This is a genomic window from Eubacterium sp. AF34-35BH, assembly GCF_003477765.1.
Classification (GTDB): Bacteria; Bacillota; Clostridia; order Lachnospirales; family Lachnospiraceae; genus Eubacterium_G.
Genome location: NZ_QUDZ01000009.1, coordinates 1 through 55,188, shown reverse-complemented (window position 1 = coordinate 55,188; position 55,188 = coordinate 1). Strand labels below are relative to the sequence as shown.

Annotated in this window: 39 protein-coding genes and 1 pseudogene; 34 read left to right on the top strand and 6 right to left on the bottom strand. The window is 33.4% G+C overall.

The genetic code is table 11. The features are described 5' to 3' along the window. The 7 genes and pseudogenes from DWZ69_RS12090 to DWZ69_RS10145 all read left to right on the top strand — a co-directional run. Positions 1–516 (top strand): annotated as a pseudogene (locus DWZ69_RS12090) (hypothetical protein); the annotation flags it as partial. A 63-nt stretch (positions 517–579) separates the two neighbouring features. After that, positions 580–3,045, top strand: a complete 2,466-nt coding sequence (locus DWZ69_RS10170) for a beta-1,3-glucanase family protein (protein WP_118436929.1) — start codon at positions 580–582, stop codon at positions 3,043–3,045. 779 nt (positions 3,046–3,824) lie between these two features. Further along, the gene (locus DWZ69_RS10165) at positions 3,825–4,838 is read left to right on the top strand and encodes an Ig-like domain-containing protein (protein WP_118000422.1); all 1,014 of its coding nucleotides are present in this window, start codon (positions 3,825–3,827) and stop codon (positions 4,836–4,838) included. 110 nt (positions 4,839–4,948) lie between these two features. Continuing rightward, the gene (locus tag DWZ69_RS10160; protein WP_118000424.1) at positions 4,949–6,433 is read left to right on the top strand and encodes an AAA family ATPase; all 1,485 of its coding nucleotides are present in this window, start codon (positions 4,949–4,951) and stop codon (positions 6,431–6,433) included. Positions 6,434–6,615: 182 nt separating this feature from the next. Next, positions 6,616–6,780 (top strand): hypothetical protein, encoded by a 165-nt coding sequence (locus DWZ69_RS12390; RefSeq protein ID WP_347475135.1) that lies wholly within the window; start codon positions 6,616–6,618, stop codon positions 6,778–6,780. Positions 6,781–6,973: 193 nt separating this feature from the next. Then, entirely contained in the window at positions 6,974–9,694 is a 2,721-nt protein-coding gene (locus tag DWZ69_RS10150) for a hypothetical protein (RefSeq protein WP_118000426.1), read from the top strand. Between the two features lie 119 nt (positions 9,695–9,813). Continuing rightward, positions 9,814–10,125, top strand: coding sequence for a hypothetical protein (locus tag DWZ69_RS10145; RefSeq protein WP_118000428.1), 312 nt, complete (start codon positions 9,814–9,816; stop codon positions 10,123–10,125). Here DWZ69_RS10145 and DWZ69_RS10140 read toward each other — a convergent pair. After that, the gene (locus DWZ69_RS10140; protein ID WP_118000430.1) at positions 10,111–10,887 is read right to left on the bottom strand and encodes a sulfite exporter TauE/SafE family protein; all 777 of its coding nucleotides are present in this window, start codon (positions 10,885–10,887) and stop codon (positions 10,111–10,113) included. The two genes, DWZ69_RS10145 and DWZ69_RS10140, sit on opposite strands and share 15 nt — an antisense overlap. A 296-nt stretch (positions 10,888–11,183) precedes the next feature. Between DWZ69_RS10140 and DWZ69_RS10135 the strand changes: the two genes are divergently transcribed. Continuing rightward, the gene (locus tag DWZ69_RS10135; protein ID WP_347475136.1) at positions 11,184–11,738 is read left to right on the top strand and encodes a phosphohydrolase; all 555 of its coding nucleotides are present in this window, start codon (positions 11,184–11,186) and stop codon (positions 11,736–11,738) included. A 69-nt stretch (positions 11,739–11,807) separates the two neighbouring features. Here DWZ69_RS10135 and DWZ69_RS10130 read toward each other — a convergent pair whose 3' ends face one another. Continuing rightward, the gene (locus tag DWZ69_RS10130) at positions 11,808–12,638 is read right to left on the bottom strand and encodes a histidinol-phosphatase HisJ family protein (RefSeq protein ID WP_118000432.1); all 831 of its coding nucleotides are present in this window, start codon (positions 12,636–12,638) and stop codon (positions 11,808–11,810) included. A gap of 236 nt (positions 12,639–12,874) precedes the next feature. On the opposite strand from DWZ69_RS10130, the gene DWZ69_RS10125 reads away from it, so the two are divergent. Next, a complete protein-coding gene (locus DWZ69_RS10125) occupies positions 12,875–14,203 on the top strand; it encodes a M18 family aminopeptidase (protein WP_118000486.1) in 1,329 nt (442 codons plus the stop codon). Positions 14,204–14,490: 287 nt separating this feature from the next. Here DWZ69_RS10125 and DWZ69_RS10120 read toward each other — a convergent pair whose 3' ends face one another. The 3 genes from DWZ69_RS10120 to DWZ69_RS10110 form a co-directional block, all read right to left on the bottom strand. Further along, positions 14,491–15,171, bottom strand: a complete 681-nt coding sequence (locus DWZ69_RS10120) for a YoaK family protein (protein WP_118000434.1) — start codon at positions 15,169–15,171, stop codon at positions 14,491–14,493. A 105-nt stretch (positions 15,172–15,276) separates the two neighbouring features. Continuing rightward, positions 15,277–16,617: a threonine/serine exporter family protein gene (locus DWZ69_RS10115; RefSeq protein WP_118000436.1), complete on the bottom strand. Its 1,341-nt coding sequence runs from the start codon at positions 16,615–16,617 to the stop codon at positions 15,277–15,279. Beyond that, on the bottom strand, positions 16,604–17,365 hold the full coding sequence (locus DWZ69_RS10110; RefSeq protein ID WP_118000438.1) for a DUF4866 domain-containing protein: 762 nt from the start codon (positions 17,363–17,365) through the stop codon (positions 16,604–16,606). Before DWZ69_RS10110 ends, DWZ69_RS10115 begins: the two co-directional genes overlap by 14 nt. A gap of 119 nt (positions 17,366–17,484) precedes the next feature. Here DWZ69_RS10110 and DWZ69_RS10105 point away from each other — a divergent pair, with 119 nt between their 5' ends. From DWZ69_RS10105 to DWZ69_RS10045, 13 genes are all read left to right on the top strand, one after another. Continuing rightward, positions 17,485–18,372, top strand: a complete 888-nt coding sequence (locus DWZ69_RS10105) for a LysR family transcriptional regulator (RefSeq protein WP_118000440.1) — start codon at positions 17,485–17,487, stop codon at positions 18,370–18,372. Between the two features lie 178 nt (positions 18,373–18,550). After that, positions 18,551–19,882, top strand: a complete 1,332-nt coding sequence (locus tag DWZ69_RS10100) for a sodium-dependent transporter (protein WP_118000442.1) — start codon at positions 18,551–18,553, stop codon at positions 19,880–19,882. 145 nt (positions 19,883–20,027) lie between these two features. After that, entirely contained in the window at positions 20,028–20,501 is a 474-nt protein-coding gene (locus tag DWZ69_RS10095) for a GNAT family N-acetyltransferase (RefSeq protein ID WP_022165315.1), read from the top strand. 56 nt (positions 20,502–20,557) lie between these two features. Next, positions 20,558–21,289, top strand: coding sequence for a LytTR family DNA-binding domain-containing protein (locus tag DWZ69_RS10090; RefSeq protein WP_118000444.1), 732 nt, complete (start codon positions 20,558–20,560; stop codon positions 21,287–21,289). Positions 21,290–21,294: 5 nt separating this feature from the next. Beyond that, a complete protein-coding gene (locus tag DWZ69_RS10085; protein ID WP_118000446.1) occupies positions 21,295–22,614 on the top strand; it encodes a sensor histidine kinase in 1,320 nt (439 codons plus the stop codon). Positions 22,615–22,917: 303 nt separating this feature from the next. Next, the gene (locus tag DWZ69_RS10080; protein ID WP_158561120.1) at positions 22,918–27,000 is read left to right on the top strand and encodes a lectin-like protein; all 4,083 of its coding nucleotides are present in this window, start codon (positions 22,918–22,920) and stop codon (positions 26,998–27,000) included. Between the two features lie 435 nt (positions 27,001–27,435). After that, positions 27,436–29,799 (top strand): alpha-galactosidase, encoded by a 2,364-nt coding sequence (locus tag DWZ69_RS10075; protein ID WP_118000488.1) that lies wholly within the window; start codon positions 27,436–27,438, stop codon positions 29,797–29,799. 204 nt (positions 29,800–30,003) lie between these two features. Continuing rightward, on the top strand, positions 30,004–31,299 hold the full coding sequence (locus tag DWZ69_RS10070; RefSeq protein WP_118000450.1) for an extracellular solute-binding protein: 1,296 nt from the start codon (positions 30,004–30,006) through the stop codon (positions 31,297–31,299). A 184-nt stretch (positions 31,300–31,483) separates the two neighbouring features. Beyond that, a complete protein-coding gene (locus DWZ69_RS10065) occupies positions 31,484–32,398 on the top strand; it encodes a sugar ABC transporter permease (RefSeq protein ID WP_118000452.1) in 915 nt (304 codons plus the stop codon). Then, complete coding sequence (locus DWZ69_RS10060) at positions 32,391–33,233, top strand: carbohydrate ABC transporter permease (protein ID WP_118000454.1); 843 nt, start codon at positions 32,391–32,393, stop codon at positions 33,231–33,233. Before DWZ69_RS10065 ends, DWZ69_RS10060 begins: the two co-directional genes overlap by 8 nt. A gap of 100 nt (positions 33,234–33,333) precedes the next feature. After that, positions 33,334–36,369 carry a glycoside hydrolase family 2 TIM barrel-domain containing protein gene (locus tag DWZ69_RS10055; protein ID WP_118000456.1) on the top strand — a complete coding sequence of 1,012 codons (3,036 nt, stop codon included), beginning with the start codon at positions 33,334–33,336 and terminating at the stop codon, positions 36,367–36,369. A 16-nt stretch (positions 36,370–36,385) separates the two neighbouring features. Next, positions 36,386–37,906, top strand: a complete 1,521-nt coding sequence (locus DWZ69_RS10050; protein WP_118000458.1) for a response regulator — start codon at positions 36,386–36,388, stop codon at positions 37,904–37,906. A gap of 61 nt (positions 37,907–37,967) precedes the next feature. After that, complete coding sequence (locus DWZ69_RS10045; RefSeq protein WP_118436927.1) at positions 37,968–39,851, top strand: sensor histidine kinase; 1,884 nt, start codon at positions 37,968–37,970, stop codon at positions 39,849–39,851. A gap of 122 nt (positions 39,852–39,973) precedes the next feature. Here DWZ69_RS10045 and DWZ69_RS10040 read toward each other — a convergent pair whose 3' ends face one another. Beyond that, positions 39,974–40,864, bottom strand: coding sequence for a LysR family transcriptional regulator (locus DWZ69_RS10040; RefSeq protein ID WP_118000462.1), 891 nt, complete (start codon positions 40,862–40,864; stop codon positions 39,974–39,976). Between the two features lie 375 nt (positions 40,865–41,239). Here DWZ69_RS10040 and DWZ69_RS10035 point away from each other — a divergent pair, with 375 nt between their 5' ends. From DWZ69_RS10035 to DWZ69_RS09980, 12 genes are all read left to right on the top strand, one after another. Continuing rightward, positions 41,240–41,935 (top strand): F0F1 ATP synthase subunit A, encoded by a 696-nt coding sequence (locus tag DWZ69_RS10035; protein ID WP_347475137.1) that lies wholly within the window; start codon positions 41,240–41,242, stop codon positions 41,933–41,935. 47 nt (positions 41,936–41,982) lie between these two features. Continuing rightward, positions 41,983–42,213, top strand: coding sequence for an ATP synthase F0 subunit C (gene atpE / locus DWZ69_RS10030; protein WP_118000464.1), 231 nt, complete (start codon positions 41,983–41,985; stop codon positions 42,211–42,213). A 26-nt stretch (positions 42,214–42,239) separates the two neighbouring features. Continuing rightward, a complete protein-coding gene (gene atpF, locus DWZ69_RS10025; protein ID WP_118000466.1) occupies positions 42,240–42,692 on the top strand; it encodes a F0F1 ATP synthase subunit B in 453 nt (150 codons plus the stop codon). Further along, positions 42,670–43,188 carry an ATP synthase F1 subunit delta gene (gene atpH, locus DWZ69_RS10020; protein ID WP_158561121.1) on the top strand — a complete coding sequence of 173 codons (519 nt, stop codon included), beginning with the start codon at positions 42,670–42,672 and terminating at the stop codon, positions 43,186–43,188. The genes atpF and atpH overlap by 23 nt, the downstream gene beginning before the upstream one ends. Before the next feature lie 5 nt (positions 43,189–43,193). Then, a complete protein-coding gene (gene atpA / locus DWZ69_RS10015) occupies positions 43,194–44,702 on the top strand; it encodes a F0F1 ATP synthase subunit alpha (protein WP_118000470.1) in 1,509 nt (502 codons plus the stop codon). A gap of 21 nt (positions 44,703–44,723) precedes the next feature. Then, positions 44,724–45,608, top strand: coding sequence for an ATP synthase F1 subunit gamma (gene atpG, locus DWZ69_RS10010; RefSeq protein WP_118000472.1), 885 nt, complete (start codon positions 44,724–44,726; stop codon positions 45,606–45,608). A 16-nt stretch (positions 45,609–45,624) separates the two neighbouring features. Continuing rightward, positions 45,625–47,016 (top strand): F0F1 ATP synthase subunit beta, encoded by a 1,392-nt coding sequence (atpD, locus tag DWZ69_RS10005; protein ID WP_118000474.1) that lies wholly within the window; start codon positions 45,625–45,627, stop codon positions 47,014–47,016. 30 nt (positions 47,017–47,046) lie between these two features. After that, positions 47,047–47,460, top strand: coding sequence for an ATP synthase F1 subunit epsilon (gene atpC, locus DWZ69_RS10000; protein ID WP_022165335.1), 414 nt, complete (start codon positions 47,047–47,049; stop codon positions 47,458–47,460). 283 nt (positions 47,461–47,743) lie between these two features. Further along, positions 47,744–48,712: a hypothetical protein gene (locus DWZ69_RS09995; RefSeq protein ID WP_118000476.1), complete on the top strand. Its 969-nt coding sequence runs from the start codon at positions 47,744–47,746 to the stop codon at positions 48,710–48,712. A gap of 141 nt (positions 48,713–48,853) precedes the next feature. After that, positions 48,854–51,391: a YhgE/Pip domain-containing protein gene (locus tag DWZ69_RS09990; protein WP_118436925.1), complete on the top strand. Its 2,538-nt coding sequence runs from the start codon at positions 48,854–48,856 to the stop codon at positions 51,389–51,391. Beyond that, positions 51,388–53,565, top strand: coding sequence for a YhgE/Pip domain-containing protein (locus tag DWZ69_RS09985; RefSeq protein WP_118436923.1), 2,178 nt, complete (start codon positions 51,388–51,390; stop codon positions 53,563–53,565). The genes DWZ69_RS09990 and DWZ69_RS09985 overlap by 4 nt, the downstream gene beginning before the upstream one ends. Before the next feature lie 416 nt (positions 53,566–53,981). Next, entirely contained in the window at positions 53,982–54,968 is a 987-nt protein-coding gene (locus DWZ69_RS09980) for a diaminopimelate dehydrogenase (protein ID WP_118000482.1), read from the top strand. Positions 54,969–55,188 lie beyond the last annotated feature (220 nt).

Below are 55,188 nucleotides of genomic sequence, written 5' to 3'. Positions count from 1 at the left end.
CAGACAACAACTAGCAAACAGGAAGTAACGACGACAAAACAACAGACAACAACTAGCAAACAGGAAGTAACGACAACAAAACAACAGACAACAACTAACAAGCAGGAAGTAACGACGACAATAAAACAACCAAATACTTCAACAACATTAGGAACAACAAAAGCACCTGAAACTGTGCAGCAGACAACTACAGCTAATAAGGTTGACTCAACTAAGGTTAAGTTAGGAAAAACTAAAATTGCCAAAGCTTCAAAGAAAAAGAATGTTAAGAAGATTAAATTAACGCTTAAAAAGATTAAAGGAGCAAAGGGCTATCAGGTTAAAGTTTCCACGTCAAAGAAATTTAAGAAAAAAACAACAGTGACAAAAACTATTAAAAAACTTACTAACACAATTAACATTAAAAAACTCAAAGTAGTTAAGAAATATTACATTAAGGCAAGAGCTTTTAGCAAGACAAAGGGAACTATAAGCTACGGCAAATGGAGTAAAGTTAAAGTAGTTAAGATTAATTAACCAAAGTTAAATAGTCAAACTACATAGCAATAAACTTTAATAATAAGAAAGGATTTAGAGAGAATGAAAAAATCAAAATTTATGGCGATACTATTAACACTTGTTCTTACACTAAGTATGGCAAACGGATTAGTGTTTAATGTATCAGCCGCAAGTCCAAAACTTAACAAGAAAAAGGTAACAATTACTGTTGGAAAGACAGTAAAATTAAAAGTTAAAAAGAATAAGGCTAAGAAAAAAGTTAAGTGGAAATCAGCAAACAAGAAAATTGTTAAAGTTACAAAAAAAGGAAAAATAAAGGGAATCAAACCTGGTAAAACAGTTGTAACTGCAAAAGTCGGCAAGAAAAAATTAAAATGCAAGGTTAAAGTAGTTGCAAAGAAACAGACTACTAAACCAACTGTAAAGCCAACAGTGCCTGCAACAACAAAAGCTCCAGTGCAGACAACACAGGCACCGGTAACAACAAAAGCACCAGTACAGACAACACAGGCACCGGTAACAACAAAAGCACCAGTACAGACAACACAGGCACCGGTAACAACAAAAGCACCTGTACAGACAACAAAGGTAGAAACAACAAAAGCACCTGTACAGACAACAAAGGTAGAAACAACAAAAGCACCAGTACAGACAACACAGGCACCGGTAACAACAAAAGTACCAGTACAGACAACACAGGCACCAACCACAGCTAAGACTACAACAACAGTTGACGATGGAAAGCCGGGACCAAAAGAAGCTTTTGGACAGTCAATTTTAGGAATAGATGGTTTATCGGTACAATTTGTTTGGGGAAATGATAACGAAATTATAAGTAGTGGTCAGACATTCAACATATACTATGATGGAGTTTTAGGAGAACAGGGCGTAAAGCCTACAGCAATTACTCATGTATTTGCTACAGGTGGAAAACATGTAATTACTATTAAGGGATATCTTAATGGAAAAGAAAGTCAAGGTGTAGATATTAAAGTGGACCTTGGTGGAAGTGGAGATAACCAGACAACAACAAACAGTTCTGAACCAACGAAACCATCAACAACACAGCCTACAACAACAAAACCTGCAACAACAACTAAGCCATCATCAGAGAATCCAACAACAGGGCTTACTTTTACAACAGATAGCAGTATTGCAAAACCATTTGGAATGAAGGTTGAAGCAGCAGGTACAGGATATCTCCGAGTAGTATGGGGCCGTGGGGATATAGACTGCTACAATGTATATGTAGATGGTGAAAGAAGACGTACAGGTGTGTCATGTGGCAGTTTCACACTTCCTGTATATACAGAAGGAACTCATACAGTAGCGGTAGCAACTGTAGTTGGAAACAGAGAGTCTGTAAGGGTAGAAGAAACAATTGCCATTACAGGAGTAGGCGAAAGAGAAACAGAACCTGAGACATGTCCTGAAGAACTTAAGCCACAATTAAAGGAAAATGTTCCTATGAAGAATGACAGAATTGCAATAGAACTTAATAATAAAACAAATGGAAAGTACAGCGATAATGAGATTTACTGGTGTATAGTTGGAAAAAACGCTAATAATCAGCTTTGCTATTTAGATAAAGACGGAAATATGATTCCGGCTTCAGAGAGCCTTAATACAGTTCAGGTAGGCAATGACAAATATGCAAATATTTATCATACACTTGCAGAAGCAGATTATGTTTATACACCGACAATCCGCTCAGGAAGAATGTATATCAGTTATGGGAAACCGGTTTACCTTAAATTTGTAGGAACAACAGGATATGCGGGACCGGATCTTAACAATCCAGGCGATGTAAATGCAAACACTTTGTTTGAATTTGCAGAATTTACAATAGAAGGCAAATTCTATTGGGGAAATACAACAAGAGTTGATTACTTCTGCTTCCCAATGATTACACGTCTTGTAGGAAGTGCCACATATGGTGGTTACGACAAGGTTGTAGGAGACATTGGAACAAGGGACGAAATCTTTAATGCATTTAAGAATGAAGCTCCGGAAGCATTCAAAACATTAGTAAGAGATGACAGAATCATGGCACCATGTAAGTCTAAATTTAACGTTGGAGAAAAATATGGAAATTATTTTGACAACTATATAAATGAATTCTGGAATAAATATTCAAGGGAAACTTTGCAGTTTAGCACAGAAGCAGGAAACTTTACAGGAAGAGTAGTAGGAAATCAGATGCAGTTTACAAAAGCAAATGATTCTACAGTTTACACAATTGATAAGCCGACTACACAGGATGTATTAGAAGGAAAAGGTGCATTCGATAAAGGTAACGGCACAGAGAAGGCAATTGAAGCTCAGTTATGTGCAGCATTTAACAGAGGTGTTGCTACCGAACCTGACAAGTATTACAAACCAAGTGAATACTACAAGAACAGCGTAAACAACTTCTACGCAGGATTCTTCCATAGACATTCAGTTTTAGGATTCGCATATGGATTCTGCTATGATGACGTAAATGACCAGAGTACACTTTTACAGTACGATAAAGCAGATGCGTTAGTAATCGATTTAAAATGGTAAGACATAAAACTACAGAAAAGGTAACGGTATTTAATAATGTGTTGACAATATATAGTAAGGCAATAACATTATTAAAAAAACAGAAATATTAATAAATTCAGGAACCTACCTTTTATTGTTAATATTGAAAAGCAATTCGTTGACATTTTAACTGTTTATACATAAAATGCCATTTAAGCAAAAGGCAAGAGGACAAGGACGTCTACAAAAAGATGTTGTTGTCCTCTTTTTTGTGTAATGGGAAGATTCGTTTGAATTTCCATTACATAAAAAATACATTAAGGATGCTAAAAATGATGGCGACGAAATTTTAGTATTTCCAGAGTATACGTTAACTTAACACCTGATACATTTAACAAATATTATGGTGGTGAACTTGATTTGTCTCAGGTGACAGTGTTCTTGACAAGGCAAAATTCACTGTAACTGAAGAAACAGGAAATGTTGGAACATACAATTTAAGCGAATACAATATAGCAGGTTCAAAAGCATACAACAAAAAGGTACCCGCAAAAGTAACACCAACTGAAAGAACAACAAAGGTAAACTTCTTTTTATTATGTAATAAGAAAATTCTCCGTAATTTCTTATTACATAAATAAACGTTCCACTAGGGATGCACACTCGTGAGAAAAGAAAATAATTGCGGGAGGGCACGCACTCGGTGCTTAGAATGTCGCAAGCTATATTCTTTGTTTTAAGTTGAAACATATTAATTGTGGTAGTAAAATTAATTGTAAGGACACAGTTAAAAATAAACAAAAAAAGGAGAGAACATTATGGAAAAAAATTGTAGGAATTTTAAAACTAAATTTTGGGCATGGATAATGATTTTTACTTTGGTGTTAGGCGGTGGAACCTACGGAACATCTATATCAGTTAAAGCGGATATTATAGTATATGTAACACCAACAGGTTCAAAATATCATACACATGCATGTGGAAGAGGCAATTATCAGCCTTCAACATTATCAGCGGCAAAAGCAAGTGGATTAACACCATGTAGTAAATGTTTTCCCAATGGAGCACCTTCGGAAAATAGTTCTAAAGGCACACATAAAAAGACGGTGACAAAAGTCACAAAGGTAAAAGTTAAGCCAATAAAAATTAATAAAAAAACAATGTTTTTACTTAAAGGAAAAACAGGAAAATTAAAAGTGAAAAATGTAACATCAAAGGTAAAATGGATATCAACTAAAACTGCAGTAGCTAAAGTTTCAGATAGTGGAAAGGTTACAGCAAAAAAGGCAGGAAAAACCACAATTATTGCGAAGGTGGGAAGTCAGAAAAAACAATGTAAAGTCACAGTTGAAGATCCTAAACTAAATAAAGGTAATATATCATTATTAGTTGGACAAAGTAGCAAGGTTAAAATTAAGGGCTGTAAGCATCACGTGAAATGGATTACAAGTGATAGTGATGTTGTAAGAGTAAAGAAAGGAAAAATCAAGGCAGTCGAAACAGGTAGAGCGAAAGTAATAGCAAAGGTTCATGGAAAGAAAATAAAATGTAGCGTTTTAGTTAAGAAACCTAAAATCAGTAGTATATCATTAACAGAGACAAACATTATTATGAATCAGTCGGAAATTCATACGCTATACATAAAAAATGTAACACCAAATAAGTGGTATGAATATTACGCTACAAAATGGACAGTTGCAGATAAATCAATTGTACAAATTATAAATGATATGGGAGATTTAGTTGATATACAGGCTGTGGGAGTTGGACAAACAGATGTGTATATCAACATAGGTGGAAAAGTAGCTAAATGCCATGTGGTAGTTAAATAAACTTTTTTAACTTTATGTTTTATAACATTGTTGCACTTCTAATATTATGTTAAAATATCAAAGGATAAAAAACATAAATATTAATTTGTATTTGCATAAAGGAGAAAAGTATGCCAGTATTTGATTTTAACAGTACACCAGATGAAAATAAAAAAGGTGAAGTTACATACACAACGTTTGCTTCAAGTGAGAGCATAGCTTCAAAGGAACATCCAATAATGTTTTTGGATAATAAGAATCGTCAGTGGAAGCATCATTCCAGTGGTGTGTTCACAAATCCTATCAAAAAAACTTCTTTTGAATTTAATGAAGAGGACGGAACAGTTAGCGCTGATATTTTGAAAATAGATTCAAGATTTGTAAGCCTACTTAAATGGCTTGGTGAAAATCATATAAATGTAAGATTGTCAGGTGAAAATCAGGAAGAAGGATATGCGGTGTATAAAATTCGCGAAATTGCATTTGGCGGTGGAACAAAGCTTTCTGCTGAGGACGGCTTCCTTCAGTTTATGATTGAAAGACTATTAGCAAGCAATCCACCTGCAGAAGAAGTGGAAGATGAAGATCAGGAGGAAGAGGGAGACAGCATGAAACTGACAAGTCTTCAGAGCATTACTGATTTTATGAATTGTGCAGGAAAGACTTTACCTGATAATATTCGTTTATGGGCGAGAAGAAATTTGGCAGTAGCCCGTTCTAATGAAGTTTCACAGGAAGAAAGACATCACGCTCAAAGAGCACTTTCCATTATGATGAATGTTCAATGGAAAAATAATTATTTCGAATCAATTGATCCTGATGAAGCAAGAAGAATTCTTGATGAAGAACTTTACGGAATGGAAAAAGTTAAACAGAGAATTATCGAGACAATTATTCAGATTAACAGAACACATACACTTCCGGCGTATGGACTACTTTTAGTAGGACCTGCAGGAACAGGTAAATCTCAGATAGCTTACGCAGTAGCACGTATTTTGAAATTACCTTGGACAACTTTAGATATGAGTTCAATTAATGATCCAGAGCAATTAACAGGAAGTTCACGTATATACACAAATGCAAAACCTGGTATTATTATGGATGCTTTTTCAGTAGCAGGGGAGTCAAATCTGGTATTTATTATTAACGAATTAGACAAGGCTACATCAGGCAACGGAAAAGGAAATCCGGCTGATGTGTTATTAACACTTCTTGATAATCTTGGTTTTACAGATAACTATATGGAATGTATGATTCCAACAGTGGGCGTTTATCCAATTGCTACAGCTAACGATAAGTCACAGATTAGTGCACCACTTATGTCAAGATTTGCAGTAATTGAATTACCTGATTATACAGCAGAAGAAAAGAAAATTATTTTCTCAAAATTTGCATTACCAAAAACATTAAAGAGAATTGGTTTGAAAGAAGATGAATGTATTATGACACCAGAGGCTATAGATGCTGTTGTAGACATTTATAAAAATACAAGTGGTATTAGAGATTTAGAGCAGGCAGCAGAACATATTACAGCAAATACACTTTATCAGATTGAAGTAAATCATGTTAAGTCAGTAACATTTGATGCAAAAATGGTAAGAGAACTACTAGCATAGAAACGCAAAAAGGAATGAAACAGTAAAGTGTTCATTCCTTTTTTGAAAGGAGTGAAAAAGTTAATGGATAATGAGTTGAAAGATGACATTTTTTATTTTTGTACATTAATAGAATATATTTCAAGAAAAACAAAGAATCATAGGAAAGATGTAATTAATTATTTTGAGGAAGAGTATATCAAATGTTAATTGTGTCTGTGAGTTCAAATGTAGAAATTGAAAAAACTATTAAAGAGGTATTCTCATCTTTTATTAGTGATGAAATTTCGAATTTTAATTCTAACGTATATTATAGTAATCCGGATTATTTAAGATGTTCGTATTTAGATGGCAGAATGTTAGCATAAATGCAGGTTGAGACAAATGTCAACTTGTTAGAAAGCACCATATATGAAATAGTATTTCATATATGGTGCTTTCTTTTTTGGGGAGAATGAAAGTGAAACATATATGCGGTTATGAATTTATATTTCCAAGCATAAATCTTATAGCTTGGAAAGGTTAATGATTGCATGATTCAAGCAAGGAAAGGAGAGACTTATGAAAAGATTTATTAGTTGGATTATATGTTTAAGTTTAATATTGGGAGGAATGCCACAGGTGCTTCCAGTAGCGGATACATATGGAGAAGAGACAGCTGAAACAGAGACAGGCAAAACAGTGGATCTTTCAAAATATAAGAATTTAACTATTGTATCAAGTGATATTGAAGATGAAGATGGAACAGGTATAGTGAGATGGACAAAGGATAAAACTTATGTAATATGTTCGGTTAACACTGTTGTAGCTCCATCAGTAAAGTGCAAGTTAATAATTGAACCGGGAACAACAGTATTGTTTGGAACAGGAACAGGTGGACTTGATGGAGTAGAAAAATCAGATGTGAAATATAGACCATATCCTATTTTCTGGGTTGATGAACATGGGAGTATTGAAGCAAAAGGGACAGAGGATGAACCTATAACTTTTAAAAATATTGGTACACATGCAGGGTGGAATGGAATCGACATAACACTTCCTGATAGTGGAGAAGTTACAGATACATTTGAATATTGTAATTTCATTAACGGTAGTGCACAGTTTAGAGATTTTACGGAAGGATTTATCGATGTATCGTATGGAACAGAAAAAACTAAATTTAATTTAACAATTGATAATTGCAAATTTGATAGTACAGAGTTAGTTAATAGAGATATTCTACAACCTAGTGAAATAGGGGCAGGTCTCTATTATGGAGACCATGATGGAAATAAAGTTGAGGCAAACATTAAGGTGTCAAATTCCACCTTTAAATCACTTTCAATGGGCATTGAGGCCTGTGTTTCAGCTTACTATGATGAATATTTATACAATGAAAATCTGAAATGTACAATTGAGAATAATGTGTTTGAAAATAATATAACGGGCTCATATAATCCATCTGTTATATGGGGCGGAAATGCCAAGGTAATTAATAATACATTTTATACTATGGAAGGAGGAGCACTAACCAAGAGTGCTCTGGATTTAGAAGGACAATGTGACTATGTGCTTGAAGGTAATGTATTTCATGGAAGTCAATCTACTGATAAGGGAAAGGTAAATGAGTGTACTCCGATTTGTATCAGATTTGGTGCAAATGTGAACCCAGAAACCAGAAGCTATAAAGAAAATAAATGTGATTACCCTACAAGTTACGGAAAATTAATTAAACTTAAAGGTAGTATGATAAAAGAGGAAAGTACTTTAGGAAAGGTGGAAGGATTAGAGTATTGGTACTATGCATGTACCACTGGCTATAAGAATGGCGTTAAATCAAAAGTAATATTTGAACCGGGGACCTCACATCTGATTAGTTCATTAGAAACAAGTTACAATGGAGAATTAGTGGCTAAAGGAACAAAAGAAGAACCTATAAAATTTGTTTCAGGAAGTAGCAGGGGAATAGATACAGGGGCAGACAAGATTTCCTTGCAGCAAAATTCTTCTTCAGAATATTTAGAAGGCAAGGCAACCTTTGAAAATTGTCAGTTTGATGGTGTTGGATTAGATGCTAACATAATTAGTAAAAGCACAGATGAAGGCTTAAATGGAGAAATACCATTAGTTTTTTCTGTAAAAGATTGTATTTTCAAAAATATGTCTACTGGATTAGATATAGGCTTTGATTGCTATTATGATTATATTTATGGAAGAGTTTCAATAGAAAATGTAGACATAGAAGGAATAGAAAATGATTCTTTTACAGGAATGTTTGTGTCATCATATGGAAGTAAAATTCCTAAGGGAAATATTTTTAAAGCATCAAATTGTAAAATACATAATTTCAATTATAAGGATTATGAGGGTGTGGCACTACAGGCAGAAGTTTCAGAAGAAACGGCTGATAAAGTAGTGTTTGAAAATATAACAATGGCAGACAATAATTATGGAATCATTGCAAAGAAAAACAGATTAACAAAGTTACCAATTATAAAAAATTGCATAATAGCAGGAAATAAGAAAGGTTTTGATTTTAATAATGAAATAGATACATCAAGCATAACTTACTCTTGTATTTACAATGATTCTTGGAATGGAAACACTTATGGTTATGGAGAAGGTTGCATATTCACAGATCCATTGTTTGCTGATTCTAAAAATGGTGATTTTCATCTAATGTCAAAAGCAGGAAGATGGTATAATTCACAGTGGGTAGTTGATGATGTATCAAGTCCTTGTATAGATGCAGGGGATGAAAATAGTGATTACTCAAACGAGCCTGCACCTAATGGTGGAAAAGTAAATATGGGTTACTACGGAAATACAGCAGAGGCGTCAAAAACTGAAGACGGTTCAACCAGTATAGAAACATCACAACAGACAACAACACCACAGCAAACAACAGGTTTACAGACAACACCAACTAACGTTACAACACCACAACAAACAAAGATCACAATAAAGCAAACTACAACATCGCAGGTAACAACTAAAAAAATAAAACTCAAAGCACCTGTGATTAAAAAAATAACAAAAGTATCTAAGAAGATAAATATTAAGTTTAAGAAGATTACAGTTAGTGGTGGTTATTATCAAATACAATATTCTACAAACGGAAAATTTAAAAAAGCCAAAACAGTAAATGTTAAGGCTTCGAAAACTAAAGTTACAATAAAAAGACTAAAGAGCAAAAAGAAATATTTTGTTAGGGCAAGAATTTACAGAAAAGTAAAAATTAACGGAAAAACTAAGAAAATATATTCTGCCTGGTCTAAAACAAAAAAAATCAGAATAAAATAGTAGAGTATAGAGAATAACTCAGAAATATTGTATCATCCGTATGTCATGCAGTTCCAATTGCAAGCCTTTTGCCAGTATTGTTCTTTGTATTCTTTAGTTGTTCAGAATATCTGTTTAGCTTGAATTACACTTTATATCAGATTGCGTTCCCTGTAATGATGGTTGTACTTCCAACAGTTGGAGCAAACATTCCATTTTGTGTTGAAGCAATTGTATCAGGTAATGATACACCTGACAAAATGGAAAAGACAGGTTGGACACTTGTAAAAAGTGAAACAGTAGATGCACCTGTTATTGATGAATTGCCTATTACATTAGAATGTCGTCTTGAGGAAATGAATCAGTATGACCAAACATACAGAGTAGTTGCAGAAATTGTAACAATACAAGCTATGTGGCAATTGAGAATTGAAATATTATGTAAATATTGAAAAAGTCATAACTATAATTCCAAGAATAACAAGAATAATACCGGTAGCTCTATTTAAGGTTTTAGGTGTTGCTTTATTAGCAAATACAGCTGCAATTCTTGCCCACAACAATGTGAACACAATACAAAGAATCCATACTGTAAAATCAGGCATACCGCCAATGGTAAAATGAGAAATGGCTCCTGTAAAGGCAGTAAAACTCATAATAAATACACTTGTTCCAACGGCTGTTTTTAATTCATAACCAAGTACAGAAGTTAGAATAAGAAGCATCATCATGCCACCTCCTGCACCAATGAAACCACAAATAAATCCAATTAAAATTCCACAAATTAAGGATTGAACGGCACGCTTCTTTGCAGGGACATTTTCCATAGCCTCTTTAGTAGTCATAACTGGTTTGACAATAAATTTAATTCCAAGAAGAAATGTCATAAATACTGAAAAATTTCCCATTGTAGTCGAAGGCACTAAGCTTGAAATGTAGCTACCAACAACGGTGAAAAGCAAAACACTTATCATCATTATAAGACCATTTCGAACATCGAGATTTTTATGTTTCCCATAAGTGTAAGCTGAAATAGCACTGGCTAGAACATCTGATGACAGAGCAATTCCAACGGCTATATAAGGGTCTATTCCAAGAAATGTAATTAATATAGGACTAATAACTGCAGCAGCACTCATGCCTGCAAATCCTGTTCCAAGACCGGCGCCCATGCCGGCAAAAAAAGTAACTATAATTGTAATTAGTATATCCATTTTCTATTCACTTTCTTAATGTTATTGTATTTTATTTATCAAATTATCTCACAAATTTATTTCATTTGCAAAATTAAAGTTTAATATCTTCTCTATTTTAACATTTATATTTATATATGGAAGATTTAATTTATAATATATGGTAGTTAAAATTTAAAATATTTCTGTGCAATGGAATTGTTTCAAATCTTATTATGCAACATAACATTAAAAGATTAAAATAAGGATAATTTATGAAAGGAGACTTTGTTTTGTAAGTGAAATAAGACTAATTTACAAAATGATATAATATGTATATGAACAAAATTATAGAAACTGAGAACATAAATAACGAAAACATAAATAATGAAAATAATAGAAAAGAAATAATTAGAAAACTATACATTGAAATGATTAAATTATATCAAGGAGATGCTAAACGTATACATCATTTTACTAAGGTAAATGCCTATGGAAAGCTAATTGCAGAATTAGAACAAGTTAGCCCTGAAACTTATTTCATAATTGATGCAGCAACTTTGACTCATGACATAGGTATACATACATGTGAAGAAAAATATGGAAACTGCAATGGAAAACTTCAGGAGCAGGAAGGTCCGGAATTGGCAAAAGAACTGCTTGGTAAAATAGGAGTTAATGAAGAAATTTCTAAAAGAGTGCAGTATTTAATAGGTCATCATCATACATACAATAACATTGACGGTTTAGATTACCAGATATTAGTCGAGTCTGATTTCTTAGTTAATTTGTATGAAGATGGAGCATCTAAGGAAGCGGTGGAAACAGCATATAATAAAATATTTAAAACAGAAGCAGGGAAGAAAATTTGCAGGGAAATGTTCGGCATATAAATATACCCTCTTTATCGTACGATGAGCGAACTGTAAAGAGGGTATTGTTAATAAAATTATAACAAATGATTATAACTCATGGAAAATTGGCTTCATTTTTTCAAAAGTACAAAATCTTGTGAAGCCAATCTCTTTTAGAATTCCTTTCGCTTCATCAATGTAAGCACCTAAATGTTCAGGTTTATGGCTGTCACTGCCAATAGTAATAATTTCGCCCCCTAATTCTTTGTACAATTTCAAAATATCAATAGAAGGGGTTGTGTTTTTTAAACCGTATCTATGATATGAAGTGTTGAATTCTATTCCTTTGCCGTCTGCTATAACGGTTTTAATAATCTCCGTAATAATAGGTTTAACTTTTTCGAAAGGATAAACACCCTGCTCATCATATCGTACAATAAGGTCAGGATGCCCTAAGACACTATAGTTTTTGTAGGATTTTACAACGTTAAGAAGTTCCTCATAATAACGTTCATTATATTCCTGCTGAGTTCTTCCTTCCTGAAATTCTCCCGTCCAAAATTCTTTATCCTCAACCTGATGAATGGAAAGAATAATAAAATCAAAAGGATATTTTTTAAACAAAGCTTCATATTGTGGAATAGTGTGAGTTTGAATTCCGAATTCCAAGCCGAGCTTAATGGAAATATCTTTTGAATATTTTTTCTGCAATTCACTAATTTGCTTTACATATAATGGATAATTTACGTTGACAATAGCACTACCGTCTCTATAAATAATAGGTTTTCCGCTATCCCAATCATCTCTAACACCATAATCTACATGGTCCGTAAAGCAAATTTCATTTATGCCTTTTTGGATAGCATCTTTTACAACCGTTTCCATAGGGTAAACTGAATCGTCACTGTATTCACAATGTACATGATAATCTGCAAACATAAAATTTACTGATGTATTTTCTACATCGTCCTCCTCTCGTATGTTTTTTGCTTGTTTAAAAAAATATTAAAGCATTAATCATTTTGATATGCTTAAATAAATACTATAATGTTAATATGAGAATATTATACAATCGTTTATAAAACTTTCAATATAATATATAATATTATAAAAATAATAGTTAAAAAATGTGGGCAGGAAAATATATAATGCAAAAATTTACGGAGGAAACAAAAATGGATAACGAATATTTTGATATAGCAAATAACCTTATGAAGTTTATAGAAAAAAGCCCAAGTGCTTTTCACGTGGTAGATAATTTTTCAAAAATTCTGGATGATGCAGGCTTTATTAAGCTGAATGAGAAAGACAAGTGGAAACTTTTTTCAGGAAATAAATACTACGTTACAAGAAATGGCTCATCAATTATAGCTTTTTGTATGCCGGAAGAATTGGATTTTACTAATTTCCAAATCGCTGCAGCTCACAGCGACGCACCGGCTTTTAAAATAAAAGAAAATCCTGAAATAATAAAGGACAATAATTATGTGTCCCTTAATGTTGAAAAATACGGTGGTATGCTTATGGCACCATGGTTTGACAGACCACTTTCTGTAGCTGGTCGTGTGATTGTAAAAGAGGGGGCAGCATTAAAACCAATTCTTGTTAATGTGGACAGAGATTTGTGTACCATACCGAACCTTGCAATTCACATGAACAGGGAGGCAAACACCGGAGTAAAATATAATCCACAAAAGGACATGCTACCGCTTATAGGTGAAGGCGAAAACAAAGATGTATTTAACAGTATTATTGCCGAGACAATAAATACAGATGAACAGGCAATTATAAGCAGTGATTTGTTTTTGTATAACAGAGAAAAAGGAACAGTTTGGGGAGCAAATAATGAATTTATTTCTGCACCAAGACTTGACGATGTTATGTGTGCTTATAGCTGTATGGGTGCGTTAATAAACAGAAGTGATGTAAATGAAGAAAGCGTGGCAGTGTGTGCGATTTTTGATAATGAGGAAGTAGGTAGCACTACTAAACAGGGTGCCGATTCAACATTTTTATCTGATGTTCTTACAAGAATTGCTTTGTGCGTTGGAAAGGATGAGGAAGATTTAATGAGAGCCTATGCCCAGTCATTTATGTTGTCAGCAGACAATGCCCATGGAATTCATCCTAACTATATGGAAAAAGCAGATCCAACAAACAGACCTTATATGAATCAGGGAATTGTTATAAAATACAATGCTAATCAGAAATATACAACTGATGGAATTTCGGCAGCGGTGTTTAAGGAAATATGTGAAAAGGCTGACGTGCCAATTCAAACTTATGTAAATCGTTCAGACATAGCAGGCGGTTCAACTCTTGGAAATATTTCAAACAGCCACGTTTCAATTAACACTGTTGATATTGGGCTTGCTCAGTTGGCAATGCACTCACCATATGAAACAGCAGGAATAAAGGATACATGGTATATGTTAAAGGCTGTAAAAGAGTTTTACGAAACACCTATTATAGCAGGAAGAGACGGAGTGTTTACATTGGAATAAATAGATTTGGTCGGAAAAAGTGTAGAGATTTGCTTTAAGATGCCCAGAAAAAGTGTAGAATCTTACCCAAAAGTGCCCCGAAAAAGTGTAGAGCTTTGGTTGAAAGTGCCCCGAAAAAATGTAAGAAACTGCCTTGTATACCCCCGAAAAAGTGGCAGGAGAAAGTTCCGTATTTAAAAACTCGTAGACCACAGTGATATAAATAAGCAAAGTGAAAAAAGATAAATAAAAAATCCAACACTGATTAATTAAAAGTGTTGGATTTTCTTATGGAATTAAGTATATATTTACATTCTAGGGGAAGTTTCTTCTTTAATAAACATAAACAGAAAACTTACAAAAAGTAAGATGGAAGAAAACCAGATTGTGTAAAATTTAAATGTAGAAATTAATCCACTACCAAGTCCTGCACCAAATGCAAACATAACAATTATTGCAAAGTAGCAAAGTGACTTAAATAGAATATGTTTGTCACGGGTTCTGCCAAAGACGCAAAGAGATTCCATACCGCTTCTGATATTGCCAATGCACATTGTACTTGCGAAGGCATAGCCATTTACTTTTCTGAATGTTTGAACCTGCATTGCACAGGAAAAAGATACTACAGCGTTAGCAAGCATATTGAGATTTTCAGGTATGAACCCAACAAATAGCAGTAGAAAAATTTCTATTATAAGAACTAATTGGCGCCAATGTATTTGCTGAACTCGTTGGAACTTGGTTCTAATAATTTCTGCTGCAACAATCCCAATTGCAAAAGAAACAAGTGGAATCATATAATGAATTACCAGGTGCCAATTCCTTTCCATAATATTTTGACTTAAAAGAACAATGTTACCTGTTTGGGCATTTGCAAAAACTTTGCCTCTAAATAAATATGTGTAGGCATCCTGTAAACCGCCTGATATTGAAAGGAACGCGGCAGTTAGGATAGATTCAGACATTTGCCCATGTGTTTTGTAATTCATTTATATTTCCTCCACAAGTTTCATAGAATATAGTAAAGCACATAGCTTTGTGAATAAAACATTGACTGAAAAAGGGAAAAGCCAATCTATGTTTTAAACACACCGTTACGTGCAGTAACGGAAAGTTTTATCAGTTAATATTCTGGCAAAAATTAATCCTAATGGAAGAGCCATAATAATCATAATAGCTAATGAGAACCATGAGACAGCTTCCGTAAGTGACATAATGCCAAAATTGTAAATTGCTCTGTATAAATAAAGTCCCGGAACCATAATTACAATGGAAGGAACGGTAAGGGATATTCGTGGATATCCATTATTGCTTTTTATGAAAGAAGCAAGAAGCCCGGCTGTTAGGGCACCAATAAAAGCTGCCACAGAGTAAGGCATGTGTGTAAAATCTATAAGTTCTAAACGGAGTGTGTTTGCAACTGCACCAATACAGGCGGCTGTTGTAGCCATTGGTATAGAACTGTTAAACATAATTGAGAAACCAAATACACCACAAAAACTTGTTATTATTCTTAATATTAATAGTAAAATTATACTCATGTGTATTGTTGTGAAATCCTGTGGCTGTAGCTTTAACAGAAGTGCCATAATCCAGGCAAACATTGTTGCTACTAATATAATTATTATTGAATATGTTAATCGTTCAAGACCTGAACGTAAATCTAGCTTAGCAAGGTCAATACCGCTTGTTATAAATGGAAAGCCGGGAATTATAAATAACATGGAGCATATATATCCGGCTTCATGTACATGGGCAATACCAAACACAGACTCAGCAACATTAAAACAAATGGCATAAACCAAACATGCGATTGAAATCGATGCTGCTATATTTAAAAATAATGTAAAATGATGTTTTATAAGCTTTGTACGGACAATATTTCCAACACCGGCTGCAATAAACGCAAAAAGCATTTCAATTGGCCCGCCTCCAAGAAGAAATGTAAAACCACAACAGGCAAGAGCTGCAGCAAGACCTAATTTAACAGGAGAATACAATGTATGAATTTTCTCTATTTCATCAAGTCGTTTGTGAATTTCTTCACCGGTTAAATGGGCGTCTTCCTTTGGAAAGTTGTCAACAAATTGTTCCATTCTGTAAAGCTTTGAAGTATTAACCCCTGTGTTAGATATACTAAGAGACTGTGAAACACAGTCTTTTCCGTCAAAACAGTTAAATTCAATGGACATAAGTCCAACATCAACTGTACATGTAACATGAAGTTCCTTTGAAAGTCTGTTCATTGAAGTTCTTACACGCCATGCACCTGTGCCACAGGAAAGCATAATTAAACCAACTCTGCCAATAACAGATGCTTTTTCAATCAAACCTGACTCTTTAATTAATGTATTGCTGTCATCACTGGTATAATCATGCCATGGAATTTCCATATGGTTTTTTTCCATAATATCAATGTAATTATTTGTTGGCATATATAATCGCCTCTGCTTTCGCTACATGTTTTTCTAAATGTTTTAAAAAGATGGAATTTGGAAGAAATATTCCAATTTCATCATATCTTTTATTATTTTCTACAAGTGAGTCCTGACCATAAAAAACAAATGCCATAGGGAGATTCTTTTCAAGTTCAATCATTAAGTCCCAAACTGCTGAATAGGCTTCGGCTTCAGTTTTGTTAGCCGTTACAGTGTCAGGCAATTCTCTAATAACTAATATACCTGTATTTTTTTCAAGAATCTGCTGCTTCATTTCCATATTGTCTGAAGTGTATTTATGATTATATCTATATGCTTTTGCAAGATATATTTTTTTATTGTTATTTAATTTTTTATATATCTCATGAAAATGATTGTAGTCTTTTTCGTGAATTTTTGATTTATACTTTGGAAGTAATAATCCATTATCGTCGGTCATAATTACAGGATTTTCTATTCCGTCAGCATTAAATCTATATGGAATCAGATATGAATTTCTAAGTAAATCAAATATAGTATTTTCACAAATAGCCATCAAAAAGGCTGATAAATCTCTATTGTGATATGCATTGAATAATGCCTGTGAGAATTCTAATGGAGATAAATAGCTATTGATTTCATCATCGCAAAAAAGATAATTGCAAAATGTTTCCTGAAGTTTTTCGCATGCCCAGGGATCATCAAGAATTTTCTGAAATAACACTTCTGTTTTTTCTTCCCTTGGAAAAATTGTTCCTTCTCTCATACAACTCACACCCTTTCTTGAAAATTTCATTCGGCTAGATTATACTATGATTATAGAAATAAGTAAAAATCATAATTGATATGATAACGATAAGTAATTGATATACCAAGGAGAATGCCATGAATGTAAATTTAGATTATTATAAAATTTTTTATTATGTTGCTAAATATGAGAATTTTACAAGAGCAGCTCAGGCATTAGGTAACAGTCAGCCTAATGTTACAAGAGCAATGAATTGTTTGGAACAACAGATTAACAGCACTTTATTTGTTAGAACGAACAGAGGTGTGCAGCTTACACAGGAAGGAAAGCGTTTATATGAACATGTGTCAATTGCTATGGCACAACTTTTAGAGGCAGAGGAAGAACTGGCTGACAATGAAGGAATTTTTCAGGGAAGTATTTCTATTGGAGCAAGCGAAACTGCCTTAAATATATTTTTATTAGATATTCTAAAATCCTTTCACAAAATGTATCCAAAAGTAAGACTAAAAATATATAACCATTCAACGCCACAGGCAATTGAGGCTGTGAAAAGTGGCAAGATAGATTTTGCAGTTGTATCAACACCTGTAAAGGTTAAGTCACCTTTAGAAAAAACAATCTTATGTTCATTTAAGGAAATATTAATAGGTGGAACTGATTTTGAGCATATAAAAGATGACAGTATTTCTTTAAAAAATCTTAAAGACTATCCATTAATTAGTTTGGGGCAGGAAACTACTACATACGATTTTTATAATAAGATATTTTTAAAACATGGTATTGAACTTAATCCTGACACGGAGGTGGCAACTACAGACCAGATTATTCCTTTGGTAAAGTCAGATTTAGGAATGGCATTTGTTCCTGAACCTATGGCAAGAGAAAGTATTGAGAAAAACGAAATTGTTGAGATTTCTTTAAAAGAAAAAATTCCTAATAGAGAAATATGTATTGTGCATGATTGCCAGCATCCACTTAATTCTGCAGCACGAAAATTAAAAAATGAAATATGTTCCTGTTAGAGTTTCTCTTCTATTGAAAAGATATACTCTAATAGTTGCATTTAATTAAGAAGATATGCCTATTATTAAATAGATATATTCACATTTTATTATTGCTGATTAAATAGATATATATTCTATAATATGGTATGATAGACCTTATAGTGCGAAAAGCACAAAAAGGAAGGATATATTAATTATGGAAAAAAAGAGGGATGCTTTTAAAAGCGGAACCGGCTTTGTCATTGCTTGCATAGGCTCAGCCGTAGGTATGGGAAATATTTGGAGATTCCCATACATGGTATCAGACTGGGGAGGCATGACATTTTTGCTACCTTATGTTTTGTTTGTTATTCTAATTGCTTCAACAGGACTTATTGAAGAAATGGCGTTAGGTAGAGCCGCAAAGGGTGGTCCGATTAAAGCATTTGGAAAATGTACGGAAATTAGAACCGGTAATAAGAAAACAGGTGAGGCCATTGGTGTGCTTCCTGTACTTGGTTCACTGGCTTTAGCCATTGGGTACACAGTTGTTGTTGGGTGGATTTTTAAATACGCCTTTTTAGCACTTTCAGGTCAGTTGTCAGCTATGGGTGGTGATATGGATAAGATAGGGGCAACATTTGGAAGTACAGCAACAAAGTTTGGTAATAATAGTTGGCTTGTAGTTGCCATGATAGTAACAGCAGTAATTATGGCATTTGGTATTGCAGCAGGAATTGAGCGAGCCAACAAAATAATGATGCCACTTTTATTTGTATTATTTTTAGGTTTGGGAATTTATATTTTCACATTACCGGGAGCAACGGAAGGGTACAAATATATTTTCACAATTAATCCTAAAGGACTTTTAGATCCAAGATTGTGGATTTATGCATTTGGTCAGGCATTTTTCTCGCTTTCAATTGCAGGTAATGGAACAGTAATATATGGTTCTTATCTGGATAATTCAGAAAATGTAGTAAGCTCAGCAAGAAATGTAGCAATCTTTGATACAATAGCAGCATTGTTAGCAGCATTTGTTATTATTCCAGGTATGGCAGTTGACGGAGCAGAGTTGTCATCAGGTGGACCGGGACTTATGTTTATTTATCTGGTAAATGTATTTAACGGAATGCCAGGGGGAAAAATCGTTGGCATTATTTTCTACATATGTGTGTTGTTTGCAGGTATGAGTTCATTAATCAACTTATATGAAGCACCTGTTGCAACATTAGAAGAAAGATTCGGACTTAAAAGAGTAACTTCAGTTGGAATAATTGCTGTTATCGGTTGTGCAGTGGCACTTGTTATTCAGGGAATTGTTTCAGGTTGGATGGATGCAGTGTCAATTTACATCTGTCCATTGGGAGCCATGCTTGCAGCAATAATGTTTTTCTGGGTTGCAGGAAAAGATTTTGCTACAACAGCTGTAAATACAGGAAAAGAAAAGCCAATTGGCAAATGCTTTATGCCACTTGGAAAATATGTTTTAGTTCCATTAGCTTTTATAGCATTAGTTGCAGGTGCAATTTTAGGTGGAATCGGTTAATAAAAATATAATTAAAAGCGCAGAGAAACCATGGTGGTCATCATGTTTTTCTGTGCTTTTTTTATTTCATTTGCTATAATAATTATGGATATCTTTAATAAAAAATATAAGAAGAAATGTTATATGACAGCAAAGGAGAATATAAATGAACATTAGATTAGCAGAAGAAAAAGATATAGATTCAGTAATTAAATTACTAACACAGGTTTTAAATATACATGCAAAAATCAGACCGGACATTTTTATTGGTGGAACAACAAAATATACAAAAGAGGAATTAATGGAAATTTTTAATGATGCTAACAGACCTGTGTATGTGGCAGTGGATGAGAATGACAGCGTTATGGGCTATGCTTTTTGCATAAAGAAGAAACAGCCATTTTCAACTAATATGGTGCCATTTGATTCTTTGTTTATTGATGATTTGTGTGTGGACCAAAATATTAGAGGGAAGCATGTAGGGCAGAAACTTTTTGAACATGTTAAGGAAGAAGCAAAGAAAATGGGCTGTTATGAAGTAACGCTTAATGTTTGGGAAGGTAACGACACAGCCCGCAGATTTTATGAAAAAATGGGTATGGTTCCAAAAGAAACACAGATGGAATTTATTTTAAAATAGAGAATTAATTATGATTTGAAAGTAGTGGTAAAAAAACTGAGATAAGGGAGAGGATTATGAAAATAGCAATAGTGGATGATAGTATAAAGGATAGAGAATATCTGCAAAAAGAAATACAGGAAATTTTTTTTAGAAGAACGAAAAATCATATAGAAATTACTACTTTTAAAAGTGGTGAAGAACTTCTTGAATATTTTTATGATAATAAGGAAGGTAATGCTTCATTATTTGATATTGTTTTTCTTGATATATACATGGAGGATATAACTGGTGTTGATACAGCAAGAGCAATTAGAAAAATAGATGAAGATGTTAAGCTTATATTCATAACCACAAGTAATGAGTTTGCCAGTGAAAGTTATGAGGTAAAGGCAGAAGATTATTTAATAAAGCCTTTTAATAAGGAACGTTTGGAAAAAACTTTAGAGAGACTTGTGATAAAGAAGAAAAAGGAAGACAAGATATTAAAGTTTTCAGAAAACAAAGTGGTTCATGTAGATTCTATTGTCTATACAACATTTTCAGGGCATTATGTTACCATATATTTAAAAGACGAAACATCAATTCAAGTTCGTTGTACTCAGAAAAATTTCGAAAAGCAAATAGAACATTTTCCGCAGCTCATATCTTCATTTAAGGGAATCACCGTTAATTTGGCACAGGTGGATAATATTGAAAGTGACAGATTTAAAATGAAGAATGGCTCATTTGTCCCAATTAGTCGTAGGAAGTATGCTGAAATCAAGAAAGCATACACAAGATTTTTAATTGAAACTTTAAAGGAGTAGGGCGTATGACATCATTTAGAATTTTTGAAATTATATTATATTCATGTCTTAATTTGCTACCTTATTTGGGGCTTGCCTTATATCCTTTTGCAGACAAATTAAGATTTTCAAAAGTAAAAGTCGGTTTATTTATTTTTCTTTTATTATTTTTCCAAACATCACTTGGAATATATGCAACAACCTGTTCACAGGGACAAAAGGGAATGTTGTCCCTTATTAGTACCCTTTGTTATGGCATATTTTATTTTTTCGTTGTAAAAGAGACCCCGGGAAAGTTAATTTTTGTATTACTAATAGTTTCTAATTTTGCTAATTTTATTGTGATTTGTGCAAAGTGGATGGAAGCACAGATTTTTCCTAAAATGGTATTTGACAACAATAGCTGGTCTTTTTCTTTGTGTACTTTTGTGGCGCAGATTATATTTATTCCAATGCTATTTATATATTTTAGGAAGTACATAAAAGAAATTGCAACCATAGAAACAGGAAGAAAAGTTTGGAGAATTTTGTGGTTAATCCCGGCTACTTTTTATTTGTTTTGGTATCATGGACTTTATTTTAATTCTCAGTCAACAATTGCATTGGCAATGAATCCCGTCAATGTGGTTTTTACATTGTTTGTAAATATAGGGGCACTGCTTGTATACAGTGTAATTGTAAATGCCATAATAGAGTTTCGTAACAATCTGGAATTGCGTGATGAAAACAGACAGTTGGAAGTTCAAAATTTGTGTTATGAAAATCTTAAAACACAAATGGAGTCTACCAGACGGGCAAGGCACGATATGCGTCATCACATGAATGTGATTCGCACCATGGCTGAAAATAATCAGTGTCAGGAGATAACGCAATATCTTGAAAAATATTTGGAAGCAACATCCTGGAACGAAAAATTTGTATATTGTGGCCATTTTTCTTTAAATGCACTGTTAGTATATTATGTGCAAAAAGCGAAGAATTATGGAATTGATGTTAATATAGATGTGATAATTCCAAATGAATTGAGTATAAGTGACACAGATCTTACAGTGTTATTTGGCAATCTGTTGGAAAATGCAATTGACGGTTGCAAAACCATAACAATAGAGAACAAGTTCATTAATTTGAAAATCAAAAAACCAAATGAAGGAGCGTTGGTTTTCTCAATAAAAAATACTTTTAACGGCAATGTAAAATTAGAAAACGGCAAATTCCTTAGCACAAAAGAACAGGGTAGTGGTATAGGAATAGAGTCTGTTAAGTACGTTGTAAACAAATACAAGGGAGCTATAGAATTTAAGTCAGATGAAGAGACCTTTAGCGTATCAGGCGTACTGTTTATTTAAAATATTATAACCACTTGATGCCAGGAGCAGACCGTTTGAAGCCAAAATATAGAACGAAAAGAATATTTATATGATAATGATTACATAAATGTTGTAATGCAACTTATGTAATCATTTCTTTTTGTAACACAGTGTCCAAAGGTCTTCACCCACCTGTGCTTGCACAAGGGTGGGTGATAGACCTTTGGGCGGATTGTGGGAGTGCAAAGCACGAAGCAATCCGTGTTACAAGAAGTGTAGACTTTAGGAATGCCCCATTTGTGCTTACACAAGAATGGGAGAATTATCAAAAAGGAGGACAATATGAGAAAAATATGGAAACAGCTAATAAGTATTTCAATGTCTTTAATAATGGCATTAGGAAGCAATGTGGTAATGACTCAGACGGCTTATGCTGATGAGGAAACAGGAACTGAAACAAAACAGGAAATTGTTTATGGGGATGATGTGGCGTATGATCCAAACACAGGTCATAGTTATGAATTTGTTAATAGTAGTGTGAATTATAGCACTGCAAAGAAAGAGGCAAAAAATAAGGGTGGTTATTTAATTTGTATATCATCCAAAGAGGAAAATAATATCGTTGTACACTATCTGGAAAAATTAAATCAAGGGGATACCAGAATGTGGATTGGTTTAGAGAGAAATCAAAACGATATATCAAAATTTAAATGGATTGATGGTAGTGAACTTACTTATACTAATTGGGAAAAAGGCGAACCAAGCACATTAAGCGAAACAAGGGTAGAAGTATATTTTGAAGGAACATGGAATGACTGCTATGGGAGTTTAGATCGTCCATATATAATTGAATATGATAAGTGTTCTCATCCGGAAGAAAAAGAAATTGTGGAAAATAGAACAATAACAGATTGTTCAATAGGTGGTTTTACAGGAAAAGTTACATGTGGTGTTTGTGGTGAAATTTTAGATGAAGGAATCATGGTAGAACCGGGAAATCACGCAGAGGCTGTTATAGATAAGAAAACATTTATTGAGGCAACCTGCAAGAGCAAAGGCTTTAGTGGTAATAAAATCTGTCCTTTATGTAAAAAAGTTTTAGAAGAAGGAAAAGAAACAGATATAGTAGATCACAAAAAAGAGGACGAACCTGAAAATTATACTGAAAATACATGTTATGTAGATGGATATACAGGAGACTACAACTGCAAATGGTGTGGTGAAAAGGTACAGGAAGGCAGTATTATAGCAAAAAAATCTCATGAATATAAGGATGATGTATGTGTAAATTGTGGACGTGTTAATAATGCAGTTTATGGAAAAGAATATAGCATGAAAACAACAGCACAAAATCCGTTCCAGGTATTTCAATTTAAAGTTGATGAAGATGGATACTATGCAATAACCTGTAGTAATAAAACAGATTGGGACAGCTATGGATATCTTTTTGAAGAAGAAAGTTTTAATGATGAAATTATTCGTAATGGAATAAAAAAACTTGAAAATAACAATCGTGTAAGATTGGAGGGGTGCAAAAAGAAAAATGATGATGGTGGTCAGGAAAGTGCACCTAAGATTATAGGAAATCTTAAAAAAAATCATACATATTATTTTGTGGTAGGACCGTTTAGTGATGAATATGGAGAATATACAATATCTTGGGAATGTGCACATTCAAGAAAGAAATTTGTGAACAGAACTATTAAATCATGTGAAGAAGGTGGATATACAGGAGATTTACAGTGTAAAGATTGTGGAAAAACTATTAGTGAAGGACAACAGATTGAACCCCAATCAGACCATAGTTATTCAGAGCGTTATACAATTGGTAAAACTTGTACAAATTATGAAAAAATAGTGTCTGAATGTGAATATTGTGGTTATGTACATAAGGAAATTAATGAAAAAAAAGGTTTAGGCGAACATGTATTTGTGAAGGTAAATCATAAGGAGCCAACATGTACTGAAGAAGGTTATTCTTATGACTTGAAGTGTAGTGAATGTGGCGAAATTAATAATGATGGGAATCAGGAAGCCGGACAAACAATTCCCAGCATTCATAGTAATCTGTCAGGAAGCAATATTATAAAGTATTATAACGAATCAAACGCAACATGTTTTAAAGCAGGTTACACAGGCGATACAATATGCCTGATATGTAATGAGGTTCTTGAGAAAGGTAGTGAATCACCACAGCTAGAACACAATTATGTGGATGATAAATGTACAAACTGTGGTTTAACAAAGAATCAAATTCAGGAGCTTAAGGATAATTGCTTTGAGATTAATTCTTTTGAAGATTTATTAATGTATTTACAGATGGGAAGTTTAGGAATAAATGGAAAATTAAATGCTGATATTAAGTTCCCGGATAATTACAAAGATGATGATAATATTTTACAGGGTGCATCTTTATTAAATTCAAAGCTAGATGGAAATAACCACACAATATCAAACGTAAACATAAAAGGAATACCATGCCGTTTATATGGTAGTATTGGTAATAGTACATTAAAAAATTTAAAAATTGAAGTTCAGGGTGAATGTGAACAGAGTATTTATTACCTTACAGAATATGCGTATTATTCTACAATAGAGAATTGTACATTTGAGGGAAATGTGAAAGCTTCCAGAAGTGATGTGGCAGCGATACAAACAATCGATACATGTACCATTTCAAAATGTATTAATAATGTTGATTGTGTAAATTTCGGTGATGCATATGTGGCAGGTTTAGCTATTAAGGCAAACAATAGTAATATTACAGACTGTGAAAATAATGGTGATTTTTCAGTGAATGATTCTTATATTGCAGGTTTAGTACACACAGCGTCAAATTGCCATATAGAGAATTGTATTAATACAGGTAATATAACAGATGCATATGAGGCTGCAGGAATTGTAGCATCAATAAATAATAGTGAAATTAAAAACTGCACAAATAAGGGGGATATTACTAATGCAGAGGGGGCAGTAGGTATTTGTGTATCTGCAAATAACACTAAAGTAGAAAAGTGTAGTAACTATGGTAATATTATTGATAATGAGTATGTAGCATCAGGAATAGTAGGTATTATTCTTCAGGCACAGATTATAAATTGCACAAACTATGGAAAAATAAAAGCAAATAACTGTGCAGTTGGAATTTGTTATAGTAATAGCAGAGATGACGAGGGATATTATGATCAGAAAGAAATCATTCAAGGATGTACTAACAATGGCGAAATTACTTCTACAGATTTAGCAGCTGGAATTGTAAGTATTATATATAATTGTAATATTGATAATTGCACTAATAGCGGAGATGTACAAGCTGGAAGTCTTGGGGGAGGAATTCTAGCAGTTACAGCCAACTCATCAATAAGTAATTGTATTAACAATGGAAGTGTTGATGGATATGAATATGTGGGTGGAATTTGTGGTTCCAGTGACGATGATGTAACATTTGAAAAAGTATACAATTCAGGAAAAGTTACTGAAGAAGCTTTTAAGTCAAAAGGAATAACAAATGGAACAGGTAATGAAGTTATTAAGGATTCAGAAGAAAATCATGAACACAAATATTCAGAAGTAGTAGAAATGACACCTGCAACATTAACAGAAAACGGTGTAATCAAAGAGAAATGTTCTTGTGGTTATATTAACAAGAGAACAATTAGCCATCCAAATGAACTTATTATTTCAAATGACAAATTTGAAGCAACAGGCGAAAAGATTGCACCTACAGTTACAGTAGTTGATGTTGAAAATAATCCTATTGACCAGAAATACTACACAGTAACATATCGCGACAAAGCCACAGGTAAAACAGTGGATGAAGTAAAAGCGGTTGGTACATACGAAGTTGTAATTACTTTCAGCGATTTATATGAAGGTGAAATGACAAAAGAATTTACAGTAGTTGAAAAGACAACTGAACCTGCAACTTCAGATGTGACAACAGGTGACCAGGAAGTATCAACACCTGACTTAACAACAGGTGACCAGGAAGTATCAACACCTGACTCAACAACAGGTGACCAGGAAACATCAACAAGCGAAACAACAGCAGGAGATGTTGAAACAACAACACCAAAGACAACTACAGGTGACAAAGTAACTACAACCGGCAACAAACCGACAACAAAAGTTAAAAAACCGGGCAAGGTTAAAAAAGTATCTGTAAAGAAACTTAGCCGTAAAAAGATTAGCGTTAAGTGGAAGAAAATAAAAGGTGTTAAAGGCTATCAGGTTAGATATGCTACAAACAAAAAAATGAAGAAAGCAAAAATTAAAACAATTGCCAAAAACAAAACTTCATTTACACTAAAAAAATTAAAAGGCAAAAAATACTTCATTCAGGTAAGAGCTTACAAGATTGGGAAAGCAAATAAGAAAGTTAAAGGAAAGTGGAGTAGTGTTAAAAAAGTTAAAATGAAGAAGTAATATCATTTTAGAACATGGTTAGATAGTAGCTTCAAACAATTAACCATAAATTGTAAAAAGACAGCTACGGCACATGGTATGCAGAAATTATAAAATTTCTTATGTATATCACGCCGTAGCTGTTTTTTTATAGAAATGGTCAACTTGGGCAAAAAAAGTTTGGCAAAAAGTTTTTATATAAAAGTTAAAATAATCCAAATTCACCTTAAGATATTAAATTAACAAAATAAAAGTCAAATGATACAATTTCCTTAACAAATAAAATCGGGTTAATTTGAGATTGTGGTATTTTGATACCAAACTAAATTTATGTAAAAGTAGTAAGGAGATAAGTATGTATATTGCAGATGAGAAAAGATATGAAAGAATGAAATAATCTTAGGACACTATGTAATAAACGAACACATATAATTTAGGAAAGTGCAGGGAAAAGATATGATTAAAAAATTAGAAAACGGATTTATTTTAAATACTAAAAACACTACATATGCCTTTAGAGTTTTGAAAACAGGGCATCTTGAACATTTATACTATGGAAAGAAAATCGCAATTGAAAACATGGAACCTTTAATTGAACAGCATAACTTTATGCCCGGTAATACGGTTGCATATAATCAGGAAACAATGGAGTATTCTTTGGAAAACATGAGACTTGAAATGTCTTCTTATGGAAAAGGTGATGTAAGGGAACCTTTTGTGGAAGTTGTTAAGTCAGACGGTAGCTTCACCAATGATTTCACTTATGCCGATTCAGAAATATCATGGGGAAAGCAGCCATTTGAAACATTGCCTGGTTCTTATGACGAAGATGGTAATGTGGACCATTTGACAGTTACTTTAAAGGATAATGACTTGGTAATGGAATTACATTATTATGTTTATGAAAACTGCGATGTTATTACAAGAAGCACAGTTTTAATAAATAAAGGTAAGGAAAAAGTAAATATAAAAAGATTAATGAGCATGCAGCTTGATATGTTTGGCATGAATTATGTAATGACAACATTTAACGGCTCATGGGCAAATGAAATGAACAGACATGATACAAAAGTAGCTGCTGGCAGATTTGCTAATTATTCATATGCCGGAACTTCATCTAACAGAGCAAATCCATTTGTTATGATTTCAAGGGAAGAGACTACAGAAGATTTTGGCGAGTGTATTGGAACTAATTTAATTTATAGTGGAAACCATTATGAAGCGATGGATGTATGTTCTTTTAATAAAACAAGATTCGTTTCAGGAATTAATCCACAATCAATGAGTTATGGACTTTTACCGGGAGAGAAATTCGAAGCACCTGAAAGTGTTTTAACATATTCTAAAAAAGGTTATAACGGCATGAGTCAGAATATGCATAAATTTGTAAGAGAGCATATTGTAAGAGGCAAGTGGAAATACAAAGAACGCCCTGTTTTATTAAATAGTTGGGAGGCAAACTATTTTGACATTACAGAGGAGAAACTTATTAATCTTGCAAAAGCAGGAAAAGATATTGGCATAGAATTGTTTGTAATGGATGACGGTTGGTTCGGAAAACGTAATGATGATACAAGTTCTCTTGGAGACTGGTATGTAAATAAGGACAAGCTTCCTAATGGACTGGCTCATTTAGTTGATGAAATTAATAAAATAGGTTTAGACTTTGGTATTTGGATTGAACCTGAAATGATTAATAAAAACAGCGAACTTTACAAAAAACATCCTAACTGGGTATTGGAAAATCCTAATGCACATCATTCAGAAGGCAGAAATCAATGTATGCTTGATTTAACAAATAATGAAGTTGTGGACTATATGGTTAAGGAAATTAGCAATATTTTAAGTAGTGCAAATATTTCTTATGTTAAGTGGGACATGAACAGAATATTCTCTGATTATTATTCAGCAGGTTTGCCTTATGAAAGTCAGGGTGAAGTGTCACACAGATACGTTTTAGGTTTTTACAAAATGGCAAAAGCGCTTACAGAGAAGTTCCCTGAAATTTTATTTGAAGGCTGTTGCGGTGGCGGAAACAGATTTGACCTTGGAATGTTATGCTATTTTCCACAGATTTGGGCAAGCGATGACACTGACGCAGTGTGCCGTGTAAATATTCAAAACGGATACAGCTACGGTTATCCAATGAGTACAGTAGGAGCACATGTTTCAGCATGTCCAAATCACCAGACTTTAAGAACAACTCCAATTGATACAAGATATAATGTTGCCTGTTTTGGAGTGTTAGGTTATGAATGTGATTTGACAAAAATGTCAAAGGAAGACCTATTCTTAATTAAGAAGCAAATAGAAGAATATAAGAAGTGGAGAAAAGTCTTACAGTTTGGAGAATTCTACAGAGGAAAGAGTCCTTACGAAAACTCACAGGACAGTGACTCTAACAATGTATATCAGTGGACTTGTGTAAGTGCAGATAAGAAAAAGGCTGTTGGCATGTTGTTTAGAAAAATTATTAAACCAAATGATCAGTTCTTAAATTTCAGACCAAAAGCTTTGGCTGAAAACAAGGAATATCATTTCTATAACCGCCCGGTGTACCATAACAAAAAAGATATGGGACATTTTGTCTACGAAAATAATGAAATTAAAAGTAATGAGAATTTATCAAAAGATGAAGTTTCATTTGTAGCAGAAAATTTTGTAAAAGGTGAAACTGAAGATTACATTGCATACGGAAGTCTTTTAAATGAAGCAGGTGTTAATCTGAAAGAAGGATTTGCAGGTATAGGAGTAAACGGAGATACAAGGATTATGAAAGATTTTGACTCCAGACTTTATTATATGGAAGAAGTGGAATAGGGTTTTTGAACCGTTCCAAATAAAAATAGTACAAATTAACTGAAAATAGTCCAAAAAAATAAAAAAATGTACAAAGAAAATGTTAAAAGATTTTAAAAATTGTATAAATTACACTGAACTATGTCCTAACTGTGAAAATGTTACTATGGTACTATTGAATTACAAAGAAACCCGAATAAAAAAATTGTAAGGAGGAAATTTTTTATGAAACTAAAAAAAGTTGTAGCATTTGCAATGGCAGCAGTTATGACATTGGGAATGGTAGGATGTGGTAGCAGCTCAGGAAGTAAGAGCAGCTCATCAAAGGATAGCAAAACTATTACAGTTTGGGCTTGGGATGAGAATTTTAACATTAAGGCAGCAAAGGAAGCAGCAGAAATTTACAAAGGAATTGATAAGGATGTAAAAATTAAAGTTGTTACAATGGCACAGGATGACATTGTTGCAAAGTTAAATACAAGTCTTTCATCAAAATCTTATGACGGTCTTCCAGATGTAGTTCTTATTGAAGATTACAGAATTCAGGGATACTTACAGTCATATCAGGATGAGTTTTATGATTTATCATCAGTTGTTAATAATGACGATTTTGCAAATTATAAAACAGGTGTAAACACACTTGATGGAAAAGTATATGGCGTTCCATTTGACAGTGGTGTTGCAGGATTATTCTATAGAACAGATATTTTAAAACAGGCAGGATATTCAGAAAAAGATTTACAGAACATCACTTGGGAAAAATACATTGAAATTGGTAAGAAAGTAAAAGAAAAGACAGGCAAGTACATGTGTACACTTGATCCTAGTGACATAGGTCAGATTCGTATGATGTTACAGAGTGCAGGTGCCTGGTATACAGACAAGGACGGAAAAGTAACAATTTCAAACAATCAGGCATTAAAAGATGCAATTAAGATTTACAAAGATTTAGTAGACGCAGGCATTACAAAGCAGACTTCAGACTGGAATCAGTTTGTAGGTGCATTTAATAATAGTGACGTAGCTTCAGTTATTACAGGTTGCTGGATTGCTCCTTCAATCAAGGCAGCAGAAGACCAGAGTGGAAAATGGGCTGTAGCAGCATTTCCTAAGATGGGTTCAAACTCATCATCAGTTAATGCTTCATCAATTGGTGGTGCAGGTTGGTATGTATTAAAGAATACAGGTAACAGCAAGTTAGCAGCTGATTTCTTAGCAAAAACATTTGGTAGCAACACAGATCTTATGAACTCACTTGCAAAAAATATTAGCTTAGTAAGTACATTAAATGCATCATCAGATTGTGCAGCATACAAAGAAGAAGATAAATACTTCGGTGGCCAGAAGATTTTCGGTGACCTTGGATCATGGACAGAAAAGGTTCCAACAGTAAATTATGGAGTTCATACTTATGCAATTGAAGATATGATGACAGAAGCTGTTTCAGCAATCGTTGGAGGAGCTGACATGGATTCAACATTAAAATCATATCAGAGCAAAGTAGAATCAGCAGTACAGTAAATTTTACGGTACTTAAGATAAACTAATTTAAAAATCTAAAAAACAAGACTCAGAAGTGGCCCGATATTCACAAGAATGTTTCCCATTATGTGGACATCGGGTTTGCTTTTGAAACCAATACTTATTAAACAAACATGTGTGAAGAAGTAAACAGAAGGTAGTAGATAAAGGAGGCTGCGTTAAAATGGATAAACTAAAAAAACGAAATAAAGCAGTTACCCGTAACAGTGGGATGAGTCCCAAATTAAATAGAAAAGGATGGGCATTTGTTCTTCCGGCATTTATTTTAATACTTATATTTGTATTTTACCCAATGGTACAGTCATTCCTGTTATCATTAAAAACAGGAATGGGAAGTAACTTAACTTTTACGGGACTGGATAATTATAAAAGATTATTAACAGACGAAACATTTAAAAAAGCATTATTTAACACGGTTTTATACTTGATAATTCAGGTGCCAATAATGATTATTTTAGCACTTGCAATTTCATCAATGTTAAATAATAAGAAGTTAAAATTCAGAGGATTTTTCAGAACAGCAATTTTCTTACCATGTGTAACATCACTGGTAGCATATTCCATTATCTTCAAAAGTTTATTTGCAACAGATGGAATTATTAACTCAATACTTATGAACATTCATCTTGTAAGTGAACCAATTCAGTGGCTTACAAATCCTATAGCGGCAAAGGTTTTAATTATCATTGCCATTACATGGAGATGGACAGGATACAATATGGTATTCTATTTATCAGGTATGCAGGGAATTGACGATTCAATTTACGAATCAGCTCAGATTGATGGAGCTTCAGCATTTGCAAGATTCAGATATATTACATTACCAATGCTTAAGCCAATTATTTTATTTACAACAATTAACTCAACAATAGGTACATTACAGTTATTCGATGAAGTTGTAAACATCACAGACGGTGGCCCGGCTAATGCAACAATTACAATATCACAGTACATTTACAATACAATGTTTAAATATAACTCAAACTTCGGATATGCATCAGCTATATCTTATGTAATAGTTATCTTGGTAGTTGTATTGTCATTTATCCAAATGAAAGTAGGTGACAAGAATGACTAAGAAAAAAATAATGAGTATTTTACAGTACGTTATATTAATTATATTAAGTATCATTTCAATCTTCCCATTTTATTGGATGATTGTGGCAGCTACAAACAAGTCTGTAGATGTATCAAAAGGCACATTAATGATTGGAAGTCATATTGTAGAGAACTTTAAGTCATTAATGGCATCAGACTTAAATTATTTTGGAGCATTTAAGAACTCAATTATAATCGCAGTAGTTACAACAACACTTGCAATGATTATTTCATCTGCAGCAGGATATGCTTTTGAAGTATACAAGTCAAAAGCAAGAGACAGAGTATTTAGTGTTATTCTTGTTTCAATGATGATTCCTTTTGCAGCATTAATGATTCCATTATTCCAGTTATTTGGTAATTTTAATACAATTCCAATATTAAGCTGGATTGGAATTAATACACCGGGATCAGTAATTATTATTGCCATAGCAACGGCATTCTTAATTTTCTTCTTCCGTCAGAACACTCAGACATTTCCAAAAGATTTGGTTGAGGCTGCAAGATTAGACGGACTTGGAGAATTTGGAATTTTCACAAAGATTTTCATTCCAACAATGAAATCAACATACGCAGCAGCTATTATTGTTACATTTATGACAAGCTGGAACAACTACATGTGGCCATTAATTTCTTTACAGTCACCTGAAAAGAAAACATTACCACTTATTCTTTCAGCATTAGGTTCATCATACACACCTGATTATGGAATGATGATGGTAGCAGTTGTAATCGCAACAATCCCAACAGCATTAATCTTCTTCTTAATGCAGAAGAACTTTGTACAGGGAATGACAGGCTCAGTAAAAGGTTAAAAAAGAACATAAAAAACACAATAATATGGATTATGGTTAAAAGAAATTTTAGCTGTAATCCATATTAGTATAAATATAAAAATATGGAGCGGAGGTAAAAATGAAAAAATCAGTATTAAAACCGGAATTAAACTGGCTAAGTAATCCGGAAGTTTTTCGTGTAAACAGAATGGATGCACATTCTGACCACTTTGTATATGAAAGTGAAGAAGCCTACAAGAATAATAAAAGCAGTTTATTTCAGTCATTGAACGGTCAGTGGGACTTTGCTTACGCAAATAAGCCGGCAGAGCGAATGGCAGACTTTTATAAAATGGATTTTTCCACAGAAAAATTTGACAAAATAAATGTACCGGGACACATTCAGCTTCAGGGGTACGACAGATGTCAGTATATTAATACAATGTATCCTTGGGATGGCAGAGAGGAAATGCGTCCACCTCAGGTATCAGAAGAATATAATCCTGTTGGAAGTTATGTAAAATATTTTGACCTGGATAACAGCCTTTTGGATAAAAATATTATTCTTTCATTCCAGGGTGTTGAAGTGGCTTTTTATGTTTGGGTAAACGGAGAGTTTGTGGGATATTCTGAGGATACTTTTACACCATCAGAATTTGACATAACAGATTTTGTACAGGAAAAAAACAATAAACTTGCAGTGGAAGTATACAAAAGAAGTAGCGCAAGCTGGATTGAGGATCAGGATTTTTGGAGATTCTCAGGCATATTTAGAGATGTTTATTTACAGGGACTTCCAAAAAGTCACGTATACGACATTGATTTGAAATCTGATTATGATTACAAAAATCACACAGGAGATTTAAACACAAAAATTACTATAACAGGTGCTATAGGTAATAAATATAAAATAGATTTAAAAAATCCAAATGGAGAAGTAGAAACTTTATTTGAGGGTAACACAGCTGACAAATTTGAATTATCCTCAAAAGTTGAAAACATTGCTCCTTGGAGCGGAGAAAAACCAAATTTATATGAAGTAATTGTTTATTTATACAATGAAAATAATGAAGTAGTAGAAGTTGCATCTACAAAATTCGGCTTTAGAAAGTTTGAGATAATCAACAAAGTTATGTGTCTAAACGGCAAGCGTATTATTTTCAAAGGTGTAAACAGACATGAGTTTAGCGCTACTGAAGGCAGAGCTATTACAAAGGAAGAAATGATTTACGACATTAATTTTATGAAACGAAATAACATTAATGCTGTAAGAACTTCACACTATCCAAACCAGAGTTTATGGTACAGACTTTGCGACGAATACGGAATTTATTTAATTGATGAAACTAATTTAGAAAGCCATGGCTCATGGCAGAAAATGGGTGTAATTGAACCGTCATGGAATGTTCCGGGAAGTCACGATGAATGGAAAGAGTGCATTCTCGACAGAACACAGTCAATGTACGAAAGAGATAAAAATCATCCTGCAATACTTATGTGGTCTTTAGGAAATGAGTCTTATGCAGGAACTGTTTTAGAGGCAACATCTAAATATTTACATGCCAAAGATAATACAAGATTAGTACATTATGAAGGTGTAGTTTGGAATAGAGAGTTTGACCATATTACTGATATGGAAAGCAGAATGTACGCAAAACCTCAGGATGTAGTTGAATATTTGGAAAACAATCCAAAGAAACCATACATTAACTGCGAGTACACACATGCCATGGGAAATTCATGTGGTGGCATGCATTTGTACACAGATTTGGAAGACAAATATGATATGTACCAGGGAGGCTTCATTTGGGATTATATTGATCAGGCAATTGAAGTAGAAGAAAACGGTAAGAAGGTATTAAAGTACGGCGGAGATTTTGGCGAACGGGCAACAGATTACTGCTTCTGTACAGATGGAATAATTTACGCAAACAGAACTCCTTCACCAAAGGTTCAGGAAGTAAAATATTTATATCAGAATATCAAGATGAACATTTTTGAGAATGAAATAGAAATAGATAACCAGAATTTGTTTACAAATACTAACAAATATGTTTTTGTATTGGAAATAATCCAAAAGGAAACAAGCATTTGTAAGAAAGAATATTCTTTTGATGTGGAACCGGGAGAGAAAAAACGTTTTCAGCTAAACATACCTGAAACTATAGGTTTGACAAGAAATGAAGATTATATTTATAATGTGTGTATACAGCTAAAAGGTGATGAAAAGTGGGCTGAAAAAGGCTTTGAAATTGCTAAGGAACAGTATGTTTTTGAGGGTGTCTGCAACACTGAAAAAACAGCCATTAACAATTTAGAAGTTATTAGTGGAGATGTAAATATCGGTGTTAGAGGAAATGATTTCTTTGCCATGTTCTCAAAGCAGGAAACAGGAATTATTTCACTTGTATATTCAGATAAGGAATACATTACAAGGGCACCTAAGCCAACATTTGTAAGAGCATATACAGACAATGACAAAGGTTGTGGCTTAGATTTCCAATATGCTATATGGGACAAGGCAGGAAAAACTGCAAAGTGTACAGGATTTGCAAAAGATGAGTTGGAAGAGGGCATAAAAATAACATATGACTATGTTCTTCCAATAGAAGGAAAGAGCTGTACAATTTCATATTTGGTATATGGAGATGGCTCAATAGACGTAGATTTCAAGTTAAAAGGTGAGGACGAATTTTCAATTCCTTTATATGGTATGGAATTTAAATTACCAAAAGAATTCATTAATGTAAAATATTTTGGAAATGGACCTGAAGAAAATTATCAGGACAGAAACAAAGGTGCAAAGCTTGGAGTTTATGAAACTACAGCAGCAGACAATATGTCTTCCTATTTAATACCTCAGGAATGTGGTAACAGAACAGGCATAAGATATATGGAAATTACAGATGAAACACAAGAAGGAATCAGATTCTCTTATGTGGATAAACCAATTGAGGGAAGTGTATTACCATACAGTGCGGCAGAACTTGAAAACGCAATGCATATAGAAGAACTTCCACAAAGCAGCTACACTTGGGTACGTGTTTTAGGACAGCAAATGGGAGTTGGTGGTGACGACAGTTGGGGCGCACCGGTTCAGGAAATATATACAATTCCTAAGTCAAAAGTTCACGAATTTAAATTCAACATATCACCTGCAAAGCAAAGAAGTTAGAAAAGGTGAGTGAAAAATGTCAGACTTATGTAAAGTGTTAATTGTCGATGATGAGTACATTATGAGACAGGGAATAAAACATTTAGTTAATTGGGATAAAGAGGGATTTCTTATCGTTGGTGAAGCCACCAACGGTAAGGAAGCCCTTATTATGGTTGAGGAATTAAAACCACATATAGTTGTAATGGATGTTGTAATGCCGGTAATGGACGGAGTGGAACTTACAAAGGAAGTTCATGAAAAATATCCAGACATAAAGATTATTGTTCTAAGTGGTTTTGATGACTTTTGCTATGTAAAGGAAACTCTCAAAAACGGGGCGATGGATTATATTTTAAAGCCTACATTAACAGGAGAGGTTTTTCTGGAAGCTTTAAAGAGAGCAGCAGACAGCATACCGGGATTTAGTTTGTCAGGTAACAGCAATTTGAATTTGAATCATGCATTAGAGTGGTACATAGCAGGTTATTCAGATTCCATAAACATACAGGATTTCCCTGAATTTGCAAAACTAAATACATATAGGATGTTTGCAGTTGACATAAATTATGCATTTGAAAATGATAACGATTATGTAGCAAAAATCAGAAAAGAAATCCGAAAAACACTGGACGAAGCAGAAATCATATTTGGTAGAACAGTTATTGATAACAGAAATTTAATATACGTTTTTAATTATGATATTGTTTACGAAATCGGTGTTTTGGAAAAATTATCTAGGATTGCTGAAAGGGTAAAAAATGTTAAGCCTAAGGGATTTTTTGTTTTAAGCAAAAGATTTGAAAAAATACAGGATGTAAGAGAAATTTATTTACAGGTGGAAAGTCAGATAAACAGCGGCTTTTATTATGACAATAAATCAATATTGAATATGGAATATTCTAAGGAAATCCAGAAAGAAATTCCCAAATTTGATTATAATGATTTCTCCTATGATTTGCGAAATGGTGAATACAATACAGCAATAGGAAAAATGCGTGGCTATATTGAAAAATGTGCCAAGGCTCATGACAATTGCGAGAAAATCAAGAATAAGGCTAAAAACTTTATTTACAACATTATTATTATGCTAGAAGAATATGACATTGATGTTGAACCTATGAGACGTAAGTATTTTAAAGAAATAGAAGAGACTATTTATGTTACTGATTTTTTAAAGAAGCTGGATGAAATTTTAGATGAAATAAAAAAGGCTTTTGCTGAAAACATGACAGGTACCGACAGGGTAATGAACAAAATAACAAAGCATATTTTGGAACATTACATGGAACCATTGGATTTGGATTCTCTGGCAAAAGAGTTTAATTATAATTACAACTATTTATCATCATATTTTAATTCCAAAAATAAGGAGGGTTTCAGTGGTTATTTAAACAAAATCAGAATTGAAAAATCCTGTGAAATTTTGAAGAAGGAAGATATACCTATTTCAGACGTAAGTACAATGGTTGGATATTCAGATCATAGTTATTTTTGTCGTGTATTTAAGAAAACCACAGGGTACACACCAAGTGTGTACAGAAGACGATTCAGATAAAAAACAAAATTGTTACAATATGTATAAAAAAAATATATTATAAATATTCAGGGAATAAAATATGAATAGAGAAGATGAAAAAATGCACAGTGAGAAGCCATGGAATGAAAAGATACAGAACAAGAAAGTGCCAAGCGGTAAGGAAAAAATCCACAAAAGGTACAGTATAAAAAAAGGCTTAAAGGAGAGAAAAGGCAGCCTTATTATTAAAATAATGGCAGCAATTATTATCGGTGTTGTTTTAATTAGTCAGATTAATATTCTCCTTGTAAATAAATTTTCAAAAGATTTTTTCAGTGAAGTGTATGGAGATTCACAGGAAAAAAACATTGAGAAAATACAGGAAGATTTGGAAGAATATTTTGGCAGTATTGAAAAAACATTTGACAATATTTCCACAAGTTATGACATAAATATGTATTACTCAGGAAAGAATTCGTCATCAGTAGATAAATTTATTGCAATGCATAACATGCAGAAGTCTTTTCAAAATGCATTCGAAAGTAAGCTTAGCGGAACAACGGTCCTGCTTGTGTCAAAAGAGGGAGAAATCTCTGTAAATAACAATGATGTGCTTACAAAAGAGTGGAAAGAAATTAAACAAAATGAAGTTTTTAATGAAGCACGAAAAAACAACCGAAAGTTATGTTACAGCTATGTAGATGAAGGCTTTACTTATGCAACTAAGTCAAGCTCCATAATTTTAGGAGTAAAGGCATTAAGAAATATGAATAATAAGTTGTATGGTTATGGTGTGATTTTAATACCTGATAGTGAGTTGGATAACTTCTATAGATATGGTGAAAACCAATACAACAGTATTAGCATAATTGACAGCAATGGCATGATTGTCTCATCTACTGATAAATATCAAATAGGAGAAACAGATACAGAACTACAAAAGATAACAAACGAAATGCTTGAAAAAGAAATCACTGTTGAGAAAATGGAGAAAAACGCAAAGACTAATATGGTTTTGTGTAAAAAAATTCCATACGTGGATTACAGTTTGTGCTTTACGGTAGATGCAAATGAGGCCATTGAAAGTCTTTATAATATTTCAACTTTGATGTGGTACATTGCAATAATTACAGGAGCAGTTCTTTTAGTAATTTATATTTTAGTTAGAAGAACCATGTCGCCATTAAGACAGCTTGGAAGAAAAATGTCTTATGTAGCAAAGGGTGATTTTAATCAATATGCGGAAGTGACAGGGGATGGAGAAATTCAGGAGCTTGCAAAGTCATATAACAGAATGCTTCATGATATCAACCATTATGTTGACAGCATAATTGAGATACAGAAGCAAAAACGACAGGCTGAGATACATGCTCTTCAAATGCAGATAAACCCTCATTATATTTACAACACATTAACCAGCATAAAATGGTTGATTATGCAGGGTGATACTGTAAAATCAACAAAAGCAATTGATGCATTTATTAAGTTGCTTAGAAGTACAATAAGCAAGTCAGATGAATATATTTCCGTTGAAGAAGAAATAGAAAATCTGAAAAACTACATGTATATTAACGAAATCCGATATGGCGAAAAAATCAAAACAGAGTTTTTCATAAGCATAAACGAACCGGACCAGTTAATGATTCCTAAAATGATTTTACAGCCGTTTATTGAGAATGCATTCTTCCATGGATTTCCTGAGGGACAAAATGGAGAAATTTTTGTGTGTGTAAGAGAAAAAGCAGAAAAACTTATTGTAGAAATTATTGACAACGGTGTTGGAATGGATGAAAGACAGGTTAATGAACTTGAAAACGGTAAGAGCAGTAGAAAGTCAGAACATTTTACAGGAATTGGAATTAATAACATACGTGACAGACTTAAATTAATATACGAGAATCAATATGAACTGAAAATAAAAAGTTCATTAGGCGAAGGCACAACAGTTACAGTTGTCCTACCTATACAGCACAAAGAAATATAAATATTATAAGAAGATATAGAAAGGCATCATATAGGAAGCCTTTCTTAAGACGCAGGAATGTAATTATTTTTACAAACCTGCGTTTTTGGTGTAATAAAAAATAGTTGCAAACTTTGTTTTCTCTATGAAACAGAATTTCTTAGGAAGTTATAAAATTTCTGAACCGAGGTGCTCATGGCACTACTTTTATTTATAACCAAACAGACTTCTCTAATAGGAAGTTTTTCTTCAATATTAATAGGAAAGACTTTTTTATCTTCTATTAGTTCTGTTGCCAAATCTTCCGGATAAAAGCCAATGCCAAGATTATGTGTAATCATGGGAATAATCTGGTCTGTAGTAGCAACTTCCATATCAGGAGTAAAAGGTACGCTGTGAGCTATATAGAACTTATTGTACAAATCATAAGTTCCTGTACCTTCAGATAAACTGATTAAAGGAATTTCTGTTAAGTCCTTAAGACTTTTGGCTATGTCTGTAAGGTAACTGTACTTAGGACCGCAAATAAGAATTTCCTTACATTTACTTAAAGGAATTTTCTCAAGAGGCTTTTTTAATGACATTGGAGTGGTGACAACTGCCAAGTCAATTAAGTTTGCTCTCATGGCACGTATGGCTTCCGGTGTAGAGTGATTAAAAATACGAATTCTAATATTAGGAAACTGCTCGTGAAAAATTTCAAGTTTATCTAACAGGAAAAGTCGCAGAGCGTTTTCACTAACACCAATTGTAATAATACCCTTTTCAAAAGTCTTGTCCTGATGAAGCTCCTCTTCACCTAAAGTAAGGTGTTTGTAGGCAATGGAAACATGTTTGTACAGTTTCTTTCCTTCAGGCGTTAAAATAATGCCACGATTAGAGCGCATGAACAATTTACATTCAAGTTCCTGCTCTAAGTTCCCCATGCATCTGCTTATGTTAGGCTGGCTGTTTTGTAAAACTTCCGCAGCCTTAGTAAAGCTTTTGTATTTTGCCACAAAATAAAAAATTCTATAATAATCAAAAGTAATCATGTCTAACCTCCCAAGTGAAAATCTAAATGAAAAATAAATTGTAACCTTATAATATTTCAAAGCATATAAAGATATCATACAAATATATATTATAAGAATATGGAAAACAACCATATAACCATTCCATATTATACAAGTATTTAAGAGTGTCTAATTAAATGACGGCCTAAAAAAATTAAGTAAAATTAAATTTTTTTAGGAATTTTTTGACTAATGTATAAAATTACCATAAATGTATAATCATTCTAAATTTATATGTACTTTTTATACAATACCATACTAAAATGATATAGTAAATATATTAAAGATATATTTTACATATTCCCAACAAAAGAGTTATAATACGTGACAGTTAAAAAGTTGTCATGAAAGGAAGTGAAACTGTTGAATGACATTGTTAACAGATTATTAGAAGAGCTGAATTGCGATGTTGTTTTCACGATTCCAATTTTTGGCGGCATTCCAATTTACGAATCAGTAGTAGTAACTTGGATAATCATGCTGGCGGTTTTGCTCATATGTGTTCTACTTGTTAGAAATTTAAAAGTAGAAAACCCGGGCAGAAAACAAATTGTTTTGGAAACAGCAGTTCAGGGATTGTACAATTTCTTTAAAGGCACCATAGGAGAACATGGAACAGCATATATTCCTTATCTTATGTCAGTTGTGCTTTACATAGGAATTGCAAACCTTATTGGTTTAATAGGGTTTAAACCACCAACAAAGGATATGAATGTTACAGTGGCACTGGCAGTCATGAGTATAGTCCTTATAGAGGTGGCAGGAGTAAGACAAAAAGGAACTAAAGGATGGTTGAAAAGCTTCGCAGAGCCTATGCCAATAGTTTTACCAATTAATGTGTTAGAGGTATTTATTAAACCACTTTCACTTTGTATGCGACTATTTGGTAATGTATTAGGTTCATTTGTAATCATGGAATTATTAAAAATTGTAGTTCCGGCATTCTTACCGGCAGTATTTAGTTGTTACTTCGATATATTCGATGGATTGATTCAGGCATACGTTTTTGTATTCCTAACATCCTTATTTATAAAAGAAGCAACTGAATAAAAATAAAAAGATAAAAACAAATTTGAAAACGTAAAGGAGAAATTATTATGTCAACATCATTATTAGTAGCAATTGGAGCAGGTATTGCAGTATTAACAGGTATTGGAGCAGGTATTGGTATTGGTAAAGCAACAGCATCAGCTTGTGATGCAATTGCAAGACAGCCTGAAGCAGAAGGAAAAATCAGTAAGTCACTTCTTTTAGGATGTGCCCTTGCCGAAGCAACAGCTATTTACGGATTCGTAATTGCCCTATTAATCATTCTTCTTTTAAAATAATAAAAGCAGAAAGGTAGGAAAAGCGTATGCTTAAATTAGATATATGGAACATTGTTTGGACAATAGTTAATATCTTAGTTCTTTATGCTATATTTAGAAAATTTCTTTTTCAGCCTGTGTTAAAAGTTATACAGGACAGAGAAAACATAATAAAAAATCAAATTGATAATGCACAAAAAGTTACAGATGATGCAAATCAGTTGAAAGCGGATTATGAAAAGAAGCTTGAAGTAGCTAAGGATGAAGCCGATAAGATTATTGTTGAAGCTAGACAGCGTTCTGAAAAAGAAAGAGCCAAGGCTATTGAAGCAACAAAGCAGGAAACTCAGGATATGATGGAAAGAGCCAGAGGCAACATTGAAAGAGAGCAGGAAAATGCAAGAAAAGCTGTTCAGGCAGATATTGCCAGATTAGCAATTGCAGCAGCAGAAAAAATCGTAAAAACAGGTGATAGAAGTGACAATACAAGCAGTAAATAATGCGAAAGTATTATATGGCTTAAACTTGGATAGAAGTGAAGTTGAAAGTGTAGAGAAGATTTTTTCTCTTACACCACTTCTACAGGAAACAATTAACAATCCTACAATTCCAAAGGAAGTTAAAGTCAATATAATAGGAAAAGTATTTTCAAGTGAGAATATTTCAGAAAAGCTTATTAGATTTTTGCAGGTAATGTGTAAGAACAATCAGGCAGATGACATGAAAGCCATTTTTGAACAGTATTACTTATATTACGACCAGATGAATAAAATAATTCATGCAAAACTGATTTGTACTTCATCATTTACAGATGCAGAAAAACAAGAAGCTGACAACATATTAAAAGAAAAATATGCAGATTACAAGGTTATTCTGACACAGGAAATTGACGACACGTTATTAGGTGGCTATGTACTTAGAATTGGAAACCATGAGTACGATAAAAGTTATAAAGAACGTTTAAGACAATTGCAGGAGAAGATAACCGGGAGGTGAAACAAGTGAGTGCAATTAGTGCAGAAAATATAATTTCCATTATACAAAGTGAAATTGAAAACTTTGAATGGAAAGAAAGCGATAGAGAAACCGGAAAAGTTATATGGGTTGGTGATGGTATCGCCACTATTTACGGAATTGAACATGCCATGTATGGAGAAATCGTAGTTTTCGAAAATGGTACAAAAGGTATGGTTCAGGATATCCGTCAAAATGAAATAGGATGTATTTTATTTGGTAGAGATACAGGTATTAAGGAAGGCACAAAAGTTGTAAGAACTAAGAAGAAAGCCGGAGTTCCTGTAGGTAAAGGATTTATCGGAAGAGTAGTAAATGCTTTAGGTGAACCAATTGACGGAAAAGGAAATATTGAAGAAGAAGGATATTTACCAGTTGAACAGGATGCTCCCGGTATCGTAGACAGAAAATCCGTTGATACACCAATGGAAACAGGTATTTTGTCAATTGACTCAATGTTCCCAATTGGACGTGGACAAAGAGAATTAATTATCGGTGACAGACAGACAGGTAAAACATCTATAGCAACTGATACAATTATTAACCAGAGAGGTAAAGATGTTATTTGTATCTACGTTGCAATCGGACAGAAAGCATCAACAGTTGCAAAGATTGTATCAACTTTGCAGGAACATAAAGCAATGGATTACTCAATAGTAATGTCAGCTACAGCCAGTGATGCAGCATCATTACAGTATATTGCACCATACGCAGGTACATCAATGGCAGAATTCTTTATGCATCAGGGAAAAGATGTTTTAATTGTATATGATGATTTGTCAAAACACGCCGTAGCATACAGAGCTATTTCATTATTATTAGAAAGATCACCTGGACGTGAAGCTTATCCTGGTGACGTATTCTATTTACATTCAAGATTATTGGAACGTTCAAGCAAATTAAGTGATGAATTAGGCGGTGGTTCAATTACAGCCCTTCCTATTATTGAAACACAGGCAGGCGACGTTTCAGCATACATTCCAACAAACGTAATTTCAATTACAGACGGTCAGATATTCCTTGAAAGTAACTTATTTAATTCAGGTATGAGACCAGCCGTAAACGTTGGACTTTCTGTATCCCGTGTAGGTGGTGCAGCACAGACAAAAGCCATGAAGAAGGCAGCAGGTAGTGTAAGAATTGACCTTGCACAGTACAGAGAAATGGAAGTATTCACACAGTTTTCTTCAGACTTGGATGACAACACAAAGAAACAGTTAAATCATGGTAAAGCATTAATGGAACTTTTAAAACAGAAGTTATGCCATCCATATTCATTACATGAACAGGTTATGATTCTTACAATGGCAAATAAGGGAATATTCGATGAAGTTCCAACTAAAGAAGTAAGAGATTGTTGTAGAGAAGTTTTAAATTATATAGATTTAAAACATGGTGAAATTGCAGAAAAGATTGAAACTGAAAAAGTTCTTACAGAAGAAATTTCAAAGGCAATAATTGATGCAGCACATGAATTTATGGAAACAAAGAATTAAAATTAAGCAGGAGCGAATAATATGGCAAATGCAAAAGAAATTCAGGAAAGAATGAGTAGTATTAATGATACATTGAAAATTACAAATGCAATGTATATGATATCCTCATCAAAATTAAAAAAGTCCAAAAAGATGTTGCAGGATACAGAGCCTTATTTCTATGAATTGCAGACACAGATGAGCAGAATTTTAAGACATGTACCTGACATTGAAAGCAAATATTTTGAAAAATCAAGAGATGAGAAAAAAGACCCAAAGGTAGGTTACATAGTAATTACCGCAGATAAAGGTCTTGCAGGTTCTTATAACCACAATATTTTAAAAATTGCGGAAGAAGAAATTAAAGCTCACAAAGATAATAAATTGTTTGTTTTAGGTGAAGTTGGACGACATTATTTTGAAAAAAGAGGAGTACACATAGATAAACAATTTCATTACACAATACAAAATCCAACATTAAACAGAGCTAGAAATATTACAGAAGAATTGTTGGAATTGTATATAAACAATGAGTTAGATGAAATTCATATTATATATACAAAAATGATTAATCCAATTAAGGAAGAAGCAGAAATAAAGCAGTTGTTACCACTTTATAAAACAGATTTTCAGATGAAAATTCCTGCAGACATTCCATTGGAACAGGTAACATTCAGACCATCACCTGAAGAGGTAATGAACAAGATTGTACCTGCCTACATTGAAGGCTTTGTTTACGGTGCTTTAGTAGAAAGTTATTCCTGTGAACAAAATGCAAGAATGATGGCAATGGAAGCGGCAACAAAAAGTGCAAAAGACATGCTTCAGGAGTTAAGCGTGCTTTACAACCGCGCAAGACAGGCAGCAATTACTCAGGAAATTACCGAGGTAATCGCTGGAGCCAAGTCACAGAAAAATAAGAAGTAATGGAGGAACAGTTCAAATGAAAACAGGTAAAATAGTACAGGTTTTAGGTCCTGTTGTAGACGTTGCATTTGAAAATGGTGAACTTCCCGCAATTAAAGATGCACTTGAAGTACAAAATGGTGATAAAAAGTGCGTAATGGAAGTTGCACAGCATATTGGAAACGATGTTGTTCGTTGCGTTATGCTTGCGTCAAGTGAGGGACTTTCAAGAGACATGGAAGTTGTTGCTACAGGAAGTGGCATAAAAACTCCGGTAGGAAAAGAAACATTAGGACGTTTATTTAACGTTTTAGGTGAAGCAATAGATGGTGGCAAAGCATTAGATGATGCAGACAAATGGGAAATCCACAGAGAAGCACCAAGCTTTGACCAGCAGAACCCGGCCCAGGAAATATTGGAAACAGGTATTAAGGTAATCGACCTTTTAGCACCATACGCTAAAGGTGGTAAAATCGGTTTGTTCGGTGGTGCCGGCGTTGGTAAAACTGTATTAATTCAGGAACTTATCAGCAACGTTGCAACTGAGCATGGTGGATATTCAATATTTACAGGTGTAGGTGAAAGATCAAGAGAAGGTAATGACTTATGGACTGAAATGAAAGAATCAGGTGTTCTTGAAAAAACAGCCCTAGTGTTTGGACAGATGAACGAGCCACCTGGAGCACGTATGCGTGTTGCTGAAACAGGACTTACAATGGCAGAATATTTCAGAGATGTAGAACATCAGAACGTATTGTTATTCATTGATAATATTTTCAGATTTACACAGGCAGGTTCTGAAGTATCAGCCCTTTTAGGACGTATGCCATCAGCCGTAGGTTATCAGCCAACACTTGCAAATGAAATGGGTGAACTTCAGGAAAGAATCGCATCTACAAAGAACGGTTCAATTACATCAGTTCAGGCTGTATATGTACCAGCCGATGACTTAACTGACCCGGCTCCGGCAACAACATTTGCTCACTTGGATGCCACAACAGTATTATCAAGAAAGATTGTTGAACAGGGTATTTATCCTGCTGTAGATCCTCTAGAATCATCATCACGTATCCTTGAGGAAGACATTGTTGGTAAAGAGCATTATGAAGTAGCACGTAAGGTTCAGGAAATTCTTCAGAAGTACAAAGAATTGCAGGATATTATCGCAATTCTTGGTATGGAAGAATTATCAGAAGAAGATAAGACACTTGTATACAGAGCAAGAAAAATTCAGAAATTCTTATCACAGCCATTCCATGTAGCTGAGAACTTTACAGGTGTAAAGGGTGAATATGTTCCACTTAGCGAAACTATAAAAGGTTTCAAGGCTATTATTTCAGGTGAAATGGATGAATATCCTGAAAATGCATTCTTTAATGTAGGAACAATTGACGATGTTATTAAAAAAGCAAGCAAGATGAATGAATAAAATCATGTATTGCAAGGATTGGAGTAATATATGGCGACTAATACATTTTATCTAAGAATAGCGTCTGCTAAGAAGATTTTCTTTTCAGGAAGATGTGTTTCAATTATAGTACCTGTTGCAGATGGGCAGGAAGAAATTCTTGCACACCATGAAAACATGGTCAATGCAGTAGAAAATGGTGAATTGAAATTTAAACCTGAGGGCGCAGACAAATACACAACAGTAGTTGTAGGGACAGGATTTGCTCAGATAATCAACAACCGAGTAACTGTTTTAGTAGAAACAGCCGAGTTGCCTGAGGAAATCGACAAAGCCAGAGCTTTAGAGGCAAAAGAAAGAGCCGAAGAACAATTGCGACAAAAGCAAAGTATGCGTGAATATCATCATTCAAGAGCATCTCTTGCAAGAGCAATGGTTCGACTGAAGGCTACAAGTGGAAAATAAAGAAGAAAAAGAGCAGTAGTATTTGTAATGAGGTACTATTGCTTTTTTTGGCTCTTTGTCAAGCTTGGGGGAGAAAATAACTTACATAAAATCCTGTGTGATTTTTAAAACTAATTTTAAAAAGTTTGAATAAATTGAAAAAAAATAAAAAATGTTGCATAAAGTCAGTTTACGGTATATAGTAAAAATGTGGTATAAAGAAACTAAAAGAAAAAACAAGAAATAAATATAAAGTTCTCTTGCATACTTCACAAGAGGACTTTTTTTGTTAGGAGGTAATTTTATGAAACACAAAATATGTAAAATTGTAGGAGCTTTACTAATGGCGACAGTGTTGTTTTCATTTGCAAACAATGTAGGGGCAAGTGAAACAAAAGTAAATTTTAAAGACGCATACTTGCTATTTTCAATTTGGGAAGGACAAGGTGATGCAACCATTGAAATAGGAGAGGATTTCTTAACTAAAGATAGAAATCTTGTTAATTATAATGAATTTGAAGATATCCTATTAGATGGAAAAAGCTTAAACAAAGAGAATTATGATATAACATCAGAAAATGAAAAAAATGAAATAGTTAAGGTTTCATTGAAAGAAAAGTATCTGAAGTTATTAAAAGATGGAGCTTATAATTTTGATATTGTTTTTGAAAAGGTTGTTGTGCCAACAAGATTATATGTGGTAAATAACAAAACGCAAATAAAGGACTTGTATTTTGATTTTAGTAAGCCTGAAAAAAATGGTGAAATTGTAGCCCAAATTGATACAACAGTTTTAGGGACAAACGTTGATATGAATCTGTTCAAAAATATTTTGAACAATGGAAAAATCATTAATACAAAAGATTATAAAATAGTTCAGAAAGGAAAAATCATAACTGTTAAATTTAGCAAAGCTTATGCAAACAAAATACCAGTGGGAACAACATATTACTATGCTGATTTTTATAATCTTCAAATTGGTTTAAAGGTAACTAAAGGACCTAAAAAAGTAACAGGTTTTAAAGCTACTAGAAAAAAATCAGGTATGAAGATTAGTTGGAAGAAACAGAAAAATGTTACCGGTTATGTAATAAAGATTAGCAAAGATAAAAAGTTCAAGAAGAATGTAAAAACAATAAAAGTAAATGGCAAACAGAAAAGTAAGCTTATTAAAAAGATAAAAAAAGGAAAGTGTTTTCTGAAAATAAAATCTTATGTTGAAATAGGTGGAAAAAAATATTACAGTGAATGGTCAAAAAGTATAAGAAAGTAAATATATATGTAGCGAAAAAAGGTAATTATTGAAATAAAAATAATTACCTTTTTTTGTGCAATCTGACGTAGTTTTTTACCTATGATTATGTTATGGTATTTTATTATGAAAATAGTAAAAAGTGGCAAATAGGAGAGTTGAATGAGAACAGTTCTAAAGATTTTTAAAAGAGATTTTCGCAGGGCGTTTAGCAACAGAGCGGCGGCTCTTATTATGGTGGGAGTTAGTCTTCTTCCTTCATTATATGCCTGGTTCAATATTGCAGCTAACATAGATCCCTATGCAAATACTCAGGGCGTAAAAGTTGCAATAGCAAATTGTGATGTGGGAAAAGAAACAGAGCCTCTGTCAATAAATGCGGGAGAAAATATTGTAGAGAGTCTAAAGAAAAATGACAAGCTGGGTTGGACTTTTGTAAGTGAAAGTCAGGCAAAGGAAGGGGTGAAATCCGGAAAATATTATGCGGCAATAGTAATTCCGAAAGATTTCAGTGAATCCCTACTTAGTATTTTGTCCGGCAAGCTTAAACAGCCGGAGCTGGATTATTATCTAAATGAAAAGAAAAATGCAATTGCACCAAAGATTACAGATTCAGGCGCTACAACAATACAGCAACAGATAAATGACACTTTTTCGTCAACAGCTTCAGAAGCAATATCAAAAATGGTAAGTGAGGCGGCGAAAAAGATAAAGGGTGATGTTGATGATACAAACGAAACAATCATTAATGACATTTCTTTAGTTCATAAAAATATTGAAGAATATAATAAGGTTCTTAGGAATTTTAAGAAAACAGCAAAGAGTTCGGAAAAAATAATTGATGATACAATCGATATTTTAAATGAAGTTAATAAGGTGGCTGATTCTACAGCAGATTCTGTTGCAGGTGTATCTTCACAAATTACAAATTCAAGAGAAAAGCTAAGAACTTTTAACGGCAAATTTTCAAATAAACTACAGAATATAGATAGTGATTTTAATGATATTGCAATAGCAACTTCCACAAAATTAACAAATTTTGAAAACAAAGGTACAAGTGCAAAAGAAGAGTTGGAGATAGGAATTGACCAGGTTAATTCTTTGGTTAAAAGAAATTCAAAAATATTAGAGGAGCTTGCACAGCTTAACCGTAAGCTTGGAAATGACAGTGCCACAACAAAAATCGAAAAGCAGATTAGTGAAATTAATGACATAGATACAGCTTTAGGAAAAATACAATCATCCCTAAACAGCGGTAATTCTACACTTGATAAGACTATAGCTAAGTCAAAATCCACAAGAGAACAAATTGGTTCAGTGGCTAAAAATGGTAAGAAATCCTTAGATGGTTACCAAAGTGATTTTCAGAAGAAAACATTGCCTAATGTATACGCATCTTTGGATGGCATGGTTACCATTAACGGCAATTTAAGCTCAACTCTGAAAGGGATAAAACCAACAGTCAAAGAAGCAAAGAAAATATTAAAACAGTTTGGTAAAAGTCTCAACAACATTTCAACAACAATGGATAATGCAAAAGAAACATTAGCAAAAGTTGATGAAAAGTTAGAAGGAATTGTAACAGACCTTCAGGCAATTAGTAGTACGGGAACATACGAAGAGTTAATTTCATTAAAGGGAATTGACACTGAAAAAATATCAGATTTTATGGCATCGCCTGTTGATATGGAATCAGAAGTGCTATATGAAGTAAAAAATTATGGCTCTGGCATGACACCATTTTACACAAACCTTGCTTTGTGGGTAGGTGGTTTGATTTTAGTTTCTATTTTAAAACAGGAAGTTGACAGAGAAGGAATAAAAGAAAAATTCTCAGCAACACAGGGCTATTTCGGAAGATGGCTTTTGTATGTGTGCACAGCCGTTGTGCAGGGATTCATAGTGTGCGTTGGAGATTTAGTAATACTTAGAACACAGTGCGTACATCCTTTTGTATTTATTTTAACAGGTATGTTTTTATCATTCGTTTATGTAAATATTATTTTTGCACTGGCAATAACATTTAAACACATAGGAAAAGCGGTTGCGGTATTACTTGTTATTTTGCAGATACCAGGTTCGTCAGGAACATATCCTATTGAAATGATGCCGGAATTTTTTAGGAAGCTACATCCGTTAATGCCATTTACATACGGCATTAATGCTATGCGTGAGTGTGTGGCAGGCTATTACGGTCATATTTATTTGGAAAACATGATAGCGTTGGTTGTATTTATAATTTTAGCATTATTTGTAGGTTTGGCAATTAGACCATTGATTCTTAATTTAAACAATATGTTTGATAAAGAGTTGGCAAAAACAGATTTGATGTTATGTGAAACTGCAACAGCCACAAATAAAAACAAACAACTTCAAATGATAGCGAGAGCAATTTTGCAGGATGAATATGGAAGAAAGCAATTCCTTGAAAAGTCTGCTAAGTTTGAAAAGAATTATCAGAAAAAAATTAAAATTGGATTTATTAATATAATTATAATTCCTTTAGTATTTTTAATATTAATGTTTAGTTTGGAATCTAAACTGGTATTTTTAATATTGTGGATTTTATCAATAATAATTCTTGCTGTTTACTTGATTTGTGTGGAATATATCCACAACAAAATACAAAAACAAATTAAGGTAAGTGGATTCACTTCAGAAGATTTTGTAAAAGTATTAAAGGAGGAGAAGGACACATGAAGAATATTTTAAGAATTTTCAAAAAAGATGTCATTCGCATCCATAAAAATGTAATAGCCCTTATTGTAATCATGGGTATTACGATTGTACCTTGCCTGTACGCATGGTTTAACATTGCAGGAAGTTGGGATCCATACAGCAATACAGGGAATCTTAAAGTTGCTGTGGCAAGTGTAGATGATGGCTATGAGGGAACATTGATTCCTATTAAACTAAATGTGGGTAATCAGGTTTTGTCTGCATTAAGGGAAAACACACAAATGGACTGGGTTTTTACATCAAAGAAGAAAGCAGTTGATGGTGTAAAATCCGGAAAATATTATGCGGCAATTGTAATACCTGAGAACTTTAGTAACAGAATGATGAGCATTTTTTCGAAAAATGTAAAGAAGCCAAACATTATATATTATTCAAATGCTAAGGAAAATGCCATTGCACCAAAGGTTACTGACAAGGGAGCTTCAGCAATTCAAAAGCAGGTAAATCAGGTATTTATTGAGACAGTGTCTGATACAGCATTAACAGCTCTTCAAAGCGTATCAAATCTTGCTCAGGCAGGAGATGCAGACGACATTGTCAATAATTTGTGGAACAATCTGGATAAAATCGCAGATGACCTTGAAGCCACGCAGAGTACGTTGGAAACTTTTGGCAACATGGCTGATGCTTCACAAAGCATGTTAAGTACAACTACAGACTTTTTTAAGGACACAAAAAGCAATACAAAAAGCAGTGAAAAAGAATTTAATGGAATTAAAAAACAGTTCAGTGGGATAAAAGATACATTAACTGCTACAACAGATGCTATTAATAGTGCACTTTCCTCGGGAAAGAAATTTTACGGAGAAATGAGTGATGTTATTGAAGATGCACTAAGCAGTCAAAGTCAAAACACTACAGATGTTAAGACCACACTTAACAAGGCATCTTCAAGAGTTAATTCAATGATAAGTGACTACTCCAAGTTGAAGTCTTCATTAGAATCAATTGAAAGGCGTCACCCTGAGCTGAGCAAGTACACCCAGTCTTTAATTTCAAAAATAGATGCATCATTGGAAACACAGGCAAAGTTAAATGATAAATTAGAAGAAGCTGAAAAAAATTTAAAAACCGGGAAGAATCGGTTGAACAAGGATAAGGCAGAAATTTTGAAATTAGTTGATAAAAGTAAAACTTCAGTGTCATCAGTGAAAACAGATTACTCAAAAGACGTGGAAGATGCTTTGAAGAAAATTTCAAATTCAGCAGGTAATGTTGAAAATGACATATCAGGTCTTTTAACAAAAATTGATAACAGTGCAAAAGGAATTTACAAGCTATCAGATTCTGTTGATTCAGACTTGTCGCAGATAAAGAAAACATTATCCGACTCAGGTAAACTTTTATCAAAAGCAGCCAAGAAAATCAGAAAAACAACAGGCAAGTTGAAAAATGCAAAAGATGGCGACAATTCAGATTTGAAATCACTAATCATGGGTAACAAAGAAGATTTAACTTCATTTTTGGCAACACCTGTACAGTTAAAAACAACTAAGTTGTATCCAATAGATAACTATGGTTCTTCAATGGCACCATTTTACTCAACCTTATCAATATGGATAGGCGGAATTGTATTGGTAGCAATGTTAAAAGTAAATATTTCTGAAAAAATGAAAAAATCTCTTAGAAACTTACAAAATTATCAGGCATACTTTGGAAGATACATTATTTTCTTAATTGTTGGTTTAATGCAAAGCACATTAATTGCTTTAGGCGATTTATATTATTTAGGAATACAGTGTGAACATCCATTTTTATTTGTGTTTGCATGCTGGTTCTCAAGTATTGTTTATGTAAATATTATTTACACATTGACAGTATCTTTTGGCGACATAGGAAAAGCCATAAGCGTTATCCTACTTGTTGTTCAGGTAGCAGGCGCAGGCGGCACCTTCCCAATTGAAGTAGCACCGGGCTTCTTCAGGGCAGTATATCCATTACTTCCATTTACACACAGCATGGCAGCTTTAAGAGAAGCGGTTGGAGGTATGTACGAAATGGTATATTGGATTGAACTTGGAAAGCTTGGAATATTCCTTGTGATTTCTTTATTTGTAGGTTTGGTTTTACGAAGACCAATAATAAAGATGAATGACGCATTCACTGAAAAGCTGGAAGAGACAAAGATAATGTAGTGCTGAAAAACTGGAAAAATCAAAGAAAATGTAAGACTAAAAGCTGAAAGAGTCGAAGATGTGCAAAGGCTAAAAAGTTGGACAGTCAAAAATCAGTAATAAGTAAATAGAAGGTAAAAGATTGAAACCGGTAATAAACAAATAGAAAGTAAAAGATTGAAATCGGTAATAAACAAATAGAATAAATTGTGATATACTTTTAGAGTTGGTGCTAATAGCATCAGCAATGAGTATAATACATTTACAAGACAGAAATAAATATTCATTGAAGAAAGCGTTTGATATCTATAGAATTATAAGCTTCAGGATATAATATTTAACGCGTTGTGTTTATTTTGGGATAGTAATTTAGTATGGTAAATGTGGCATGTACTTATTAGGAGATTAGGTAAATATATAAACGAAGGAGACTGAAAATGAAAACAAGAATTGGTATTTTAGGTTATGGTAACCTTGGAAGAGGTGTTGAGTGTGCTGTAAAAGAAGCCACTGACATGGAATTAGTTGCAGTTTTTACAAGAAGAGATCCTAAGGATGTAACAATCCTTACAGAAAATGTTCCTGTATGTAACGTTAAAGACGTAGAAGATTGGAAAGAAAAAATTGATGTTATGATTTTATGTGGAGGTAGTGCTACAGATCTTCCTGTTCAGACACCACAGTTCGCATCAATGTTTAATGTAATTGATAGTTTTGATACACATGCAAGAATTCCTGAGCATTTCGCAGCAGTTGACAAGGCTGCAAAAGAAGCAGGAAAAGTTGCAGTTATTTCAGTAGGTTGGGATCCTGGAATGTTCTCACTTAACAGAGTATATGCAAATGCAATTCTTCCAGATGGAAAAGATTACACATTCTGGGGTAAGGGCGTAAGCCAGGGACATTCAGATGCTATTCGTAGAATCAAAGGTGTTAAGAATGCTAAACAGTACACAATCCCAGTTGAAAGTGCATTAGAAAGAGTTAGATCAGGAGAAAATCCAGACCTTACAACAAGAGAAAAACATGAGAGAGAATGTTTTGTTGTATTAGAAGAAGGTGCTGACGCAGCAGCTGTAGAAAAAGAAATCAAAGAAATGCCAAACTATTTCTCAGATTACAATACAACAGTTCATTTCATTTCTGAAGAAGAATTAGAAAAGAACCACAGCGGTATGGCTCATGGTGGTTTTGTAATCCGTTCAGGAAAGACAGGAATGAACAAGGAACATAATCACATTATCGAATATAGCTTAAAGTTAGATTCAAATCCAGAATTTACAACAAGCGTTTTAATCGCATACGCAAGAGCAGCTAAACGTCTTTATGACGAAGGTCAGAAAGGTTGTAAGACAGTATTAGATATTGCACCAGCATACCTTTGCGAAGCAAGCGATGAAGATTTAAGAGCACACTTATTGTAAGAAGTAAGGCGTGTTTGTGGCTACTGCCACACATTTATAGAAATTGAAAAATTAGAAAAGAGAAAAAGGGCATCCCAAAAGGCAAGTAAGAAGCTAAAGGGGATGCCCTTTTTAGTAAAATTCCACCCCTATGAGAAGAGAAACAAGCAAAGGGGTGAAAATCCTGGAAAGTAGTAAAGCAAGAAAAAGAAAGCAAGTCAAAATTCCACCCCTATGAGCA

What these genes read in the sequence shown, in the direction of transcription:
- DWZ69_RS10170 (WP_118436929.1), top strand. Translation starts at nt 580, where the DNA reads ATGAAAAAATCAAAATTTATGGCGATACTATTAACACTTGTTCTTACA.
- DWZ69_RS10165 (WP_118000422.1), top strand. Translation starts at nt 3,825, where the DNA reads ATGGAAAAAAATTGTAGGAATTTTAAAACTAAATTTTGGGCATGGATA.
- DWZ69_RS10160 (WP_118000424.1), top strand. Translation starts at nt 4,949, where the DNA reads ATGCCAGTATTTGATTTTAACAGTACACCAGATGAAAATAAAAAAGGT.
- DWZ69_RS12390 (WP_347475135.1), top strand. Translation starts at nt 6,616, where the DNA reads ATGTTAATTGTGTCTGTGAGTTCAAATGTAGAAATTGAAAAAACTATT.
- DWZ69_RS10150 (WP_118000426.1), top strand. Translation starts at nt 6,974, where the DNA reads ATGAAAAGATTTATTAGTTGGATTATATGTTTAAGTTTAATATTGGGA.
- DWZ69_RS10140 (WP_118000430.1), bottom strand. Translation starts at nt 10,887, where the DNA reads ATGGATATACTAATTACAATTATAGTTACTTTTTTTGCCGGCATGGGC.
- DWZ69_RS10135 (WP_347475136.1), top strand. Translation starts at nt 11,184, where the DNA reads ATGAACAAAATTATAGAAACTGAGAACATAAATAACGAAAACATAAAT.
- DWZ69_RS10130 (WP_118000432.1), bottom strand. Translation starts at nt 12,638, where the DNA reads ATGTTTGCAGATTATCATGTACATTGTGAATACAGTGACGATTCAGTT.
- DWZ69_RS10125 (WP_118000486.1), top strand. Translation starts at nt 12,875, where the DNA reads ATGGATAACGAATATTTTGATATAGCAAATAACCTTATGAAGTTTATA.
- DWZ69_RS10120 (WP_118000434.1), bottom strand. Translation starts at nt 15,171, where the DNA reads ATGAATTACAAAACACATGGGCAAATGTCTGAATCTATCCTAACTGCC.
- DWZ69_RS10115 (WP_118000436.1), bottom strand. Translation starts at nt 16,617, where the DNA reads ATGCCAACAAATAATTACATTGATATTATGGAAAAAAACCATATGGAA.
- DWZ69_RS10110 (WP_118000438.1), bottom strand. Translation starts at nt 17,365, where the DNA reads ATGAGAGAAGGAACAATTTTTCCAAGGGAAGAAAAAACAGAAGTGTTA.
- DWZ69_RS10105 (WP_118000440.1), top strand. Translation starts at nt 17,485, where the DNA reads ATGAATGTAAATTTAGATTATTATAAAATTTTTTATTATGTTGCTAAA.
- DWZ69_RS10100 (WP_118000442.1), top strand. Translation starts at nt 18,551, where the DNA reads ATGGAAAAAAAGAGGGATGCTTTTAAAAGCGGAACCGGCTTTGTCATT.
- DWZ69_RS10095 (WP_022165315.1), top strand. Translation starts at nt 20,028, where the DNA reads ATGAACATTAGATTAGCAGAAGAAAAAGATATAGATTCAGTAATTAAA.
- DWZ69_RS10090 (WP_118000444.1), top strand. Translation starts at nt 20,558, where the DNA reads ATGAAAATAGCAATAGTGGATGATAGTATAAAGGATAGAGAATATCTG.
- DWZ69_RS10085 (WP_118000446.1), top strand. Translation starts at nt 21,295, where the DNA reads ATGACATCATTTAGAATTTTTGAAATTATATTATATTCATGTCTTAAT.
- DWZ69_RS10080 (WP_158561120.1), top strand. Translation starts at nt 22,918, where the DNA reads ATGAGAAAAATATGGAAACAGCTAATAAGTATTTCAATGTCTTTAATA.
- DWZ69_RS10075 (WP_118000488.1), top strand. Translation starts at nt 27,436, where the DNA reads ATGATTAAAAAATTAGAAAACGGATTTATTTTAAATACTAAAAACACT.
- DWZ69_RS10070 (WP_118000450.1), top strand. Translation starts at nt 30,004, where the DNA reads ATGAAACTAAAAAAAGTTGTAGCATTTGCAATGGCAGCAGTTATGACA.
- DWZ69_RS10065 (WP_118000452.1), top strand. Translation starts at nt 31,484, where the DNA reads ATGGATAAACTAAAAAAACGAAATAAAGCAGTTACCCGTAACAGTGGG.
- DWZ69_RS10060 (WP_118000454.1), top strand. Translation starts at nt 32,391, where the DNA reads ATGACTAAGAAAAAAATAATGAGTATTTTACAGTACGTTATATTAATT.
- DWZ69_RS10055 (WP_118000456.1), top strand. Translation starts at nt 33,334, where the DNA reads ATGAAAAAATCAGTATTAAAACCGGAATTAAACTGGCTAAGTAATCCG.
- DWZ69_RS10050 (WP_118000458.1), top strand. Translation starts at nt 36,386, where the DNA reads ATGTCAGACTTATGTAAAGTGTTAATTGTCGATGATGAGTACATTATG.
- DWZ69_RS10045 (WP_118436927.1), top strand. Translation starts at nt 37,968, where the DNA reads ATGAATAGAGAAGATGAAAAAATGCACAGTGAGAAGCCATGGAATGAA.
- DWZ69_RS10040 (WP_118000462.1), bottom strand. Translation starts at nt 40,864, where the DNA reads ATGATTACTTTTGATTATTATAGAATTTTTTATTTTGTGGCAAAATAC.
- atpE (WP_118000464.1), top strand. Translation starts at nt 41,983, where the DNA reads ATGTCAACATCATTATTAGTAGCAATTGGAGCAGGTATTGCAGTATTA.
- atpF (WP_118000466.1), top strand. Translation starts at nt 42,240, where the DNA reads ATGCTTAAATTAGATATATGGAACATTGTTTGGACAATAGTTAATATC.
- atpG (WP_118000472.1), top strand. Translation starts at nt 44,724, where the DNA reads ATGGCAAATGCAAAAGAAATTCAGGAAAGAATGAGTAGTATTAATGAT.
- atpD (WP_118000474.1), top strand. Translation starts at nt 45,625, where the DNA reads ATGAAAACAGGTAAAATAGTACAGGTTTTAGGTCCTGTTGTAGACGTT.
- atpC (WP_022165335.1), top strand. Translation starts at nt 47,047, where the DNA reads ATGGCGACTAATACATTTTATCTAAGAATAGCGTCTGCTAAGAAGATT.
- DWZ69_RS09995 (WP_118000476.1), top strand. Translation starts at nt 47,744, where the DNA reads ATGAAACACAAAATATGTAAAATTGTAGGAGCTTTACTAATGGCGACA.
- DWZ69_RS09990 (WP_118436925.1), top strand. Translation starts at nt 48,854, where the DNA reads ATGAGAACAGTTCTAAAGATTTTTAAAAGAGATTTTCGCAGGGCGTTT.
- DWZ69_RS09985 (WP_118436923.1), top strand. Translation starts at nt 51,388, where the DNA reads ATGAAGAATATTTTAAGAATTTTCAAAAAAGATGTCATTCGCATCCAT.
- DWZ69_RS09980 (WP_118000482.1), top strand. Translation starts at nt 53,982, where the DNA reads ATGAAAACAAGAATTGGTATTTTAGGTTATGGTAACCTTGGAAGAGGT.